Source organism: Massilia sp. FBCC-B171 (assembly GCF_059134155.1).
Window position 1 is genome coordinate 3,133,333 of the sequence record NZ_CP101443.1, and the last position, 56,287, is coordinate 3,189,619.

The 56,287-nt window shown below is 65.5% G+C and carries 54 protein-coding genes and 1 tRNA gene (2 of these 55 running past the window's edge); 24 read left to right on the top strand and 31 right to left on the bottom strand.

Going from position 1 to position 56,287, the window contains the following annotated elements:
* Positions 1–313 carry the 5' end (the start) of a class I poly(R)-hydroxyalkanoic acid synthase gene (gene phaC, locus NMB41_RS14155; protein ID WP_494378455.1) on the bottom strand. It extends 1,481 nt beyond the left edge of the window, so the window shows 313 of its 1,794 coding nt (coding positions 1–313); the start codon lies at positions 311–313; its stop codon lies off the left edge, out of view.
* 42 nt (positions 314–355) lie between these two features.
* On the opposite strand from phaC, the gene NMB41_RS14160 reads away from it, so the two are divergent.
* Positions 356–670, top strand: a complete 315-nt coding sequence (locus NMB41_RS14160) for a hypothetical protein (protein ID WP_494378456.1) — start codon at positions 356–358, stop codon at positions 668–670.
* Positions 671–695: 25 nt separating this feature from the next.
* On the opposite strand, the gene pgeF is transcribed toward NMB41_RS14160, so the two are convergent.
* Together pgeF and NMB41_RS14170 are read right to left on the bottom strand one after the other, a co-directional pair.
* On the bottom strand, positions 696–1,472 hold the full coding sequence (pgeF, locus tag NMB41_RS14165; RefSeq protein ID WP_494378457.1) for a peptidoglycan editing factor PgeF: 777 nt from the start codon (positions 1,470–1,472) through the stop codon (positions 696–698).
* On the bottom strand, positions 1,472–2,515 hold the full coding sequence (locus tag NMB41_RS14170) for an RluA family pseudouridine synthase (RefSeq protein WP_494378458.1): 1,044 nt from the start codon (positions 2,513–2,515) through the stop codon (positions 1,472–1,474). The genes pgeF and NMB41_RS14170 overlap by 1 nt, the downstream gene beginning before the upstream one ends.
* Positions 2,516–2,579: 64 nt before the next feature.
* Between NMB41_RS14170 and NMB41_RS14175 the strand changes: the two genes are divergently transcribed.
* Positions 2,580–3,419, top strand: a complete 840-nt coding sequence (locus tag NMB41_RS14175) for an outer membrane protein assembly factor BamD (RefSeq protein WP_494378459.1) — start codon at positions 2,580–2,582, stop codon at positions 3,417–3,419.
* A gap of 59 nt (positions 3,420–3,478) precedes the next feature.
* Here NMB41_RS14175 and yaaA read toward each other — a convergent pair whose 3' ends face one another.
* Positions 3,479–4,249: a peroxide stress protein YaaA gene (yaaA, locus tag NMB41_RS14180; protein ID WP_494378460.1), complete on the bottom strand. Its 771-nt coding sequence runs from the start codon at positions 4,247–4,249 to the stop codon at positions 3,479–3,481.
* A gap of 48 nt (positions 4,250–4,297) precedes the next feature.
* On the opposite strand from yaaA, the gene NMB41_RS14185 reads away from it, so the two are divergent.
* Both NMB41_RS14185 and NMB41_RS14190 read left to right on the top strand, forming a co-directional pair.
* Entirely contained in the window at positions 4,298–4,753 is a 456-nt protein-coding gene (locus NMB41_RS14185; RefSeq protein WP_494378461.1) for a putative toxin-antitoxin system toxin component, PIN family, read from the top strand.
* A 34-nt stretch (positions 4,754–4,787) separates the two neighbouring features.
* Positions 4,788–5,945 carry a pyridoxal phosphate-dependent aminotransferase gene (locus NMB41_RS14190; protein WP_494378462.1) on the top strand — a complete coding sequence of 386 codons (1,158 nt, stop codon included), beginning with the start codon at positions 4,788–4,790 and terminating at the stop codon, positions 5,943–5,945.
* A gap of 191 nt (positions 5,946–6,136) precedes the next feature.
* Here NMB41_RS14190 and NMB41_RS14195 read toward each other — a convergent pair whose 3' ends face one another.
* The 16 genes from NMB41_RS14195 to NMB41_RS14270 all read right to left on the bottom strand — a co-directional run bounded on the left by NMB41_RS14195 (position 6,137) and on the right by NMB41_RS14270 (position 21,792).
* Positions 6,137–7,492: a tetratricopeptide repeat protein gene (locus NMB41_RS14195; protein ID WP_494378463.1), complete on the bottom strand. Its 1,356-nt coding sequence runs from the start codon at positions 7,490–7,492 to the stop codon at positions 6,137–6,139.
* Between the two features lie 9 nt (positions 7,493–7,501).
* On the bottom strand, positions 7,502–8,392 hold the full coding sequence (locus NMB41_RS14200; protein ID WP_494378464.1) for an ExeA family protein: 891 nt from the start codon (positions 8,390–8,392) through the stop codon (positions 7,502–7,504).
* Positions 8,392–10,176, bottom strand: a complete 1,785-nt coding sequence (gene mshL / locus NMB41_RS14205; RefSeq protein ID WP_494378465.1) for a pilus (MSHA type) biogenesis protein MshL — start codon at positions 10,174–10,176, stop codon at positions 8,392–8,394. Before mshL ends, NMB41_RS14200 begins: the two co-directional genes overlap by 1 nt.
* Positions 10,173–10,559: a hypothetical protein gene (locus NMB41_RS14210; RefSeq protein WP_494378466.1), complete on the bottom strand. Its 387-nt coding sequence runs from the start codon at positions 10,557–10,559 to the stop codon at positions 10,173–10,175. Before NMB41_RS14210 ends, mshL begins: the two co-directional genes overlap by 4 nt.
* The gene (locus NMB41_RS14215; RefSeq protein ID WP_494378467.1) at positions 10,544–11,227 is read right to left on the bottom strand and encodes a hypothetical protein; all 684 of its coding nucleotides are present in this window, start codon (positions 11,225–11,227) and stop codon (positions 10,544–10,546) included. Before NMB41_RS14215 ends, NMB41_RS14210 begins: the two co-directional genes overlap by 16 nt.
* Positions 11,224–11,862 (bottom strand): PilN domain-containing protein, encoded by a 639-nt coding sequence (locus NMB41_RS14220; protein ID WP_494378468.1) that lies wholly within the window; start codon positions 11,860–11,862, stop codon positions 11,224–11,226. Before NMB41_RS14220 ends, NMB41_RS14215 begins: the two co-directional genes overlap by 4 nt.
* The gene (locus tag NMB41_RS14225; RefSeq protein ID WP_494378469.1) at positions 11,859–12,800 is read right to left on the bottom strand and encodes an agglutinin biogenesis protein MshI; all 942 of its coding nucleotides are present in this window, start codon (positions 12,798–12,800) and stop codon (positions 11,859–11,861) included. The genes NMB41_RS14220 and NMB41_RS14225 overlap by 4 nt, the downstream gene beginning before the upstream one ends.
* A gap of 123 nt (positions 12,801–12,923) precedes the next feature.
* Positions 12,924–15,143 (bottom strand): DUF6701 domain-containing protein, encoded by a 2,220-nt coding sequence (locus NMB41_RS14230; RefSeq protein WP_494378470.1) that lies wholly within the window; start codon positions 15,141–15,143, stop codon positions 12,924–12,926.
* Positions 15,140–15,631: an agglutinin biogenesis protein MshP gene (locus tag NMB41_RS14235; RefSeq protein WP_494378471.1), complete on the bottom strand. Its 492-nt coding sequence runs from the start codon at positions 15,629–15,631 to the stop codon at positions 15,140–15,142. The genes NMB41_RS14230 and NMB41_RS14235 overlap by 4 nt, the downstream gene beginning before the upstream one ends.
* Complete coding sequence (locus tag NMB41_RS14240) at positions 15,628–16,530, bottom strand: prepilin-type N-terminal cleavage/methylation domain-containing protein (protein WP_494378472.1); 903 nt, start codon at positions 16,528–16,530, stop codon at positions 15,628–15,630. The genes NMB41_RS14235 and NMB41_RS14240 overlap by 4 nt, the downstream gene beginning before the upstream one ends.
* Complete coding sequence (locus NMB41_RS14245) at positions 16,527–17,126, bottom strand: prepilin-type N-terminal cleavage/methylation domain-containing protein (RefSeq protein WP_494378473.1); 600 nt, start codon at positions 17,124–17,126, stop codon at positions 16,527–16,529. The genes NMB41_RS14240 and NMB41_RS14245 overlap by 4 nt, the downstream gene beginning before the upstream one ends.
* A gap of 16 nt (positions 17,127–17,142) precedes the next feature.
* The gene (locus tag NMB41_RS14250; protein ID WP_494378474.1) at positions 17,143–17,637 is read right to left on the bottom strand and encodes a pilus assembly FimT family protein; all 495 of its coding nucleotides are present in this window, start codon (positions 17,635–17,637) and stop codon (positions 17,143–17,145) included.
* Positions 17,638–17,737: 100 nt separating this feature from the next.
* Positions 17,738–18,274, bottom strand: coding sequence for a type II secretion system protein (locus tag NMB41_RS14255; RefSeq protein WP_494378475.1), 537 nt, complete (start codon positions 18,272–18,274; stop codon positions 17,738–17,740).
* On the bottom strand, positions 18,274–18,843 hold the full coding sequence (locus tag NMB41_RS14260) for a hypothetical protein (protein WP_494378476.1): 570 nt from the start codon (positions 18,841–18,843) through the stop codon (positions 18,274–18,276). Before NMB41_RS14260 ends, NMB41_RS14255 begins: the two co-directional genes overlap by 1 nt.
* Positions 18,843–20,081, bottom strand: a complete 1,239-nt coding sequence (locus NMB41_RS14265; RefSeq protein ID WP_494378477.1) for a type II secretion system F family protein — start codon at positions 20,079–20,081, stop codon at positions 18,843–18,845. The genes NMB41_RS14260 and NMB41_RS14265 overlap by 1 nt, the downstream gene beginning before the upstream one ends.
* A gap of 7 nt (positions 20,082–20,088) precedes the next feature.
* Complete coding sequence (locus NMB41_RS14270) at positions 20,089–21,792, bottom strand: GspE/PulE family protein (RefSeq protein ID WP_494378478.1); 1,704 nt, start codon at positions 21,790–21,792, stop codon at positions 20,089–20,091.
* Between the two features lie 290 nt (positions 21,793–22,082).
* Here NMB41_RS14270 and NMB41_RS14275 point away from each other — a divergent pair, with 290 nt between their 5' ends.
* The 4 genes from NMB41_RS14275 (at position 22,083) to NMB41_RS14290 (ending at position 26,455) form a co-directional block, all read left to right on the top strand.
* Positions 22,083–22,787 (top strand): histidine phosphatase family protein, encoded by a 705-nt coding sequence (locus tag NMB41_RS14275; RefSeq protein WP_494378479.1) that lies wholly within the window; start codon positions 22,083–22,085, stop codon positions 22,785–22,787.
* A gap of 105 nt (positions 22,788–22,892) precedes the next feature.
* Positions 22,893–23,942 carry a phosphotransferase gene (locus NMB41_RS14280; protein ID WP_494382843.1) on the top strand — a complete coding sequence of 350 codons (1,050 nt, stop codon included), beginning with the start codon at positions 22,893–22,895 and terminating at the stop codon, positions 23,940–23,942.
* A 16-nt stretch (positions 23,943–23,958) separates the two neighbouring features.
* Entirely contained in the window at positions 23,959–25,176 is a 1,218-nt protein-coding gene (locus tag NMB41_RS14285; RefSeq protein ID WP_494378480.1) for an acyl-CoA dehydrogenase family protein, read from the top strand.
* Positions 25,177–25,264: 88 nt separating this feature from the next.
* A complete protein-coding gene (locus tag NMB41_RS14290) occupies positions 25,265–26,455 on the top strand; it encodes an IS110 family RNA-guided transposase (protein WP_494378481.1) in 1,191 nt (396 codons plus the stop codon).
* 486 nt (positions 26,456–26,941) lie between these two features.
* On the opposite strand, the gene NMB41_RS14295 is transcribed toward NMB41_RS14290, so the two are convergent.
* From NMB41_RS14295 to NMB41_RS14335, 9 genes are all read right to left on the bottom strand, one after another.
* Entirely contained in the window at positions 26,942–27,409 is a 468-nt protein-coding gene (locus NMB41_RS14295; protein WP_494378482.1) for a MaoC family dehydratase, read from the bottom strand.
* A complete protein-coding gene (locus NMB41_RS14300) occupies positions 27,406–28,551 on the bottom strand; it encodes an acyl-CoA dehydrogenase family protein (RefSeq protein WP_494378483.1) in 1,146 nt (381 codons plus the stop codon). The genes NMB41_RS14295 and NMB41_RS14300 overlap by 4 nt, the downstream gene beginning before the upstream one ends.
* A 10-nt stretch (positions 28,552–28,561) precedes the next feature.
* The gene (locus tag NMB41_RS14305) at positions 28,562–29,752 is read right to left on the bottom strand and encodes an acyl-CoA dehydrogenase family protein (RefSeq protein WP_494378484.1); all 1,191 of its coding nucleotides are present in this window, start codon (positions 29,750–29,752) and stop codon (positions 28,562–28,564) included.
* A gap of 145 nt (positions 29,753–29,897) precedes the next feature.
* Complete coding sequence (locus NMB41_RS14310; protein ID WP_494378485.1) at positions 29,898–32,138, bottom strand: carboxy terminal-processing peptidase; 2,241 nt, start codon at positions 32,136–32,138, stop codon at positions 29,898–29,900.
* A gap of 158 nt (positions 32,139–32,296) precedes the next feature.
* Complete coding sequence (locus NMB41_RS14315) at positions 32,297–32,854, bottom strand: hypothetical protein (protein WP_494378486.1); 558 nt, start codon at positions 32,852–32,854, stop codon at positions 32,297–32,299.
* Positions 32,855–32,877: 23 nt separating this feature from the next.
* The gene (locus NMB41_RS14320) at positions 32,878–33,396 is read right to left on the bottom strand and encodes a thymidine kinase (RefSeq protein WP_494382844.1); all 519 of its coding nucleotides are present in this window, start codon (positions 33,394–33,396) and stop codon (positions 32,878–32,880) included.
* 107 nt (positions 33,397–33,503) lie between these two features.
* Complete coding sequence (locus NMB41_RS14325; protein WP_494378487.1) at positions 33,504–34,070, bottom strand: sugar O-acetyltransferase; 567 nt, start codon at positions 34,068–34,070, stop codon at positions 33,504–33,506.
* Positions 34,071–36,314, bottom strand: coding sequence for a penicillin acylase family protein (locus NMB41_RS14330; protein WP_494378488.1), 2,244 nt, complete (start codon positions 36,312–36,314; stop codon positions 34,071–34,073).
* 40 nt (positions 36,315–36,354) lie between these two features.
* A complete protein-coding gene (locus NMB41_RS14335) occupies positions 36,355–37,143 on the bottom strand; it encodes a ParB N-terminal domain-containing protein (protein ID WP_494382845.1) in 789 nt (262 codons plus the stop codon).
* 150 nt (positions 37,144–37,293) lie between these two features.
* On the opposite strand from NMB41_RS14335, the gene NMB41_RS14340 reads away from it, so the two are divergent.
* The 12 genes from NMB41_RS14340 to NMB41_RS14395 all read left to right on the top strand — a co-directional run bounded on the left by NMB41_RS14340 (position 37,294) and on the right by NMB41_RS14395 (position 46,863).
* Positions 37,294–37,380 (top strand) — tRNA-Leu (locus NMB41_RS14340).
* Positions 37,381–37,554: 174 nt separating this feature from the next.
* On the top strand, positions 37,555–38,757 hold the full coding sequence (locus tag NMB41_RS14345; protein WP_494382846.1) for a tyrosine-type recombinase/integrase: 1,203 nt from the start codon (positions 37,555–37,557) through the stop codon (positions 38,755–38,757).
* Positions 38,750–39,514 (top strand): hypothetical protein, encoded by a 765-nt coding sequence (locus NMB41_RS14350; protein ID WP_494378489.1) that lies wholly within the window; start codon positions 38,750–38,752, stop codon positions 39,512–39,514. Before NMB41_RS14345 ends, NMB41_RS14350 begins: the two co-directional genes overlap by 8 nt.
* Positions 39,515–39,642: 128 nt before the next feature.
* Positions 39,643–39,849: a helix-turn-helix transcriptional regulator gene (locus NMB41_RS14355; RefSeq protein WP_494378490.1), complete on the top strand. Its 207-nt coding sequence runs from the start codon at positions 39,643–39,645 to the stop codon at positions 39,847–39,849.
* A 309-nt stretch (positions 39,850–40,158) separates the two neighbouring features.
* Positions 40,159–40,503, top strand: coding sequence for a hypothetical protein (locus NMB41_RS14360; protein ID WP_494378491.1), 345 nt, complete (start codon positions 40,159–40,161; stop codon positions 40,501–40,503).
* A complete protein-coding gene (locus NMB41_RS14365; RefSeq protein WP_494378492.1) occupies positions 40,493–40,912 on the top strand; it encodes a DNA primase in 420 nt (139 codons plus the stop codon). The genes NMB41_RS14360 and NMB41_RS14365 overlap by 11 nt, the downstream gene beginning before the upstream one ends.
* Positions 40,905–41,978 (top strand): AAA family ATPase, encoded by a 1,074-nt coding sequence (locus tag NMB41_RS14370; protein ID WP_494378493.1) that lies wholly within the window; start codon positions 40,905–40,907, stop codon positions 41,976–41,978. Before NMB41_RS14365 ends, NMB41_RS14370 begins: the two co-directional genes overlap by 8 nt.
* A gap of 127 nt (positions 41,979–42,105) precedes the next feature.
* The gene (locus NMB41_RS14375; RefSeq protein WP_494378494.1) at positions 42,106–42,315 is read left to right on the top strand and encodes a helix-turn-helix transcriptional regulator; all 210 of its coding nucleotides are present in this window, start codon (positions 42,106–42,108) and stop codon (positions 42,313–42,315) included.
* 93 nt (positions 42,316–42,408) lie between these two features.
* A complete protein-coding gene (locus tag NMB41_RS14380; protein ID WP_494378495.1) occupies positions 42,409–43,638 on the top strand; it encodes a phage major capsid protein in 1,230 nt (409 codons plus the stop codon).
* Between the two features lie 301 nt (positions 43,639–43,939).
* Entirely contained in the window at positions 43,940–44,194 is a 255-nt protein-coding gene (locus NMB41_RS14385) for a hypothetical protein (RefSeq protein ID WP_494378496.1), read from the top strand.
* A complete protein-coding gene (locus tag NMB41_RS14390; protein ID WP_494378497.1) occupies positions 44,191–44,505 on the top strand; it encodes an HNH endonuclease in 315 nt (104 codons plus the stop codon). The genes NMB41_RS14385 and NMB41_RS14390 overlap by 4 nt, the downstream gene beginning before the upstream one ends.
* A gap of 201 nt (positions 44,506–44,706) precedes the next feature.
* Positions 44,707–46,863, top strand: coding sequence for a hypothetical protein (locus tag NMB41_RS14395; RefSeq protein WP_494378498.1), 2,157 nt, complete (start codon positions 44,707–44,709; stop codon positions 46,861–46,863).
* Positions 46,864–47,089: 226 nt separating this feature from the next.
* On the opposite strand, the gene NMB41_RS14400 is transcribed toward NMB41_RS14395, so the two are convergent.
* The gene (locus NMB41_RS14400) at positions 47,090–49,777 is read right to left on the bottom strand and encodes a bifunctional acetate--CoA ligase family protein/GNAT family N-acetyltransferase (RefSeq protein ID WP_494378499.1); all 2,688 of its coding nucleotides are present in this window, start codon (positions 49,775–49,777) and stop codon (positions 47,090–47,092) included.
* A gap of 196 nt (positions 49,778–49,973) precedes the next feature.
* On the opposite strand from NMB41_RS14400, the gene NMB41_RS14405 reads away from it, so the two are divergent.
* Genes NMB41_RS14405 through NMB41_RS14420 form a run of 4 tightly spaced genes read left to right on the top strand, consistent with a single transcriptional unit; the run spans position 49,974 to position 54,899 of the window.
* Positions 49,974–50,810, top strand: coding sequence for a universal stress protein (locus NMB41_RS14405; protein ID WP_494378500.1), 837 nt, complete (start codon positions 49,974–49,976; stop codon positions 50,808–50,810).
* A 28-nt stretch (positions 50,811–50,838) separates the two neighbouring features.
* On the top strand, positions 50,839–51,894 hold the full coding sequence (locus NMB41_RS14410; RefSeq protein WP_494378501.1) for an NAD(P)-dependent alcohol dehydrogenase: 1,056 nt from the start codon (positions 50,839–50,841) through the stop codon (positions 51,892–51,894).
* 33 nt (positions 51,895–51,927) lie between these two features.
* Positions 51,928–52,365 carry a universal stress protein gene (locus tag NMB41_RS14415; protein ID WP_494378502.1) on the top strand — a complete coding sequence of 146 codons (438 nt, stop codon included), beginning with the start codon at positions 51,928–51,930 and terminating at the stop codon, positions 52,363–52,365.
* The gene (locus NMB41_RS14420) at positions 52,362–54,899 is read left to right on the top strand and encodes a cation-translocating P-type ATPase (protein WP_494378503.1); all 2,538 of its coding nucleotides are present in this window, start codon (positions 52,362–52,364) and stop codon (positions 54,897–54,899) included. The genes NMB41_RS14415 and NMB41_RS14420 overlap by 4 nt, the downstream gene beginning before the upstream one ends.
* 33 nt (positions 54,900–54,932) lie before the next feature.
* Here NMB41_RS14420 and NMB41_RS14425 read toward each other — a convergent pair whose 3' ends face one another.
* Positions 54,933–56,287 carry the 3' portion of a sensor histidine kinase gene (locus NMB41_RS14425; RefSeq protein WP_494378504.1) on the bottom strand. 58 nt of this gene lie beyond the right edge of the window, so the window shows 1,355 of its 1,413 coding nt (coding positions 59–1,413); its start codon lies off the right edge, out of view; the stop codon is at positions 54,933–54,935.

Sequence of the window (56,287 nt, forward strand, 5' to 3'; positions counted from 1 at the left end):
CGGAGAGCGGCGTGGCGGTCCACTCCGAACTCGAGAAGCGCTTGTCCTGCAGGGGCGGCGTCTTGCCCGCCATGAAGTCCTGCCACAACTGCCCGACTTTTTGCAGGTAATCCTGGCGCAGCGCGTCCATGCGCGCCGGCGCGATGCTCACCTTGAAATCCTTGAATACGCCGGCCAGCGGGTTCGATTGCATGCCCGCGACCGCCCCCATGCCGCCCGCTGCGGGCAATTTCATCCACTCCTGCCAGGCCGACGGATCGGTCAGCTGGTTCATCCAGGTGGTGGCGAAAGCTTGTGGGTCGGGCATATTCATGTCGGCGTCCGTTAGAATCGGGTTATCAAACTGGAGAACAGCATGTGGATCGTTGCAATCGGCTGGAGCTATGTCGTCATCCTAATGGCAGCGACGGAAACGTCAATTATCGCGGGAATCATGACCTTCCTCTGTTATTGCATGATACCCCTGTCTATACTTTTTTACCTCACCGGCGGCAAGCGGCGTCAGGCGCGGCGCGCGCTGGCGGACGCGACCGTGGCCCGGCAGGCGGCGCTCGCTGCAGCCGAGCAATCGGCAGGCACGGAAGAAAACGTTGTGAAAAACATACAGGACGCGGATGCGCCCCCGCTGAAACGCGGCACCGGCGCGCTTGGCACCGGCAGCGAAAGCTAGAGAGTATTGATGACGCCGGACGACGTCACTTGAGCCAGATCAAACTTGCTTGGCGTCCCGTCACGCCGTCGCGGCGGTAGGAGTAAAAACGGTCCGGCTGCGTTGCCGTGCATTCATTACCGCCGAACAAACTCGTTACGCCATCGCGCGCCAGCATCTGCCGCGCCAGGGCGCCCATGTCGGCCAGGTATTTGCCCCCACGTTCAGGGCGGGGCCGGAAGGCGAAACCGACATCGATGCCCGGCAGCGCCGCGGCAAAGCTGTCGAACACGTCCTGCCCGACTTCGAAGGCTTGCGGGCCGATCGCCGGACCCATCCATGCCGTGATTTCCCCGGCGCCGGCCTTGCGCATGGTGGCCACCGTCTGCCCCAGCACGCCACCGGCCAGCCCGCGCCAGCCGGCATGCGCCGCCCCCACCACCCTGCCCGCCCGGTCGGCGAACAGGACCGGCAGGCAGTCGGCGGTGAGGATGGCGCAGACCACCCCAAGCCTGGTGGCGATGCTGGCGTCGCCGACGCGCACCGGCAGGTCTTCGCCAACCTTGGCGGCATCGACCACGTCCGCACCATGCACCTGCGAAATCCAGGCCGGGCGGCCAGGAACCAAGGCCTGCAGGCGCGCGCGGTTCTCGGCAACGGCAGCCGGATCGTCGTTCACGTGCAGGCCCAGGTTCAGCCCGCCCCCGCCGCTGCCGTCGTCATACGGCCCGCGCGAGACGCCGCCCAGGCGCGTCGTCGCCAGCGCGCCGATGTTGGCAGGCGCATCCGGCCAGTCCGGAATGACGAGCGCGCGTGGATCCATCAAACCGCTTCCGGTTCCGGAATGCTGGCCTTGGCGATCAGCTCGGCGAAGTCGTCGGCCAGCGGCACGACCCATTCGCACTGCTCGCCCGTGAACGGATGCACCAGGCCCAGGCGGCGTGCCTGCAGCGCCTGGCGGTGAAAGACCGGGCTCAGGTGTGTCTTGCCGTACACCGAATCGCCGACCAGGCCAAAGCCGATCGAGAGCATGTGCACACGGATCTGGTGAGTGCGGCCGGTTTCCAGGCGACACTGCACCAGGCTGACCGGACGGCGGTCGAGCATGCCTTCGGCCAGGCGCGTGTAGTGGGTGATCGCCGGCTTGGCGCCCAGGCTGGACGAGACCGCCATCTTGACGCGGTCTTTCGGATGGCGCCCCATCGAGGCGTCGATCGTGCCCGACAGCTGCGGCGTGCCCCAGACCAGCGCGAAGTATTCGCGCTTGACGGTACGTGCCTGCAACTGGCGCACCAGGTCGGTCTGGGCGGCCAGGGTTTTACCGACGACCATCAGGCCGCTGGTGTCCTTGTCGAGGCGGTGCACGATGCCGGCGCGCGGCACCGAGCCCAGCTGCGGCGCATGGTGCAGCAGGCCGTTGAGCAGCGTGCCCGACCAGTTGCCCGCGCCCGGGTGCACGACCAGGCCGGCCGGCTTGTTGATCACCAAAATGTGCTCGTCTTCATAGACGATGTTCAGCGCGATTTCTTCCGGCGCGAACGCCGTGTCTTCGGGCGCCGGCTGGGGCAGCACTTCGATGGTTTCGTCACCGTAGGCAGTGTCCTTGCCGCGCGCGGTCTTGCCGTCGACCAGCACGTGGCCGCCATCGAACCACAGCTGCAGGCGGCTGCGCGAAAACTGGGGTACGAGCGAGGCGACGACCTTGTCGAGACGCTGGCCACAAGCCGACTCGTCCAGGTGCAGGGTGATCGGAGAAAGGTCGATGCCGCTCGGGGGTACGAATGCAAGGTCGTCGCCATCGACGTCGCCGTCGAAATCGGGGTCAAGGGGTAAATCCGCCGAAATCGGCGCAGGAGTTAATATCACGTCAGTCCCATCGGCTATAATCAGCCGTTCGTTGAATCTAGGTAAAACTTTTCTGCAAAAAGCTATGCAAAAAAAACTGTTGGTAGTGGTTGCTATGAGTGCGTTGTTGGGCCTGTCCGGCTGTGGCCTTTTGCCAGATAAAACCGATGAGACCCAAAAGTGGTCAGCGGAGAAATTATACGCTGAGGCACGCGAGGAGATGGACGGCGCCCATTATGAGGCCGCAATCAAGTTGTTTCAGCGCCTCGAAGCAAATTATCCTTTCGGCGCCTACGCTACCCAGGCGCAGATGGAAATCGCCTATGCGCAGTACAAGGCCCAGGACCAGGCGGAAGCCCTGGCCGCGGTCGAGCGCTTCATCAAGCTGCACCCGAACCATCCGCAAGTGGACTACATGTACTACCTGCGCGGCCTGATCAATTTCAACGACCAGATCGGCTTCCTCTCGGTAATCTACGAACAGGATCCGACCGAACGCGACCCGAAAGCGACGCGCGAAGCCTTCGCCGCCTTCAAGGCCCTGGTCGACCGCTTCCCGAACAGCAAATACGCGCCGGATGCGATCGCCCGCCTGAACTACCTGATCAACGCGATGGCGTCCTATGAAGTGCATGTGGCGAATTACTACTATCGCCGCGGCGCCTATATCGCCGCCATCAACCGTGCACAAAACGCCGTGTCCGATTACAGCGGCGCTCCGGCACGCGAAGAAGCGCTGTTCATCATGGTGCGCAGCTACGACAAGCTCGGCATGCTGACGCTGCGCGACGACGCCCAGCGCGTGCTGACCCTGAACTATCCGAACAGCCGCTTCCTGAACCCGAACGCCAAGGGCGAGGCGCCATGGTGGCAGTTCTGGGCCAAGTCGGGACCGAAGCCGGCGCCGAAGGATGTGCTGAAATAATCCGGCGCCAAGCCGGGCAGGATGACGCGGGGTGGGCAAGGTGCCCACCCCGTATCGTTTTATTGCGCGACTTTCCTGCGGAACAGCCAGCGCTTGTCGTTCGATGCTTCCGGCACGAAGGCATAGCCGTCGACGTCGAAACCCTTCAAGGCCTCGGCATCGGTAATGCCCTTCTCGATCGCGAAGCGCGCCATCATCCCGCGCGCGCGCTTGGCGTAGAACGAAATGATCTTGTACTTGCCGTTCTTCCAGTCCTCGAACACGGGCGTCACTAGCGGCGCCGTCAGCAGCTTCGGCTTGACCGACTTGAAGTATTCTTCGGAAGCCAGGTTCACCAGCGCGGTCGACTTCGTGGCGGCCAGCTCCTTGTTCAGCGCCTCGGTGATCGCCTCGCCCCAGAACGCATACAGGTCCTTCCCGCCTGGCGTGGACAGTTTGGTGCCCATCTCCAGGCGGTAGGGATGGATCAGGTCGAGCGGGCGCAGCAAGCCGTAGAGGCCCGACAGGATGCGCAGGTGGCGCTGGGCGAACTTCAGCGCGGCGGCGTCCAGGCTGCGCGCGTCAAGGCCGGCGTAGACATCGCCATTGAAGGCCATCATCGCCTGGTGGCCGTCGCCGTGGTCAAGGGTCCAGGTGGCATAGCGCGCCACGTTCAGGCTCGCGAGCTGGTCCGAGATGTGCATCAGGGCGCCGACCTGGCCGGGCGAGAGGTCGCGCAGCACGCCGATCAGTTGGGCGGCGCGTTTCGTGAAATCAGGAAGCGTGTGTTCCCGGGTGGGCGTTGGGGTGTCGAGGTCGAGGGATTTGGCGGGCGATAAGACGATCAGCATAAACTCACAGCAATTCAATAACGCAAAGTAAGCAAAAAGATTTCCCACATGATACTCGCTTCCGTCCAACCCATCGTCCTCGACACCAATGTCTGCCTCGACCTGTTCGTCTTCCACGACCCGCGCTGGGAGCCGCTCATGCAAGCGCTCGAACGCGGCGAACTGACGGCCGTGACGCGCGCCGATTGCCGCGACGAATACCTGATCGTGCTGCACTACCCGCACTTGCCCCTGGACGAGGACAGCCGCGCCGTCGCCGCTGCGCAGTTCGACCGCCTGGTCACGGTGGTGGCACCGGACAGCAAACCGGTGCGCCTGCCCGTCTGCACCGACCGCGACGACCAGAAATTCCTCGAGCTCGCACGCGACGCCGGCGCCGCCATCCTGGTCACCAAGGACAAGGCCTTGCTCAAGCTGAACCGCAAGACCACGCAGGCCGGCATGTTCAAAATCATGCTGCCCGAGGCCTGGGTCAAACAGCAAACGGCGCCCGCGCTAGAATAAGCGACCGCAACTTCGCCAACTCGCCATTCAGCCCATGAGCACCCCTGCCCTGCAATCGCGCCTGCCCAAGGTCGGCACCACCGTGTTCTCCACCATGTCCGCGCTGGCCAGCCAGCATGGCGCCGTCAACCTCGGCCAGGGCTTCCCCGACTTCGGCTGCGACACGCGCCTGCTCGACGCGGTCAACGATGCCATGCGCGCCGGCCACAACCAGTATCCCCTGATGACCGGCGTGCCGGCGCTGCGCGAAGCGATTGCCGCCAAGATCGCGCGCCTGTATGGCCGCCAGTACGACGCCGCCAGCGAGATCACCGTCACCGCCGGCGCCACCCAGGCGCTCACCACCGCCATCCTGTGCTGCATCCATCCGGGCGATGAAGCCATCGTCATCGAGCCGGCCTACGACAGCTACGCGCCCGCCGTCGAACTGGCCGGCGGCGTGGTGCTGCCGGTCGAGATGGAAGTCGGGGAAGCCGGCTATGCCGTGCCGTGGCAGGCGGTGGCCGCCGCCGTCACGCCGCGCACGCGCCTGATCGTCATCAATTCGCCGCACAACCCGACCGGCTCGGTCCTGCGCCGCGCCGACCTGGACCAGCTGGCCGCCATCGTCGCCGGCACGGACATCCTGGTCCTGTCGGACGAAGTCTACGAACACATGGTCTACGACGGCCAGCAGCATGCCTCGGTCGCCAGCCACCCGCAGCTGGCCGAGCGCGCCTTCGTCGTCTCGAGCTTCGGCAAGACCTACCACGTCACCGGCTGGAAGGTCGGCTACGTGGCCGCGCCCGCAGCCTTGAGCGCGGAATTTCGCAAGGTCCACCAGTACAACGTGTTCACGGTGAATACGCCGATGCAGCACGGCCTGGCCACCTACATGCGCGACCCGGCGCCCTATCTCGGGCTGTCCGACTTTTACCAGCAGAAGCGCGACCTGTTCCGCGCGGGGCTCGAAAAGACGCGCTTGCGCCTGCTGCCGGCGGACGGCACCTATTTCCAGTGCGTCGATTACCGCGCGGTGTCCGCTATGCCCGAATCGCAGTTCGCGCAGTGGCTCACGCGCGAATTGAAGGTGGCGGCGATTCCCGTGTCGGCCTTTTACAGCAGCGGGAAAGAGTCGGGGATCGTGCGTTTCTGCTTTGCGAAGGAAGACGCGACGCTGCGCCTGGCGCTGGAGCGGTTGGCAGCGATTTAGACTGTAGGGTGGGCACTCCGTGCCCACGCGGACCGACGAGCAGTGGTAGCGAAGTTCGTGCTGCGGAGCTAACGGACCGCTAGCGGTGACCGAGTGTGGTCGCAACTGCACCGGCGTCGTGCAAGGCCTGCAATGCGCCGGATTTCGCGTGGGCACGGAGTGCCCACCCTACCTCGCAGCAACGCGTGAATCTACCGCCCGAGCTGCTGCAGCCTGCGCTCCACAAACGCCTGCAATTCCGGCGACAAGGTCCCAAGCGCCTTCGCCTGCCGGAAGGCCTCGCCCGCCTCCGCGTTGCGTTTTTCTCCCTGCAGCGCAATCCCCAGCCCCATCCACCACACCGCATTGCCCGGCGCCGTGCGCAGCGCCGTTTCGTACTGCTCGGCCGCTTCGCGCAGGCGGCCCTGGCGTTGCAGCGCGCCGCCGAGGAAGGCGTGGTATTCGCCGTTGCCGGCCGCATAAGGCAAGGTACGCTGCAGCGCCTCGATGCCGCTCTTGCCGCGCTCGATCTGCAGGCGCGCCAGCAGCATCGCCAGCGCCGGCTGGCGCGGGTCCAGCGTCAGGGCCTGCTGGAGCTGGGTCATGGCCTCGTCGCCACGGTTGTTTTCGATGAAGAGGCTCACCAAGGTCTGGCGCGCCGCCTCGTGGCGCGGAGCTATGCGCAGGGTTTGCTGCAGGCTGGCGATGGCATCGGCCACGCGGCCATCCTGCAGGCTGGCCAAGGCGCGCCGGTAAGCGTTCTCGGAGCTCTGGCTGGTGGTCTCGACCCGGCCCTGGCCGCGCGCGGCCGGGGCGGCATCGACGCGTGGCGCATCGGGCACACCTGCCGGCACAGCGCCGCCGGCCGCTTCCTTGCGCTTGAGCGCAGCGAGCCAGGCGGCATCCGACTTCGCGCGCGCGGCGGCGCGCGCCTGCTCCTCGCGCAGCTTGCGTTCGCCCGCGCGCCGCTCGGCTGGCGGCAAGGCCGCGAGCCTGGTTTCTTCGGCCTTCCAGCGTTTGGCCAGGCGTTCGTCTTCGGCGCGTGCGCGCTCGCTGGCGACGGCCCAGGAGGTGGTCGAGGCGGCGGCCCGCGCATCGGCCGCTGCGGTGTCGGCCTTCTCGCCGGCAGGCGCCACGGTTTCCGCTTTGACGCTGACGGGTGCGGCCGCTTTCGCCGGCGGCACTGGCTTGCTCTCCGCAGGCGGCGCCACAGCGATGACTGGCTCCGGCACCGGCTTGGCAAGCGGCGCCGGCTCTGGTTCCGGCTCACGCGCGGGCGGCGCCGGCGGCACGGGCGCCACCTTGGCCACCGTGACCTGGGCCGGCGCGGGCGGCGTCACCGGCGCCACCGGCGCCGGCACTGGCGCAAGCGGCGCGGCCGCGCGCGGCAACAGGTACCAGGCGGCCGCACCGCCAGCCAGCACCAGCACCACGGCCGCGATCGCAGCCAGGCGCAACGGCGCGCGGCGCGCTTCGATCGCCACCGGCTTGATCTCGGGCGAAGCCCCGTCGGCGCGCGTGGTGCCGCGCGCGTCGAGGTCTTGCAGCATCTTGTTAATTAAGCTCATGACTCAGGCTCATCGTGCGAAGGTCCAGGCAAGTCCGGCCGCCATGCCGGCCAGCGCGCCCGCCCCCGCCAGGTAAGGCCAGAGGCGGCGCTTGACAACGACCGTGTCGCGCGCGGCGCCATTCACATGGGTGGCGCTCACTAACTGCTTGCCCTCGCCGTAGCACAGCATCAGCGCCTTGTGCGCCATGATGTTGACCAGGCGCGGGATGCCGCCGCTGGCGCGGTACAGGCGGCTCACCGCAGGGGGCGAGAACAGGCGCGCGCCGCCAAATCCCGCCACGCGCAGGCGATGCGCCAGGTAGAAATCGAGGTCGTCGCGGCTCAGGGGGCCGAGGTGGTAATGGAAGGTGATGCGCTGGGCCAGCTGGCGGATCGCATCGAGTTCGAGCTTGCGGTTCAGCTCAGGCTGGCCGAAGAGGACGATCTGCAGCAGCTTCCTCTTCTCCGTTTCCAGGTTGGTCAGGAGGCGCAGCGCTTCCAGGCTCTCGACCGGAATGGCCTGCGCTTCGTCCAGGCAGAGCAGCACGCGCTTGCCCTGGCCCGCCAGGTCGAGCAGGCGCTGCATGATCGCCTTGAGCAGGCGGTGCTGGTCGACGTCGCGCTCGAGCGGCACCTCGAGCTCGTCGGCCAGGGCCAGCATCAGCGTGCGCGGCTCCAGGAAGGGATTCGGGATGTAGGCGGTGACGAAATCGTCGCCCAGGGTCGCCATGAACTTGCGGCACAAGAGGGTCTTGCCGGTGCCGACTTCGCCCGTGATCTTGATGAAGCCTTCGCCGCTCCTGGCCGCGATCAGCAAGGTGTTGAGCGCTTCCTGCGAGCGCGGACTGCCGAAAAAGAAGCTCGTGTCCGGCGTGATACCGAACGGCAGTTCGCGCAGGCCGAAATGCGCTGCATACATTACTTGCGCTCCAAGGTGCGCCGTTCAAAAGCGCGTGGGTCCAGGGTCTCGATGCGGCGCGTGGTGTCGAGCAGGTCCTGGCTCCAGTTGCTGGCGCTGTCGACGATGGTCGGCTTGATCAGCACCACCAGCTCGCGCTTCTGGTTGACCTTGTTCTTGTTGCGGAACAGCGCGCCCAGCACCGGCACCTGGCCCGCGCCCGGCAGCTGGCTGGTGTCGTCGCTCGACGCCTGGCGCATCAGGCCGCCGATGGCGACCACCTGGCCGTCCTGGCCGCGGACAATACTGTCCAGTTCCGAGGTCGACGAGGCGGCCAGCGGCAGCGTCAGCGAACCGGCCGAACCGAGGTCGATGCCCTTGGTGATGGTCGTCACCTGGCTCACCGAGGGGTGCACGTGCAGCAGGATGTTACCCTTCTCGTCGATCTGCGGCGTCACGTCCAGCACCACGCCCGAGAAGAAGGGCTGCAGCGTGACGCTTGGCGAGACCGTGTTGCCGGTGGCGCTGGTGTTGGTCGTGGTCGTCACGCCGGTGACGAAGAATTCGTCGGTGCCGATCTTCAGCACGGCCTTCTGGTTGTTGACGGCCGCGATGCGCGGGCTCGAGAGCACGTGCACGCTGCCCTGCTGTTCGAGCAGCGAAATCAGTGCGGCGAAATTATTCGTCTGGAAGGCAAAGCCGAACAGGGCGCCGGCTGCATTGGCCGCATTCGAGAGCGAAAAGCCGGTGCTGGCCGCGAGGCCACTGCCATTGCTGATCACGGGCGGTTGGCCGCCGTTGAACGGCAGCGGCTGCAGGGTCGCGCCCGGCGAGATCATACCGGTGGACGCCCGGTTGTTGCGCGAACTGCCGATCGACGAGAAGCTGGCCCAGTTGATGCCGCTCTGGAACTGGTCGTTCAGCTCGACCTCGAGGATCTTCGCTTCCAGGATCACCTGGCGGTCCACCGACAGCTGGGTCGCCTTCAGGTAGGCGTCGACGTTGCGCAGCTCTTCCGGCATGGCGCGAATCACCAGCACGCCCGACTGCGGGCTGACCACCACGCTGCGCCCGCCCTCTTTCGAGCCGACGATGGCGTCGATCGCCAGCTTGAGGTCGACCCAGAAGTCGCTGTTCGAGACGGTGTTGACGTCGGTGCTGTCGGCCTTGGCGGTCCCGCCGCTGCCGTTGGCCTGCGGTGGCGGCGTACCGCCCCCGCCGCCGCTGTCGCCGTTGCTGACGCTGCCGACGTTCGACACCGAGGTCGAGGTCACGCGCAGGTTCGACGAACCGCGCCGGCTGCCGACCAGGTAGTTCACATGGAACATCCGGGTCTGGATCGTCAGCGGACGGATCGAGATCCGGGTGCCGTCGATCTTGTAGTCGTAGCCGTACATTTCGCGCACCGCTTCCAGCGTTTCGGCCAGGGTCACGTCCTTCAGGTTGGCGCTGATGGTGCCGGCAACATCAGGATGGACCAGCATGTTGTAGCGCGTGCCGGCCACGATCGAGCGGAAGAACTGCTGGGCCGGCACATTGTTGAAGGCGACATTGAAGCGCTCCTCCAGCGCCGGCCGGGCCTTGGGCAGTTCGCGCGCCAGGCTGCTGGCCGGCGGCAGCAAGGCATTCGCCACCGCATCCTCGTTCGGCGCCGCCTTGCTGTTGACGGCGCTGGCGTTGGAAACCTCGCGCTTGATCGCATCATAGGTCTGGTGCGGCGGCGTGCTCTGGCAGCCGGCCAGGAGCGCACTTGCAACGAGCGCCGCCAGCAGCGAAGTGGTGCGGGAAGATGTGGTGTCGGTCATTCTTTGCCTGTTCGTTCGATGCCGGACAACACGGGCGGCGCCCCTGCATCCAGTTTCAAGACCTGGCGCGAGCGTCCGCGTACCAGTTCCACTTCGTGCTGTTCGATGCGCGTGACGCGTGCGCCCTTGTGCAGTTCGCCGAGACGCACGGTCTCGCCGTCGATCACGGCCACATGGCGCCCGCCGCTCTGGCGCGCGATCAGGACCGATTGCAGGCGCGGCCCCTGCCTGGCCGGTGCCGCCGCGCCCGTCGCTGGCGCGTCCGCGCGTGCGCCCGGCCCGATGGCCGGACGGGTCGGGTCTTGCAGCGTCTGGGCAAAAGCCACAGGCGCCAGGCAGGCCAGCAATAAAGCGCCGAGTGCCGCCTTCACAGCTTCATCCATTTCTCGTCCAGGCTGAGGGTGTGCAGGGTCAGTGTCAAGCGCGAGCGCGGCCAAACTTCCGTCTCGAGCTGCGCGCCGCCCCAGAACAACTGGGTCGGCATCGCTTCGAGCGCCGCCATGGTCGCGATCATGTCCAGGTAATTGCCGCGCACCGTCACTTCCAGGCCGTGGCGATACAGCAGGCTGGCGGGCGCGCCCTGTTCCCGGACGGCGCCATCCGCCGTGGCCGGGCGGCCCGCGCCCTGCACCGGTTCGGCCGGCAAGGTCCGCATCTGCACCAGTTCGAGCTTGCCGTTGGCGCGCAGGATGGCGTCCACCAGCGGCGCCATGCGCTCCGGCGCCACCAGGCCGTTCTGGACCGCGCGCAGCCTCAGGGCCAGTTGTTCGGTCTCGGCCCGCACGGCGCCCACGCGCGCGCGCGTTGCCGCATCCGGGTCGACCTGGGCCGCCGCCACTTTCGCGCCGATCTCGCCATCGATCCCTTCGATGTTGTTGCGCTGCTGGAGAATCTGCGCCTGCAATGCCTCCTGCTGCCTCAGCATCGGGCCGAGCCCGAAGAAGACCACGAGAAAGACGCAGGCGGCCACGCTCGCTGCGAACATCAGCACGCGCTCGCGCAGCGTCATCGCCTCGATGCGGGCAGCCAGGGCTTTCCAGCGCTCGCTCATGGCCTGGCCCCCTCCGCCTTCGACGCCAGGCTGAATTCCACATACGGCGCGGCGCCCGCACGGCTGCCGCCGCCGGCGTCTGGCTGCAGCGCCTGGGCGATGTTCAGGCTGCCGAAATCCTTGCCCTGCAAGAGAGGCTCGCGCGTCAGGCGGCTCAGGTAGGCCGGCACCCGGCGCGCGTCGAGGGCGCGCCCGCGCACCCCGATCGTGGTGCCGGCGCCGGCAATCGAGACGCCGGTCAGCCAGAGGCCGTCCTGGTGCTGGCGCGCGAAGGCGCGGAAATATTCGGCGTAGCCGCGCGTATTACCGAGTTCGCCCCGTGCCAGCACGCCGGACACCTGGCGCAGCGACGCGAGCTGGCGCTCGGCTTCGGCCAGTTCGGCCTCGAGCGCGGCGCTTTTCTGGCGCGGCGCGAAATCCGTTTTCACCGTGGCCAGGCGCGCCTGGCGCGCTTCTAGCTGGAGCGCGCCGGCATCGGCTTCCTGGCGCAGCTGCTGCAGGCGCATGCCGCTATACAAGCCCATCGCACCGAGTCCGGCCAGCAGCAGCACCAGGGCCTGGGCCATCGTGCGCACCGAGAAAATCTTCCGGCGTTGCAGGAAGATCGGGTTGAACAGGTTGATTTGCTGGCTCACAGCACCGTCTCCTCGCGCCGCAGGGCCGCGCCAAGCGGCACCAGGAAGCGCTGCTGCAAGGCTTTGTCGGCCAGTTCCGGCGCGCGCTCGAAATCGAAGACGCTGGCCAGGTCGAGCGTATCGACCGGCGTGTACAGGTTGCTCGACAGGTAATCCTCGAGGCCGACGATGGCCGAGGGCGCCAGCACCAGGCGCGCCACGCTGATAAAGGAATACTGGCGCTCGAAATTGTCCAGCGAGCGCTGCAGTTCGAGGGTGACGCGGTCGAAGCTGGCGTTGCGGCGTTCGTGGTCGGCCTCGAGCAGCTGTTCGAGCGCGATGTCGATGCGCCGTGCCAGATACAGTTCGCCGCGGAAGGACACGGTCAGCAAACCGCCCTCTTCCCCGAACGACAGCATGGCCACGCCGCGCCCGGGCGGCTCCACCAGGGCCGAGATATTGCGTTGCGCCATTTCGGGGATGTCGATCACCGCCAGTTCGACTTTTGCGTCGGTGAACAGTTTCTGGCGCGTCTCGATCACGCTGTTGCGCGCGGCAATCGCAAACATCGAATGCTGGGCGCGCGCGGCGGCGTCCGGATCGATCGGCAGGTCGAGCACGTCGATCGTGGCGTCGTCGACGTGGAAGTCGAGCATGTCCTTCAGGCGCCAGCGCACGGCCGTTTTCAGCTCGTCCGCTGCGACATTCGGCGCGTCGACCGACAGGATCTGGTATTCGCCGCCGGCCAGCACGGTAATGGAACGGTAGGCATGGGCGTGCAGTTCGCGGCCGGCTTTTTCCAGTAGCTGGGCGTAGTCTTTACCGGGATAGAACACGGCCTGGCGCACCTGGGGACGGATGTCGCTTGCGGTCTGCATGCTGACGGCGGCGAGGCCGTCGCGTTGCAGCGCAATCGCCAGCCAGCCATCCCTCTTCCTTGCTTTTCTAAAAAAACGCATGCGGACCGTTATCGATGTGGAGCGTTCGCTGGGGGTAAACCCATAAAGGCTTGATTATATTCAAGAACGCGCGAAAAACCGACTAATAAATCCACAACGAAACAATTTGTGGCGCCCGGAACATCAGTACACTTCGCGCACGTAAACCAGCGGGCTGCGGCGGCTGCCGAACTCGACCCTTCCGACCGTGCTGGGCAGCCAGGTCCAGCCGTCGAAGCGCAGGCTGACGGAGCCGTTATGGTGCCTGCCATTGACGGCCGCGCTGCCGCTTTGCTTGCCCGGGGCGCGCAGCCACAGCAGGCCGGCCCCATTGTCCAGGGCCACGCTCGCCGGCGTCGGGGACACCTCGACCGCCGCATTGCACGGGGTAGCGGCCCCGGCGAGCGTGCCCGTGCAGGCCGTGAAGAAGCGCAGCGCAGAGGCGGCCGCGACGGCCTCGGTATAGCCGCGATGCCACAGCCAGGCATTGCCGTTCCAGTATTCCGCATGAAGCGCCAGCGGCGTGCGCAGCAGGTCGGTGCCGAGCGCGTTGGGCACGCGCAGGCGGCCGCTGACGACGACGAGGCCGTCTTCGTCCGATGCGCTCCGGGAACGGTCGCTGGTGATGCCTTTCGCAGCGAGGCCGTCCTGCGCCTGTGCGTGCAGGTAGATGGTGGCCGGCGCGCTCCAGTTGTTCGCGCGGGGAGCGGTGGAGACATAGGCGTTCGGCAGCGTATGGGTCAACTTCGGAGCGTCGACAGCGTCGACAGCGTTGAACTGGGCGGACGAGAGCGTGGCCGGCGCGAGCGTGCCCGGCGCGGCCGCCCCGCCAGCAGTGACGGCGCTCAGGTTGACAGTGCGGAACCAGGCGCCCCTGAAGTTTTCCAGCTTCTCGTTCTGCACGTTGCGCGCCACCACGCGCGCGCTGAAGGGCTGGCCGGAGAACGCGACGCCGATCGGATCGGGCGAGCGCGCCGGGCAGGTGATGCCCGCGCCGCAGGCGACCGGCGCGGTGATCTCGGTCGTGAAGTAAGCAGGATAGAAGCGTCCGACCTTCTTGCTGGCTTCCGTCACGCCCTCTGCCCCGAGGTAGTTGGCCAGGCCGAGCGTGAAGGTCGTGGCGCCGGCCTCGCCCCAGGAGGCGTTCACCGACCAGGTCTTGGCGGCCCGCTTCCAGGTGGCGTCGTCGGCCACCGGCGCCGGCGTCGCCGGCAGATCGGCGGCGAGGACGGCATCGGTGTAGAACGGCTTGGCGCCGAACACGAACGCGGGCCGGGTCGTCTCCTTGCCGAAATTCGGCGCATCCGTGACATTGCCCCCATCGTAGGCCAGCGCTCCGATCTCGACCAGCAGGTCCTCGCCGGCCATGGCGAAGGCCTGGCCGTCGGGCTCGATGGCCGACGGCACCTGGTTGCCGCCGCGGCTGATGCCCCTGAACGTCAGCGTCCACGGTTTCGAGACGAAGACCGCGGCAGTGCCAGGCGTGCCGCCCTGGCGCAGGTGCAGCTCGACCTGGCCGACGTCGGCATACTGGAAGCTCAGTGCCGCCGATGCCTCGCCAGCGGTAAAACTGACGTTCGTGTCGCCCGACCAGCCGCCATTGCCCGGGGCGCTGTCGCTTTGCGGCGTGCAGTCCTTCAGCGCGGTGGCGCCGATGCGCGCCTTGACCCCTGCGGACGTTGCCGGATTCAGGCAGCGCAACGCGAACTGCATGGCCACTGTCGCGGCCGGCGGCGCCTTGGCCTTGTCGTCCGCGCCTTTGGCGGTGAGATAGATCGTCGCGGCTTGGCCGGCAACGGTCGCCGCGGTGTACAAGGGACAGGTGCCGGCGTCGCCGACCGTCGCCCCGATCGCGCACGCCTTTTCCGTCAGCGCATACGCCGTCGTGCTCGCGGGCGGGGTGACATTGGCGGCGTAGGCGGTATCGGTACGGGTGGCCGTGTTGTTGTTGAGCTTGTCGTCGTTGCTGCCGGTGACGGTTGCCGTGACGGTCTTTTCGCCCGAGTTCTGGACGTACGCCGAGACGCTCAAGGAGGGCGCCGATGCCTTCGCGGCCAGCCCGGGCAGCGGAGCCGTATAGGAGCAGGTACCGAGCGTGGCGTCGGCCCTGCAGGTCCATCCGGCGCCGCTGATGCCAGTCAGGACCAGGCCCGACGCCACGCTGCCGCCAACCGTGATCGTGCCGGTTTCGACGGCCTGACCGTTGTTCGTCACCGTGACCGTATACGTCACGTATTTTCCGACCTGGTAGGTCCCGCTCAGCGCGATGGCGATTTCCAGGTCGGCCGATTGCGCGGCGTAGGCGGACGCGCTAACCGAGGTCGCGGCCAGGAACCCGGCGGCGAGCATGCGCAGGCCCCTCACGGCGCAACCTCGACCGGTGCATCGACCTGCGCCTCGACCACGCGCTGCACGAAGTCGGCACCGCGCAGCGCGCTGGCGCATGTCGTGGGCCAGGCCGCGCTGCAGGCTTCGGCGCGGATATGCACGATGCCAAGCGTAACCGGATCGCCGCCCGCCGGATCGATAGCGGCCGGGCCGTCGACGCGGGTGCAGGTCACGGTCACCACGAAGCCTTGCAATACGCTGGTGGCGGGCAAGGCGAAACTGGTGGTGCCGTTGCAGCCGCCGCCGCGGCGCTGCCGAAACAGCCCCCATTCGAGCCCGCTGCGCGCGGCCTGGTAGGCGCGCACGCCCCGCTCGTCGAGCGCGGCGCCCTGGTGCTGCGTGCCCGAGAGCGCCACCAGGGCGGCCCCGAGGCCGGACAGCACGACCAGCAGGAAGATGGCCGTCACGATGCCGATTCCGGCACTGCGGCGGCGCATGGCGGCAAAGGACAAACGGTGCGTCATGGCGTGTTATCGGTGTGGACCTGGTAGACGAGGCGCACGCCGGCGCCGTCGTCGGTCAGGTCGGCCGTGCCGCGCACGTGCAGCGGCAGGGTCAGAAGGACAAGGCCGCTCTGGCGCAGGTCTGCGGCATCGGGCGGATCGTAGCGGAAGATGCCATTGCAGTCGGACAGGCGCGCCGCCAGCAGCGCCGAACTGCCGCCCTGGGGCGTGGCCGGCTGGTCCGCCTCGATGGTGTAGCCGGCGTAGCGGCGCAGCACGCGCCGTCCGCCTTCGAACTGGCAGCGGTAGCTGACCGCGCCGCTGACGACATGGAAGCGGTGGCCCGGCGACGGCATCGGCTCGAGCTGGCGCGCGAACGGATTCTCGGCCAGGCGCAGCTGGGGCGCGCCGCGCGCGGCCGCCACCCTCACGCGCGCGATGTTGCGGTTGTTCGCCGGGTCGTTGTTCAGGTTATAGGCGTCGGCCGGCGCCATGCCGGGGCCGAGGTTGTAGACCACCACGAAGTCGCCCGCCGCGACCGGCGCGGCGAGGCCGCCGACGACGGTGAAGATGGTGTTGGCAGCCTGGTCGAAATCGAGCGGGTTGCCCGTCGTGGCATTGTCCTCCACCGACAGGTATCGCCCGCCGGTCCTGGTCAGCAGCAGTTCGAGGGCGCTGCCGTCGGCGCTCACGCGCACGCTGTTGGGGAGCGCTGCGCGGATGTCGCGCGCCATGCGGCGCAGCGCCAGGTCGGCCTCGTCGACCGCTTCGCCGCGCGCGACGCTGTCGGCATAGCCGACGATCGGCGCGCGGATGAAAACGGCGACGATGGTGCCGACGATGCCGATGAGGACGATCACAATGATCGCTTCGACCAGGGTAAAGCCGCGCTGGGCGGCGCGCAGGCGCGATGCCGTCATCGCGCCTCCGGCGCATAGCGCGTGCGGTAGGTCTCGAGCACGACCGGGTCCTCGCCCCCATATTCCACTTCGACCCGGATGCGCAGCACGTCGACGTCGGCCGGGCCGGTCGAGGTGGGCCCCTGGGCGACGATACCGTTCAGGTTTTCCGGCACCAGCGTCAGGCGCGCGCTGTAGCCGTTCGCCGCGATCGGCTGGCGCGCGGCGTCCGACAGCACGCCGCCGATGTCGAAGGCGGCCTGCGCGGATCCGGGCGCGTTCACGTAATCGTTGATGTTGTCGAAGGGACGCAGGAAGACGGTGCCGGCTGGTCCCTCGTTGCCGAAGGCTTCGGGGCGCGCACAGTCGGCCGCGCCGGTGATTTCCGCTTCCCCGTCGTCGGTGCTCGAACTCGGGTCGCACCAGCTGAACCCGGCCAGGCGCACTTCCTCGAGCAGGCCTTCGGCGATCATCAGCGCCTGCTTGTGGCGCAGCGGATCGGCGCTGCGGGACGTGGTGAGGTTCATGACGCCGATGATCCCGGCCAGCGCGACCGAGATAATCACGATGAACATGACCAGTTCGACCAGGGTGACGCCGCGCTGGCGACGCTTCATGGTTCCGCCCGGCGCGCTAGTCGACATAGCCGGTCTCGGTGGCGACGGTGATCGTGCCCGCGGGAGTCGCTTGGGCCTCGGCCTTCGCCTTGACCGTCAGGCGCAGCGCAGCGCCCTTCGGCGCGCTGGCGCGGCCGAGCGCATCGAAGGCGATGCGGGGCGCGGGAACGGTCATGCTGAGGCCGGCAGGCACGGCTTCGCACATCCATCCGCTGCCGCCGCACAGGCCGACGGTGGCCTTCGTGCCGCTGTTGGCGCCGCCGGGCGCGGGAACCTGGTCGGCGGCCGGACAGGCGGCCTTGGCGGTGAAGCACAAGGCGATGCGGTTGTTTTGCAGGAGGACGAAGACGGGACGGTTCTGGGCAATGGCCAGCTTCTGGCCGTAACGCAGCATGCTACGGACCTGGTCGGCCCAGGCGGTGCTGGAGATGGAAGTGCTGTCCATGAAGCGGCTGACGGCGAAGGTGCCGAGGATGCCGATGAGGACGATGACGACGATCAGTTCGACCATGGTGAAGCCACCATGGCGATGGGGGGAAGCGCGCGAACCGCGGCTGGATGCAGGACGCAAGGGTCGGGGATGCAAGCCAGCCACGGGTACGAGACGACGATTACTGGCAGTTGTTGGCCATGGTCGCGGCGTTGGCGCTGGCCAGGGTGATGACTGGTGCGGTGTTGGCGGCAGTGGCAGGAATGTACCGCACGAAGCAGTTGTTGGCCTTGGTAGTAGTGCTCAGGCTGGCTGGAACGATCGCCATTTGGCCGGCGCCCAGGGTAGGGCAGATAACCCCTGCAATGGCACTCGGGCAGGACACGTAGTCGGTAGCGTTCAGGCCGGCGGCGAGCGCCAGGTTGGCCGCTTCAAGCGCGGTAGTGGTCGCAGGGTAACCCGAGGTGGCGTTCATGGTGACTGGGGTGCCTTCGACGGTGATCGACGTAGCCGCGGTGACCAGGAACTTACCGTGCGTCATTGCCGAGGTTGCACCCAGTGCGCCCTTGGCTGCATTCAGGCTGGCCGAACGTGCTTCGCCGCTCAGGCTGGCGAACTTCGGCAGCGCCGTCGCGGCCAGGATGCCCAGGATAACGATCACGACGATCAGTTCGATCAGGGTAAAACCGCCTTGCGCTGCTTTGATGCTCTTGTTCATTACTTTTTCTCCGAGAATGTAGGAAGCGGAACAGACCCCGCAATAGTATGGTTGACGACCGATTGATCGTTTACTTGATCAAGTACCAGGCCTGCTGTGCCCTCTTCCCGTCCATCAGCTTCGGCCGGACCGGACACGCGAGCCAATTTTACCTTGAAGAATAGAATTTTTTGTATCCCAGAAGAAAAAGATTTCTCTGCAGAAGGTAGATAAACCAGCATGCCGACGGCACGGTCGAAGTACCAGTTTCCAGCCGGGAGATCGGCTTTGTTAGGAGAATAGTATTCACCGAGGTAGTTTTTGGGCTGGTCTTGCAACCATGTCATCGGATTTTGATGTGCAAGTGTCAATAAAGCGGGTTCGCCGCTGCCGGCAAGGGCCCGCGCGGAGTGGATGGCGAGCGCCGTGCGCAGCGATCCGACCAGTTGTTTTGCCGCCACTTGCTCGGTCTCGCCCTGGTAGCCGGTGACGCTGTTTAACAACGCCGCGGCAAGCAGCGCGGCCAGGCCGGTGCTCACGGCCAGTTCCAGCCGCGTCGCTCCGCCCTGCCGTGCAAGCAATGCCTTCATCAGCGGCCCATGGCCGCTTTGCCCAGGTCCCAGATCGGCATGAAGATACCGAGCGCCATCACCAGCACCATCACGCCGAGGAAGACGATCAGGATCGGCTCGATCTGGCTCGACAAGGTCTTGAGTTCATAGTCCACCTCGCGCTCGTACATCAGCGCGATCTCGTCCATCAGGTCGTCGAGCGAGCCGGTTTCTTCGCCCACGGCGATCATCTGCAGCACGATCGGGGTAAACACGTTCGCTGCCGTCGAGGTGCGCAGGATGCTTTCGCCGCGCTCGACGCCGTCGCGCATCTGCTCGATGCGCGCCGCCAGGTAGGCGTTGTCGGCGGTCTGGGACACCACGGTGAGCACCTGCACCACCGGCACGCCGCTGCGCATCGAGAGCGCGAAGCTGCGCGCAAAACGCGCCATCGTTGCCTTGAGCATGATCTTGCCGGCGATCGGGAAGCCCAGCTTGCGCTTGTCCCAGCTGTAGCGCCCGGCCTGGGTGCCGACCCAGGAGCGGAAGGCGATGTAGCCGCCGATCGCCACCGCGGCCAGCAGCGGCCAGTAATTCACGGTGAAATTCGAGGTCGCCATCAGGATGCGCGTCATCAGGGGCAGCGTCGCGTTGAAACTGGCGAAGACCTTGGCGAACTGGGGGATCACGAACAGGTTCACGATCAGCATGGCCAGCGCCATGGCGATCATCACGAAGCTCGGGTAGCGCAGCGCCGCCTTCACGCGGTCGCGCATGTCGCGGTCGAATTCGAGGTGGTCGAACAGGCGCAGGAAGACTTCTTCCAGGCGGCCGGTCATCTCGCCCACGCGGATCATCGACAGGTAAAAGTTCGAGAAGCATGCCGGATGGCGGCGCATCGCCGCCGACAGTTCGCGGCCCGAGTCGAGCGACTCGCGCAAGTCCTTGATCACGCGCCCGAAGGCCGGGCTGGTGCTCGATTCCTGCAGGCCCGCCAGGCCGCGCATGATCGGCACGCCCGACTTGAGCAGGGTGTGCATCTGGCGCGAGAACAGCTGCACGTCCATCGAGGTGATTTTCTTTTCGCGCAGGCGGCGCCAGACTTCCTGCAGGCTGCCGCTGCCGCCCGCCGCCGAGCGCCGCGTCACGACGATCTCGACCGGCGTGACACCGGTGCCGAACAGCTGGTCGGCGACCGCCCCGGCGTCAGGCCCTTCCAGCACGCCCTGCATCAGTTCGCCGCGTGCGTTGCGGCCCTTATAGGCAAAGAAGGGCATCAGTGGCTCACTCGTCGATCTGGTTACTGATGCGCATGGCTTCGCCGATGGTCGTGCGGCCCTGCACGGCCAGCGCCACGCCGTGGCGTCGCAGGGTCTCGCCGCCCATCTCTGCATGCGCGACCTTCAGGAAGTGGGCCGGATCCGGGTGGTTCGCCGCATCAGTCACGGCGCGCGTCATTTCCAGCAGCTCGTAGACGCCGGTGCGGCCGCGGTAGCCGGTGCCGTTGCAGTGCGAGCAGCCTTTACCATGGAAGAACTGGGCCTGCTCGACGAAATCACCCAACTCGGCGCGCAGCCAGGTTTGTTCCGGCGGGGTCGGCGTGTAGCTGGTCGAGCAGCTTTCGCAGATCACGCGCACCAGGCGCTGGGCCAGCACGGCCTGCAGCGAGCCGCCCACCATGTAGCGCGGCACGCCCATGTCCATCAGGCGCAAGGGCGTGCTGGCCGCATCGTTGGTATGCAGGGTGGAGAGGACTAGGTGACCCGTCATCGCGGCGCGCAGGCCGATCTGCGCCGTCTCCTGGTCGCGCATCTCGCCCACCAGCACGATGTCCGGATCCTGGCGCAGGGCCGAACGCAGCACGCGCGCGAACGACAGCTCGATCTTGTCGTTCACCTGCACCTGGTTGATGCCCTGCAGGCGGTACTCGACCGGGTCTTCGACCGTGATCAGCTTCTTTTCCACCGAGTTCAGTTCGGCGAGCGCGCTATACAAGGTAGTGGTCTTGCCGCTACCCGTCGGCCCGGTCACCAGCACCAGGCCGTTCGGACGCTGGACGATGGCGCGGAAGCGATCCAGCATTTTCCTCGGCATGCCGATCGATTCCAGGCGCAGCGTGTTGCCGGCCTGGTTCAGGAGTCGCATGACGACCGATTCGCCGAACTGGGTCGGCATGGTCGAAATACGCACGTCGATGCGCTGGTTCTTTACCTTCATCGCGAAGCGGCCATCCTGCGGCAAACGCTTTTCCGAGATATCCAGGTCGGCCATCAGTTTCAGGCGCAGCGCCAGGGGCGTCGCGATCTTGATGTCGGCTTCGGTCTGCAGGTGCAGCACGCCGTCGATGCGGAAGCGGATTTGCAGGCGCCCTTCCTGCGGCTCGATGTGGATGTCCGAGGCCCGCACCTGGGTCGCGTCGTCGAACACCGACTGCAGCAGTTTCACGACCGGCGCTTCTTCCAGGCCCGGATTCGCGGTCATGGCGCCGAAGTCGACAAAAGCGTCGCCGATGTCGGCCTCGACTTCGCGTGCGAAATCGGTGATCTCGCCGGTACGGCGGTAGATGCGGTCGATCGTCTGCAGGACCTCGGTCTCGTTGACCACGGCCAGCTCGACGTTCTTCTTCAGGAGGCGCGCGATCTCGTCGTAGGCGAACAGGTCGGTCGGATCGGACACGCCGACCAGCAGCGAGTCTGCCCGTTGTTCCAGCACCACCGCGCGAAAGCGGCGCGCGGCCGTTTCCGGCAACAGGCGCACCAGGGCGTCGCTAATGTTGTAGAACTTCAGGTTGATATAGGGGATGTTCAGCTGGCGTGCCAGCGCGCCCGAGATCTGCTCTTCGGTCACGAAACCGTTTTCGACGAACACACGCCCGAGCTTGCGCCCCGTGCGCTTCTGGTCGCTCAATGCCTGGTTCAGCTGCTCCTCGGACAGCAGCTTTTGCTGCACCAGGATTTCACCGAGCCGGACTTTTTCTGGCCTTGCCATACCGCCCCTTGTAATGCCTTCAAAATGGGAAATCATTTTAAGGCAGAACGGGGCAATATTTACCGTTGGAATTTGTTTTGTGGTCGAAAGACCGCGCCGGGCAGTTTGTTGCGTGTAATATAAATAAGATTGTTACCTCACGCAACGATACCGTAGGGTGGGCGGGTTTCCCGCCCACGCGTTCAAATCACGTCTGAAATGCCTGCTCGGCTGCTCTTGCGCTGGTCGAACGCGTGGGCGGGGGACCCGCCCACCCTACCTCCCTGCGATTTAGTCAAGTGGAGAAATACATGCACGACCAACCCTCGGCCCGCCGCCGCATCTTCCTGATGCGCCACGGCAGCGTCACCTACTTCGACGCCGCCGGCCGCCCTGTCCTGCCAGAACAAGTCCCCCTCAACGACAAGGGCCGCGCCCAGGCCGATGCCGCCGGCGCCACCTTCGCCGCCGCCGGCATCGTGTTCGACCGCGTGATCGTCTCCGGCCTGCCGCGCACGGTCGAAACCGCCGCCCGCGTGCTGGCCGTGACCGGCCAGGACATCGTGCCCGACACCTGGCCCGAACTCCACGAAATCCGCGGCGGGCGCCTCTCGACCATTCCCGGGGCGGATTTGAAACGCGCCTTCACCGGCGTCTTCGAAGGCCTGGTCAGTCCGGACCAGCGCTTCCTGGGCGGCGAGTCGGTGGGCGAGATGATGGACCGCGTCCATCCCGCGCTCGAACGCCTGCGCGCCGACCCGGACTGGGACACCATCCTGCTGGTCCTGCACGGCGGCGTGAACTGCGCGATCCTGTCGCTTGCCCTCACCGGCCAGCGCCTGTTCCTGGGCGGCCTGGCGCAGGAAGCCGGCTGCATCAACGCGCTTGACGTAGGCCGCGATCCGCTCGACTGGGTGGTGCGTTTCGTGAACCACGTACCGCCCGCGCCGCTCCAACCGGAGGCGCGCAGCACGACCATGGAACAGCTGTATTCGCAGTACCGCCGGAGCGAATAAAGTTGGCAAAATAAATAGTACGGTCGTTCACTTCATCAGCTACAATCGATTGAAAATGAGTTTCGACAACAACACGCGGAGGAGACGCCAGTGTATGAAGAAATGATGGGGACCAAGCCGGTGTCCGAGCGCCAGAAGTTCGATGTCGAGGGGCTTTCCGGCTGGCTGCGGGCGAATGTGCCGGATTTCCCGGCCGGCCCTTTGGAAGTGGAACAATTCAAGGGCGGGCAATCGAACCCGACCTTCAAGCTGCGTGCTGGCGACAAGCAATACGTCCTGCGCACCAAACCCGGACCGGCCGCGAAACTGCTGCCCTCGGCCCACGCCATCGATAGAGAATTCCGCGTTATGAACGCCCTTCATAACGCAGGTTTCCCGGTGCCGCGCCAGATTGCCCTGTGCACCGACGAATCGGTGATCGGCCGCGCCTTCTTCCTGATGGACTTCGTCGAAGGCCGCGTGCTCTGGGAGCAATCCCTGCCCGGCATGACGCCGGACGAACGCGGCGCCATCTACGACGAACTGAACCGCGTCATTTCCCAGCTCCATACGGTCGACTACGCCGCCATCGGCCTGGCTGATTACGGCAAGCCCGGCAATTACTTCGCGCGCCAGATCGAACGCTGGACCAGGCAGTACCAGGCTTCGGTAACGGAACCGATCGAAGCGATGGACCGCCTCATCGAATGGCTGCCGAAAAACATCCCGCCCGGCGAAGACACGTCCATCGTGCACGGCGATTTCCGGCTGGATAACATCATCTTCCACCCGACCGAAGCGCGGATTCTCGCCGTGCTCGACTGGGAGCTGTCGACCCTGGGCCATCCGCTGGCCGATTTTTCCTACCACTGCATGAGCTGGTATATCGAGCCGGGCAAGTTCCGCGGCATCGGCGGACTCGACTTGGCGGCGCTCGGCATTCCCGATCTCGATACCTATATCGCCCGCTATTGCGAGCGCACCGGCAAGACGATCAGGAAGGAAGATTTCAACTTTTATCTTGCCTACAACATGTTCCGGCTGGCCGGCATCATGCAAGGCATCATGAAACGCTATGTCGACGGCACCGCTTCGAGCGCCCAGGCGCTGGAAAACGGCAAGGCCGCCCGCCCGATGGCCGAGATGGCCTGGCAATTCGCGAACCGTCCACTATAAATATCAGGAGACATGCATGGATTTCGACTATTCCGACCGCTGCAAGGACCTGCGCAGCCGCTTGCTCGCCTTCATGGACGAGCATATCTACCCGAACGAAAAAGCCTATAAGCAGGAAATCGACCGCAACGGCGTGGCCGGCAACCGCTGGGTGCCGACCGAGCTGATCGAACGCCTGAAGCCGCTGGCGCGCGAACAGGGCCTGTGGAACCTGTTCCTGCCGAAGTCGAACCGCGCGCCGGAAGGCCTGTCGAACCTCGACTACGCCCCGCTGTGCGAAATCATGGGCCGGGTCGGCTGGGCGCCGGAAGTGTTCAACAGCTCGGCGCCGGACACCGGCAACATGGAAACGCTGGAGCGCTACGCTTCCGAAGAGCACAAGCAGCGCTGGCTCGAACCCCTGCTGCGCGGAGAAATCCGCTCGGCCTTCGCCATGACCGAGCCGGACGTCGCCTCCTCGGACGCGACCAATATCGCCACCCGCATCGAGCGCGACGGCGACGAATACGTGATCAACGGCCACAAGTGGTGGATTTCCGGCGCCGGCGACCCGCGCTGCCAGATCTACATCGTCATGGGCAAGACCGATCCCGAGGCCGCGCGCCACCAGCAGCAGTCGATGATCCTGGTCCCGGCCGACACCCCGGGCATCACGGTGAAACGTCCGCTGCCGGTCTTCGGCTACGACGACGCCCCGCACGGCCACTGCGAAATCCTGTTCGAGAACGTCCGGGTCCCAAGCGCCAACCTGCTCCTCGGCGAAGGCCGCGGCTTCGAGATCGCCCAGGGCCGCCTCGGGCCTGGCCGCATCCACCACTGCATGCGCGCCATCGGCGTGGCCGAGCGCGCACTCGAACTGATGTGCAAGCGGCTCGATTCGCGCGTGGCCTTCGGCAAGAAGATTTCCGAACAGGGCGTCTGGCGCGAGCGCATCGCCGAGTCGCGCATCCGCATCGACACCGCGCGCCTGCTCACCTTGAAGGCGGCCTGGATGATGGACACGGTCGGCAACAAGGTGGCGGCGGCCGAGATCGCGATGATCAAGGTGCTGGCCCCGAACGTGGCCCAGGACGTGCTCGACTGGGCAATCCAGGCCCACGGCGCCGGCGGCGTCTCGGACGACTTCCCGCTGGCCTCGCAATGGGCGGGCAACCGCACCCTGCGCCTGGCTGATGGTCCGGATGAGGTGCACCGGAATGCCATCGCGAAAGTCGAACTCGCGAAATACCTCTAAATGTAGATCCTATGATGAAAAAAAAGTGAGCCGATTTGCAGATCGAGTCCTAACCTGAGAGTTCGAAACGCAGATTTAGGAGAACGACATGCAACCGGCTCACACTCAGGATATTACGCTCACCCACCAGACGCTGACAGCCTCGCTCGAACTTGCGTGCAAGAACTGGAAAGTGGCGTTGCAGGACGATGCGCACGAGCGGCCCTCAGTGCACAACACGAAGCAGGCAAGCGCCTCTAACCGGTTAGCCGAATTGATTGGGCTAATCGAAGCAGAACGAGGGAAATGGGGCTTGCCCCCAGACTGTCGCGTCGTGGTGTTGTATGAGGCAGGCCAGGACGGGTTCTGGATTTGCCGGGCCTTGCAGAAACATGGATACGAAGTCGTGGTCGCCGATCCAGCGAGCATTCCCGTGGAACGCCACGCCCGGCGCGCCAAGACCGACCGACTCGACGCGTTGCGCCTGCTGTCGTGCCTGCGCGGCTGGCTGCGCGGCGAGCGTGACCGGCTGCGGGCAGTATCGGTGCCGGCGGCTGAGGACGAAGCGACGCGTCACCTCGTACGCGACCGCGGCCAGTTGCAAAAGGAAATCACGCAGCACCGGGACCGCATCACGAAGTTGCTGCGTACCGTCGGCTGCTGGATGGAAGTCGGACCGAAGTTTGCCGAACAGCTCGGACGCAACGAAATCATCTGCCATGACGGCGTTGCGCTGCCGCAGTGCCTGCGACAGCGCCTGATGAGGGAATGCGATCGGCTGGCGCTGGTGACCCAGCAATTTCACGAACTGGAAGCCCAGTTGCCCCGGCTGTTACCCCCCGCTGCGGCGTCCTCGGCCGCCACGCTGCAGAAGCTGCGCGGTGTCGGCCCGGTCGGCGCGCAGCGCCTGGTCCTCGAACTGTTCTGGCGCCAGTTCGACAATGCCCGCCAGGTCGGCAGTTGCGTGGGACTGGTACCTCAACCGTACGACAGCGGGCAACGCCGGGTCGACCAGGGCATCAGCAAGCAGGGCAATCGCCGGGTGCGCGCCTTGCTCGTCGAGATGGCCTGGATGTGGCTGCGCCACCAGCCCGACAGTGCGCTGGCCCAGTGGTTCAAGCGACGAACCAACAGCGGCACCGACGCCCCTTCGGCGGGCAAGCGTGGCCGGCGGGTCTGCATCGTGGCTGTGGCCCGACGATTGGCCATTGCCCTCTGGCGTTACCTGAAGGACGGCGTGATGCCCGACGGCGCTGAGCTCAAACCAAGGACTGGCAAGATAATCGAAGCGGCAGTATGACGAGCAGGAAGTTTTGCAGTGTGAAGCTTGCAAGCCCGTGGCCCACCCTGGCTGTCAACCAACAGCCGACGCTAGTAGATGGGGCTTGCCTTAACGAGGTCACCTGAGCGCAACGCGCATGCAGGATTCAGTTGGACAAACAGCCCAACGGATAGAAGGTGGTGAGACGCCAATGTCTCACGGACAGATGACCAAGAGCTTTACGACAGCAGCATCAACCAGATAGCTACCAGGAGAGGCAAGATCGCACACGCTCCTTGACAGTCTTCATAGAAGGGTGGGCCGGGCGGCGATCCGCACTCTGTGCCCACGCGGATGTTTGCGTCATGTTGGCACGTGAACGCGGCGACTGACTCATCGAACCGGACGCGTAATCGCGGATCATTCGCGAGCGTTTCGTTGGTGGCGACGCTGCGTCTTCAATTCCGATAACACGACGCCGGCGTCCGCGTGGGCTCGGAGAGCCCACCCTACGGTGTACCAACGCTACTGGATCCCGTCTTGGGGCCGCTTGCGGAACAACGCCTTCCCATCGATCGTGCACACATCCTCGCCACGCTGGTTGGTCGCCACCCAGGTCGAGAACACGACGCCGCGATCCGGCTTGGAGCTTGAAGGCTTCACTTCCTTCGTCACGTAGCGCACTGACAGCGTGTCCCCGGCCCGCACCGGCTGTAGCCAGCGCACGCCGTCCAGGCCCGGCGAACCCATGCTCGCTTCCTCGCAGCGCATGCCGTCCAGCACGATGCGCATCATCATCGAACAGGTGTGCCAGCCGCTGGCGATGACGCCGCCGTAGATCGATTTCGCCGCCGCTTCACGGTCGACGTGGAAGGGCTGCGGGTCGAATTGCAGGGCAAAAGCGATGATCTCCTCTTCGGTCACCGTGCGCGAGCCCAGTTCGATTTCCTGGCCCGGCACGAAGTCGTCGAAATACCACTGCTTGCCGCTCATGCCGCGGCCCCCTCGGCAAAGCCCGGCTGGGCGATGAAGCGCGCCAGGTGGTGGTCGCAATCGCCCAGGGTCAGCTCGATCGTCGCCAGGCGCTTGAAGTAGTGCGCGGCCGGCAGTTCGTCGGTCACGCCCATGCCGCCATGCAGCTGCACCGCCTGCTGGCCCACGAAGCGCGCCGCCTGGTTGACGCGGTACCTGGCGGCCGACACGCAGCGGCGGCGCTCGGCGACGTCGCCGGAACCCACTTTCACTGCCGCCAGCAGCGCCATCGAGCGCGCCTGCTCGAGGTGGATATACATGTCGGCCATGCGGTGTTGCAGGGCCTGGAACTTGCCGATCGGGGCGCCGAACTGCTGGCGCGTCTTCAGGTATTCCAGCGTGGCCTCGAAGATCGCTTCCATCGCGCCCAGCGCTTCGGCGCACAGCAGGGCCGAACCGTAGTCGAGCGCGGCGTCGAGGATGGCGCCGCCGGCGCCCTCTGCTCCCAGCAGCGCGGCACGCGGCGCCTGGACGTTCTCGAAGCGCACATCGGCGGCGCGCTGGCCGTCGAGGGTGCGGTAATCGGTGACGGTGATGCCCGGCGTATCGCTAGCCAGCACGAACAGCGAAACGCCGTCCTGGCCGCGCTGCTCGCCGCTGCTGCGGCTTGACACCACCAGCATGCCGGCCTGGGCGCCATGGAGGACGACCTTCTTCTCGCCGTTCAATACCCAGCCGTCGGCATTGGCCTCGGCGCGGGTGGCGATGTCGAACATGTCGTGGCGCGACTGGCGCTCGCCCAGGGCGCAAGCCAGTTTCAGCTCGCCCGTGGCGACTTGCTCGAGCAGCGCGCCCTGCCCGCCTGCCAGGCGCAGGAATTCGGCGCCGAGCACCGTGGCGAAATAGGGCTCGACCACCAGGCCGCGGCCCAGTTCCTGCATCACGACGAACATGTCGACCGCATTGCCGTTGAAGCCGCCCGATTCTTCGGACACCGGCAGCGCCGTCATGCCCAGTTCGGCCAGGGTGGCCCAGGCCGCATCGGAAGTACCCGAGTCGGAGTGGATGATCGCGCGGCGCGTGTCGAAGTTATAGTCCTTGCCGATCCAGCGCTTGAGCGCATCCGCGAACTGGAGCTGCTCGGAATTGAAATTGAAGTCCATGCAGTTCTCCTTACAAGCCCAGGATCATCTGGGTGATGATGTTGCGTTGGATCTCGTTCGAGCCGCCGTAGATGGAGGTCTTGCGATAGTTGAAGTAGTGCGAGAGCAGCGGCGCGGCGTCGTCGTCATTGACCACGCTGTGTTCGTTCGCGCCTTCCAGGTAGTCGGGATCGAAGGGCAGTGCCATCGGGCCAACGGCTTCGACCATCAGCTCGGAGAGCTGCTGCTGTATGTCGGTGCCGCGCACTTTCAGGACCGACGCTTCCGGCCCCGGGCCCTTGTCGGCGCGCGAGAGCACGCGCAGCACCGTCATTTCCAGCGCCATCAATTCGATTTCCAGGCTGGCCAGCTTCGCACTGAACAGCGGGTCTTCGATCAGGGGCTTGCCGTTCTTGCTTTCGCGCGCGGCCAGGGTTTTCAGGAAGGCCAGTTCGCGCTTCGAGCGGCCCACGGCGGCGATGCCGGTGCGTTCGTGGCCGAGCAGGTATTTGGCATAGGTCCAGCCGCGGTTTTCCTGGCCGACCAGGTTCGCCACCGGCACGCGCACGTTGTCGAAGAAGACTTCGTTCACTTCATGGTCTTCGTCGAGCATGATGATCGGGCGCACCGTGATGCCCGGGGTGTGCATATCAATTAAGAGGAACGAGATGCCCTCCTGCTTGCGCACGCCCGTATCGGTGCGCACCAGGCAGAAGATCATGTCGGCGTGCTGGGCCAGCGTGGTCCAGGTTTTCTGGCCGTTGACGATGTAGTGCTCGCCATCCCTGACGGCGGTGGTCTTCAGCGAGGCCAGGTCGGAGCCGGCGCCCGGCTCCGAATAGCCCTGGCACCACCAGTCCTCGCAGGACAGGATGCGCGGCAGGTAATGGGCTTTTTGTTCGGGACTGCCGAAGGCCATGATGACCGGGGCGACCATATTGACGCCGAAGGGCATGATCTGCGGCGTGCCGGCGCGGGCGCATTCTTCGTCGAAAATATGGCGCTGGACCGGCGTCCAGCCCGGACCGCCGAACTCGACCGGCCAGCCTGGGGCAACCCAGCCTTTTTCCGCCAGAATCTTGTGCCAGCGGACGCTGTCGTCCTTGGAGAGGCGCAGGTGGCGGCGCACTTTGTGCTGCAGCTCAAGAGGCAGCGCCTCGGCCAGGAAGGTCCGCACTTCGTCGCGAAATGCCAGGTCTTCATCGAGATAGTTCAGGTCCATTCAGTCTCCTCGTTATCGTCGCGCCAGACGAAAAAGCACGATCGTTCTAAGAGGATTGTAGCCGAAAAAAGATGGGCTAAGCAAAATGAAAAAGGGTGGCCAATCCGTCTCCGGATTTGCCACCCTTGTCCTGGAATGCCGGGGTTTATTCCGGCTTGACCGCGACCATGTAAGGCATGGTGCGGGACGCCATGCGGGTATCGGTTTTCAGCATGCCAGCTTCGTCGGCCAGGATATGTGCCGCTTCCTGCAGCAGCACGTCCTTCGCATCCTTGGCTGCTTTTTCGGCCGCAATTTCCGCCGACAGGGCGCGCTCGTCGCCCTGCAAGCCGTCGTCGCGCATGGCACTGCGCGCCGCCACCACGGCCTTGGCCGGACGGGTAGGCTCGGGCACCTTGCTGCGTGCTTCCTTGCCGCCTGGCGCTGCGACCGGCTCGTCGACGCTGCCCTTGGCCGCGGCCAGGCGCGCTTCGCGCAGCTTGGCGCGCGCATCCTGGGCGTCGCGCTCCTTGCGGCGCACGGCTTCGTTCAGCGAGATCGCGTTTTCCTTACGCAGCTTCATGATTTCGGCGATGTCTTCGCGCAGGTCCTGGAACTCCTTGTCCTTGGCGATGCGTGCCTCATGGCGCTTTTGCAGGGGCGCGACCAGTTCCTTCAGGTCACCCGACGGAATATACGTAGCCGGCTTGATCGACACCCATGGCAGGGCATTGTCGAAGGAGGATTCGCCGAAGCTGTCCGGATCGGTGGTCACCGGCAGCTTGATGTCGGGCGTGACGCCGCGCAGCTGGGTGGTGCCGCCATTGATGCGGAAGAACTGGGCGATCGTCATTTTCAGTTCGCCATAACGCACTTTCTCGGACTGCGAGAAGCGGTCGAGGTCGATCAGGGTCTGGACCGTGCCCTTGCCGAAGCTCGGTTCGCCGATCACGAGGCCGCGGCCGTAATCCTGGATCGCGGCGGCGAAGATTTCCGAGGCCGAGGCCGAACCGCGGTTGATCAGCACGCCCATCGGGCCATCCCAGGCAAGACCCGCTGCCGTGTCGCTCTCGACTTCGACGCGCCCTTCCGCCGTGCGCTGCTGCACCACCGGGCCCTTGTCGATGAACAGGCCCGTCAGCTCGACCGCCTCGATCAGCGAACCGCCGCCGTTGTTGCGCAGGTCGATCAGGACGTTGTCGACTTTTTCCTTCTTGAGTTCGCCGAGGATGCGGGCGACGTCGCGCGTGGCGCTCTTGAAGTCCTTGTCGCCCTTGCGGCGCGCTTCGAAGTCCTGGTAGAAGGTCGGCAGCGAGATGATGCCGATGCGGCGGTTCACGCCGTTTTCCTTGACCTGGATGATCGACTTCTTGGCGGCCTGCTCTTCCATGCTGATTTTCTTGCGCACCATCGAGACGGTGACGTGCTTGGCGTCCACGCCGGCGTCGCCCGGAATCACGTCCAGGCGCACCGTGGTGCCTTTTTCGCCGCGCACCAGCTGCACGACATCGTCGATGCGCCAGCCGAGCACGTCGGTGAAGGCGCCGGTGCCTTGTGCCACGCCGACGATGCGGTCGCCGACTTTGAGCTTGCCGGATTTGTCGGCCGGGCTGCCCGGCACGATTTCGCGGATCACGGTGTAGTCTTCACGCGATTGCAGGACGGCGCCGATACCTTCCAGCGACAGGCGCATGGCGATGTCGAAGTTGTCCGCCGAGCGCGGGCCGAGGTAATTGGTGTGCGGTTCGATCGCCGTGGCGTAGGCGTTCATGAACATCTGGAACACGTCTTCGTTGTTCAGCTTCTTCATGCGCGAGATGTAATTCTCGTAGCGCTTGTCGAGCGTGTCGCGGATGGCTTTCTCTTCCTTGCCGGCCAGTTTCAGGCGCAGCCAGTCGTTCTTGACGCGCTTCCTCCACAGGTCGCGCACCTCGTCCTCGGTCTTGGCCCACGGGGCTTTTTCGCGATCGAGCTGCAGGGTTTCGTCGGTCGTGAAGTCGAGTTTGGTTTTCAGCAGGCCGCGCGCATAGTTCATGCGGTCGGCAAAGCGCTGCTGGTACAGGTTGTAGATGGCAAACGGCTGCGCCAGGTCTTCGTTGTTGATGGCGTCATCGAATTTCGTGCGCATCGGGGCGAAGCGGTCGACGTCGGCCTGGGTGAAATAGAGCTTTTCGCTGTCGAGCGTTTCGAAATAATTGTCGAAGATCTTTTCCGACATTGCATCGTCGAGCGGCATTGCCTTGTAGTGGTAGCGGCCCAGCACGCGCGAGGCCCACAACGCGGCTTGCGTTTGTGCGGCAACGGGTTTCATCTGGGTGGATGCGACTTTTTCCGGCTGTGCGGTGACCGCGTGCGTCGACATGGCGCAGGCGGCGGCCAGGGCAACGATCAACATCTGCTTCTTCATTAGTCGTTCTCCGAACGTGAACTTGAGTTTGGTACTGATGCGCCGGATACCTGTGGTATCGACGGCGTGCGAACCCATTCTACAGGAACGCGGGCGCGCGTCGAGTCGCCTCGTGCGGGGCGTAGTGACAAGATTAAGGTTGGCTTAAGGCGCTGCGGTCAGGCGCGCACGAGTCGAAACAGCAAGTCGTGCCACAGATACATGGCCGCGCCCAGCGCCAGCACGATCAGCCAGGGCCAGGAACGCGCCGCCAGGCGCCAGTCGACCGGAGACGGCCAGAAGGACAGGAACTGGGGCGCCAGCAGCACGGCAATGGCCAGGTCGACGGGGGCGAAGCGCCAGCCGGGCCCGGTCCGCCAGGCGGCCACGGCCAGCGGCAGCAGCAGGATCAAGAGCGGCGCCAGCGCGGCCGGGGCCGCGTTGTACCAGCGCAGGTTGGAAAAGGTGACGGAACCGAGCTCCCAGACCTTGCCCTTGCGGCGTGGAAACAGGCTGATATTGGTTGGCTCGGCATTGGTGAGCAGGCCGACGCCGAAGTGGGCGAGCTCGTGGCACAAGGTACCGGGCGCGGTCAGCAGAAAGAAGGCGGGATGGGCGCCCGACAATATCCAGAACAGGAAAGCGACCGCGGCCGAGGGAACCAGGTACAGCAGGATGTCTGCCTGGCCGCACAAGAAGCCCGGCAGCAAGGCCGTGCAGGCAGGCAGCAGGCTCATCGCGTCTTACTTCGACGTGAACGTCAGGAGTAAAAACAGCGGCCGCAGGCCTGGCGGTAGCTCTCGTTGCCCCCGATACTGACCTGCTCGCCTTCGCGAATGCGGCGGCCCTCCTCGTCAACGCGGATGTTCATCGTCGCCTTCTTGCCGCAGGTGCAGATGTTCTTGATTTCCTCGATGTCGTCGGCCAGCGCCAGCAGATAGGCCGAGCCCGGGAAAGGGTCGCCGCGGAAATCGCTGCGCAGGCCATAGCAGATGACGGGCACGCCGCGCACCTGGGCCAGCTGGTGCAGCTGCTGCACCTGCGCCTTGTCGAGGAACTGGGCTTCGTCGACCAGCACGCAGGCCACCGCCGGCGCAGCGGCCAGGAAATTGGTGCCGCCATCGAAGGTATCGACCTCGCGCTGCGGGCCGAGACGCGAGGTGATCAGGCCGACGCCGTAGCGGTTGTCGATCGCCGCCGTGTAGAGCTTGACCTGCTGGCCCTGTTCTTCGTAGTTATGCGCGACCTGAAGCAGCGCCGTGGATTTGCCGGCGTTCATCGCCGAATACCTGAAATAGAGTTTTGCCACTGCCCTGCCCGTGCGCCGATTGAAATGGAGACCAAATTTCGCGAAATTATAACAAGCGCAAGCCCGCCCGCGCCAGCTCAGCCGTTGGCTCTGGCCGCAACCAGGCGCGCGGGATTGCCGGCCACCGTCGCACCGGCCGGTACATCGCGCGTCACCACGCTGCCGGCGCCGACGATCGCGTTGTCGCCGATCGTCACGCCGGGAAGGATGATGGCGCCGCCGCCGATCCAGACATTGCTGCCGATCGTGACCGGCACGCCCGACTCCAGGCCGCTGCGCCGCAGATCTGGATCGCGCGGATGGTCGGCGGTGTAGATCTGCACGGCCGGGCCGATGCGGGTTTCCTCGCCGATCGTCACGCGCACGACGTCGAGGATCACGCAGTTGTAATTGATGAAGACATTCTTGCCGACGTGGATGTTGCTGCCATAGTCGCAGTAGAACGGCGGACGCAGCAGTGCGCCCTCGCCCACGCTGCCCAGGCGCTCGCGAAGCAGCGCGTCCCAGACATCCGCAGTGTCGCCGAGCGCCGCGTTGTAGCGCGCCAGCCAGGCCGCGCAGGCGGCCAGTTCCGCCTGGATCTCCGGGCAGGAGGCGTGGTACAGCTCGCCGGCCAGCATTTTCTGCAGTTCAGTTTTTGCCATTTACTTTCCCGGCTGATAGCTGCGCTCGAGCTGTTTCTCGATGTCTTCCTTGTAGAAAAGCACGTCCTTGAATTCGCCGCGGCTGTACATTTCCGCCTGGTCGGCGAAATGCTTCGAGGCCGGATTGCTGCTCTGGCCGCCCGCGAGGATGCTTTTCGCTTTCAGCTTCGGCCCGAATTCGACGGCGGCGACGAAACTGTTGCCGCGATCGCCGTAGATGCGCTTGGTCTTTTGCTTGGCCACCATGCCGAACGAGGCGAGCGAACCCCAGTTGGCCGAGGTGAAGGCCACCGGCCAGCTCGGTTTGCTGTCGTCGTATTCCTGGGCCACCTCGCCGCTGATGCGCTGGAAGCGGTTGATCTCGCCCCAGGGCGTTTTCCAGGTGCCGAAGTCTTTCACCAGCTTCGCACTGGCGCGGCTCAAGGCCTCGAGGCGCTCGTCGGCGTTGAGCCGGGTGGTGATGAAGTCGACCGTCGGCAGCTTGGCTTCACGTGCGCGCGGCGCGTTGGCCGCCACCATTTCCTGGCCCCAGTAGACGGCCAGCGCGGTCGGCACCGAGTCCGCCGCGAAGCGCAGGTTCCAGCCGCGCAGGCTGGCCACCTGCTCGGCCAGCGCGGTCCTGCGGGCGTCGCCTGCCGGCAGCGCATCGAAGTCCTTTGCCAGCTGCGGCACCAGCGGTTCAAAAGCCGTCAGGTAGCTGTCGTAGCCGGCTGCGATCAGGCTGTCGATGGTGAGCGCTTTGGCGTCTTTCAGCACCCGCTCGGCGTGCACGCCGCGCGCGTTTTCCGGCAGCGACCACATGTAGTCCGGATAATCCTTGCGCTTCGGGCTGTTCGCGCCGGAGGAACTGAAGGGCCAGTTGTTGGTGTTCGAGATATAGCCGCTGGCCGGATTGAACAGCGTGATCGTCTCGGGAATCGCGTGCAGGCCCTGCCATTCGGTGGCCGGGTTGCTGCCGTCGACCGGTTTCGACCAGTCGAAACGCGGGTCGCGCTTCGGGATGAAATTGCCGTGGAAATAGGCGATGTTCCCGTCGGCGTCGGCATACACCGTGTTGTTCGAGGAATTCGTGCGCAGTTCCATCGCCTTGTAGAAGGCCGCGTAGTTCTTCGCCTTGGTGCGCGAATACGATTGGCTCAAGGCCTTGACCGGTTCGTCCATCATCTTGACGGCGACCCATTTGCCGTTCTCGCTGCGCACGACCGGGCCGTGGTGGCTGAAGTAAGCCGTGACAGTGCGGCTACCCATGCCGCCGTCGGCTTTCTTGAAGGGCAGCGTCACCGGCACGGCGCGCAGGGCGCGTTCCTTGCCGCCGTATCGGTAGAAGAACTTGCCTTTGCGCTGGACGACCGTTTCCAGGTATTCGTCGATCACGTCGCCGCCGCCCGAGGTATGCATCCAGCCGGCGCGGTCGTTAAAGCCCTGGTAGATGAAGAACTGGCCCCAGGTAACGGCGCCATAGGCGTTCAGGCCTTCTTCGCTGACCATGTGGATTTCGGGGCGGAAGTAGAACGAGGTGTGCGGATTGATCAAGAGCAGCGGGTGGCCCGATGCGGACAGCTTGGGTGCGATCGCAAAGCCGTTCGAGCCGCGCGGCTCGGCGTCGCGCAGGTTGATATTGTCGGCAAGCTTGTTCGCAATGCTGGGCGCCGGCGCCTTGCCGTAGAAGGCTTCGAGCTGCTTGAGGTCGATCTCTTCGATGTCGCCGCCGATGCTGCCCTCGCTGAACGACAGCGCCATCCAGGGCTCGAAGCGGGTGAGCAGCTTCGGCTTCACTTCCGGATGCGTGTGCAGATAAAAATTCAGGCCGTCGGCCCAGGCGGACATCAAGGTCTTGAGCCAGGCGGGACTGGCCGCGTATTTGGCCTGCATGTCCCGGGGCGTGATGTAGAGCTTCATGCGCAGGTCGCGCCAGACTTCCTTCTCGCCCTCGACCTCGGCCAGGCGCCCCATCGCATTGATGTAATTGAGTTCGACGCGGTTGAAATCGTCCTCGGCCTGGGCGTAGATCATGCCGAAGACGGCGTCGGCGTCGCGCTTCCCGAACACGTGCGGGATGCCCCATTTGTCGCGCATGATGGTGACCCGCGAGGCCAGCGCTTGCCAGCGCGCCAGGTCCGCCGCAGCCGGCGCCGTGCGTACGGGTGCTGCGCCGGCGCCCGTTCGTGGCGCCGGTTCGGCCAGCGCAGTTGCAGCGGCAAGGGTGCCGGCCAGGGTCATTGCGACAAAACGGGACAGGATCATGCGTGATTCTCCGGTTGTGGGCGGCCTGGCCGGCCGTGGTTCAGGTGACGTTATTGGCGAGCTTTTGCTTGAGTATTTCGTTCTCGGTCAGCAGGGTCGCCATGCGGTCCTTCAGCGCGGCGATCTCGGCTTTCAGTGCGGCTTTCTCGTCGATCGGCTCGCCGTCCGGCCCGAGCTTCTTCGGCTTGTTCGCCGCCTTTTGCTCGCGCACGTGGCGCGCGGCCTGCTGGAGTTCCTTGCGCCCGCCGGCAACCGCGGCGATCTGCTCCGACTCAGTCAACTGCGACACGTTGGCGGCGGCATTGATCGAAATCGTACCCGAGCGCACGGCTTCCACCAGCTGCGGCGTGGCCGCCTTCTGGATGCGCTCGATCTGGCTGATGGTATTGCTCGACACGCGCGCCGCTTTCGCGACTTCCTCGCGCGTATTCCAGGGCGGCGGCGGGCGCGGATCGAGGTCGTCCGGATCCGGCGCCGGCGGCGCATCGGCCATTTTCTGGGCCATGCGCGCGGTGACGATTTCCTTCTTGCGCAGAGCCAGCAGGCCGCGCTGGAAATCGGACACGCTGCGCCGCGCCAGGTGGTTGTCGATCATCCACAGCATCACGTCTTCGATCGATTCGAAGCTGTTGTTATGGACGGTACGAAACGGGATGTTGTTGCGGCGGCAGATCTCGTAGCGATTATGGCCGTCGATCAGGACGTCGCGCCACAGCACGAGGGCGTCGCGGCAGCCTTCGGCCAGCAGGCTGCGTTCGAGGGCGGCGTGCTCGACTTCGGTGAGCGGGTCGACGAAGGCGCGCAACTGGTCGTTGATGGTAATGGTGATGGTCAATTCAGGTCCTTGTGCTTCATGTCACGGCGCGAATGCGAGGCTTCTCAGCGCCGGTGAGCATGCTACACCATTCGCTGGCCGGGCCATAGAAGCGATGCAGCTTTGGCACGCATCGGCACGCCTGTGCTAGAATCCTGCCGCGCTGCCCCGATGGTGAAACTGGTAGACACCCGGGACTTAAAATCCCGTGCTCGCAAGGGCGTGCCGGTTCGATTCCGGCTCGGGGCACCAAAAGACAGTGTTACGCAGTAGCAAGATGCACCAAAACCCGCATACCCTATAGGTACTGCGGGTTTTTTGTTGTGTCACTCCGTACCATCCAGTAGCGTAGAATGGTAAGCATCTGGCGGTATTTCTGACGGTATGTTCGATACCGGCACCATCAGATACCGTCAGGGAGACACGATGCCATTAACCGCAACATTCGTAGACAAGGTGAAAGCGACCGGCGCCGCAACAGGCGACAAGCACGCCGACGGCGGGGGTATGTACTTGCTGGTGAAGCCAGTCGGCAAATACTGGCGGATGGACTACCGGTTCGACGGCAAGCGCAAGACCCTGGCGCTGGGCGTGTATCCCGAAGTATCGCTAGCGAAGGCCCGTACGCGCCGCACCGAGGCCCGCGAGAAGCTTGCCGAAGGCATCGACCCTAACGAGGCCAAGCGGGCCGGCAAGAGCGCCAGGACCGCTGCTGTAACCACCTTTGAGACTGTCGCGCGCACTTGGCTGGCCAAGACTGCTGCGAACCGGGCTGAGAGCACGCAGGAGAAAAACACCTCTTGGCTCGAGCGAAACGTGTTTCCAACGCTGGGCAATCTGCCGATTGGCGCTATAGGCCCGCGTGATGTGCTCGATGCGCTCCACAAGATCGAAGCACGCGGCGCAATCGAGTCTGCGCACAAGATCAAGCAGCTATGCGGCCAGGTGTTCCGTTTTGCTGTCGCTGGTGGCCTGGCGGAGCGCGATGTGACAGCGGACCTGCGCGGCGCCCTCTCTGCCGTCCCGAAGGCTCACTACGCCGCGATCACCGACCCGGCGCAGGTTGGCCCCCTATTGCGAGCGATCGACGCCTACAACGGCCACCCGTACGCCCGCGCCGCCCTGCAGCTCTCCCCGCTGGTGTTCGTTCGTCCTGGCGAGCTGCGATCAGCGGAATGGTCTGAGTTCGACCTGGACGCGGCTGAGTGGCGTATCCCCGGCGTCAAGATGAAGATGCGCAGTGATCACCTGGTGCCGTTGTCCGTCCAGTCCATCGAGATCCTGCGCAGCGTGCACCGGATGACAAGCAGCGGCAAATACGTGTTTCCCAGCATCCGGACGGCTGAGAGGTGCATGAGCGAGAACACCGTCAATGCAGCGCTGCGGGGCATGGGCTACACCAAGGACGTGATGACGGCCCACGGCTTCCGGGCGATGGCGCGGACGATCCTCGACGAGGTGCTGGGCGAACGCGTCGACCTGATCGAGCACCAGCTGGCGCACGCGGTCAAGGATCCAAACGGCCGGGCCTACAACCGCACCGCCCACCTGCCGGCGCGGCGGGAAATGATGCAGCGCTGGGCGAACTATTTAAATTCACTGCGAACGGGAGAGACATTCGATGCGTAACAGACTACCAATCACCGATGAGCTTTTGACTCTGATAGCAGAGTGTGAAGCCATAGTAGACAAACTGACGGTGCCCATTCATGTGGCTGACGGTATGTTTGCTCCACTGGGACTGAAACTAGTCAACATGGCGGAGGGGTATGAGTACGAGTTAACCGAGAAGTACGGCGATCGTCTTTCAGACTACTTAACGGAATGCTTCCGTGTTACTCGAGTCGCGCTGAGTGCTGATATAAGGCGGTCTGGTGAGTCCGTCTTCGCGTCCTGGGCTTGGATAGGAGCTGCATACGTGGTCGACGGCGTTATCAAGTCCCCCTTGCTCACCCGCTTAGAGACCAATGAAGAACTCGCTACCTTCCTTGACTGCATGGTGCTCAATTTCCTTATCGCTGCTGCGGAACACTGCTGGAAAAAGGATGCAAACAATGTTGCGGCATGTGTCTTTGAAGCAATGGAGGCACGGCGTCTGAGTGATCACGTATTAGCCGCGGTTGTTCCTCAAAAGTCGCCTAAGGACATTCTGTCGGAATTTGGCCGTGCTGGCGCCCAAGCGCGGCATCAAGAAAATTACCAGATGAAGGCTGAGGTCTTCACCTGGTGCGATGCCAACATGGGGAATTACAGCAGTATGGATAGTGCAGCGTCCGCGATCGTCGATGCGAAATTGGTACCGGTTGTTTTCCGTACGGTTCGCGCTTGGGTAAGCGAGTGGAAAAAACAGTCTACCGGCAAGAAGCAACCTTTCCCGCTGCACTGACGCTTATACCAGCAGCTCGCCAGGCCTGCGCAAGGCGTAACCCTTCCAAGGAGAGGGGCTTATACGCGCGGCCGGAATAGAAGAAAGTGCACTCCATCGCGCTACGGCGTATCTTTTTGGAGTGCACAATGTCATCGAACGTCATCCGCCTTTCTGAGTTGGCCACCACCAAGGGCAAGCCTGGCAAGCTGCCAGTGAGCCCTGCGACCATCTGGCGCTGGGTCCGTGAGGGGCGCTTTCCAAAACCATTCAAACTCGGGCAGGCTGTAACTGTCTGGGATGCCGATCAGGTCGAGCAGTTCATTGCAGCCCAGGCCGGGAGCACCATCCAGTGACCGCCCGCGCTCGCGTGGTGCGCGGTAACACTGAAAATCCCTTGACGCTTTGTCACAGGTCAGACTATGCTGATTCTGTCGCGAAAAAAGAAGCGACCGGGTTTGGAAGCCCGATCTACTCAAGGCGGACAACCGCCAATGGCGGTATTTTTTCGTCCGTACCACGTCGTGCCTTCAATGAGCGGCGGTGGTTAGGAGGCTCACGCCTGCCGGTTTCCTTGAGTGCCGGTCTTCCAACCTTTCCATCGCTGCTCACCCCGTTTGGAAGCGGGGCGAGCGGTCCTAAACCGCTACTCAAGGAGGCTCGCCATGCCTAGCACCAACTCGTCCCCAATTTCCCCATCCGCCGTCCATCAAGCGATTACCTTCGTCCACGACGAAGCGAAGAACGTCCCATTTGCCGCCCTGGTCGACAAGATGCATGCCCTGTCCAATGGCCTGCAGCTTTGCCTTGAACTGATCGAGACAAGCAATACCGCCCGAGATTGTGGCTGCGACGATCTGACGCCGACGCTTGGCCCCTACGACACCGGCCGCATGATGCGCCTGGCTGTCGCTACCTCCGGAGTCCTTGCAGACCTGGTGGAAGAACACCTTGCCGCGATCAACCGCAACGCGAAGCCGGCAGCGAAGGGAGACAGCCATGGGAGCTGATGCCCTGCTCTCACGCCTGGATCGCGTCCGCAAGTCCGGCAATGGCCGCTGGACGTGCCGTTGCCCTGCCCACGACGACAAAGGCCCGAGCCTGTCTATTCGCGAACTGGATGACGGTCGCGTGCTGCTCCACTGCTTCGCCGGCTGCGAGGCACAAAGCGTGCTCGATGCGATCGGCCTGACCTTTGACGACCTCTTCCCCGAGAAGCTCGGCGGCGACGTCATGAAGCGCGAGCGCCGCCCATTTATCGCGGGCGATGTGCTGCGCTGCCTCTCCTTCGAGGCGCTCGTCATCTACCAATGCGCCAACCAACTAGCGAAAGGCCAACCATTGACCACTGAAGCTCGAAAGCGCTTGCTCACAGCAGCCACACGATTCCAACACGGCGCGGGGGTGGCCAATGCATAACGACTGGCCCAGCATCGAACGAGGCGCGGCAGCACTGGACAAGGCGCCGTCGTCGGAGCGCGTCGTCAAGCTGCGATGCGGCGCCGGAATCAAGCCCCAAGCGATCACCTGGTTGTGGGATGGCTGGCTCCCCGCCGGCAAGCTCACGATTCTGGCGGGCGCCGCCGGTACCGGCAAGACAACGCTGGCGCTCGGCCTGGCTGCTGCCCTGACTGGCGGAGCACGCTGGCCTGATGGGAAGGCCAGCAAGGCGCTAGGCAACGTCCTGATCTGGTCTAGCGAGGACAACCCTGACGATACGCTTGTGCCGCGCCTGATCGCAGCCGGGGCTGACATGGCGCGCTGCCACTTCATTGAAGGCGTTACACAGAACGGCGAGAGCGTACCGTTCGACCCGTCAAAGGACATACACGAGCTCCACAAGGCCGTCATGCATATTGGCGGCGTCTCGCTGCTCATCATCGACCCGATCGTGAGTGCTGTAGCAGGCGATATGAACATGGCTAACCATGTACGGCGCAGCCTGCAGGCAGTGATCGACTTCGCGGAGATCCACAAGTGCGCAGTGATCGGCATCACGCACTTCGCGAAGGGTGGCGCCGGCAAGTCTCCACAGGACCGCGTAATCGGCTCTCAGGCCTTCGGCGCGCTGGCCCGCATGGTGTTGGTGGCCGCCAAGGAAGAGGACGGCGTGCGCCGCGTCCTGGCCCGGGCCAAGTCCAACATCGCGCCGGATGATGGCGGCGTGGCGTACCAGCTCGACGTGGTGGAGATCGATGGTGGCATCCAGACTACTCGAGCCCGATGGGATGGCGTAATCGAGGGCAGCGCACGAGAGATCCTGGGCGACGTCGAACACGACGAGAACGACGACGGCGGAGAGAAAGCCGACGCGGAACAGTTCCTGCGCGATCTCCTGGCGGACGGCCCGCTCCCAACCAAGCAGATCAAGGCCGACGCTGACGGCGCCGGGTACAGCTTTGCGACGATCCGCCGTGCTCAGAAAGCTTTGGGCATCACTGCCAAAAAAGACGGCATGTCGGGTGGTTGGAAGTGGGAACTGTGATTCCGAAGGTGCTCACGAAGGCGCTCACTTTTCCCGAAGGCGCTCACGTTATTTTCATGAGCGCCTTCGGTAATTTTGAGCGCCTTCGGGGAATTTGCAACACAAATTATTTAGGAGCAACAACCACATGACCGCAGTTATTAGCCAGTACATGCGTCGCCAACTGGTGGCCTACGAGCTCGGAATCAGCCGCCATACCCTGTCCCGCATGATCAAGTCAGACGCGGCCTTCCCGCGCTTCTTCGAGATCACGCCTGGCATTGCAGTGATCGCCCGCGCCGACTTCGATCATTGGCTGCGCACAAAGCGCCTTGCTGCCCTTACAGCGCCTGGATGATCCCAACTGCACCGCGTCGCAACCGGATTGCCGATTGCGGCGCGCCGCGCACCTGAGCGATTCTCTGTGGACACTTACCACATGGAAAAACTTATGTCCAAACTTGCAGAACTTCGCGCTGAACACGACCAAATCGGAATTCGTACCAAGCAGCTCCTAGACGAGCACCCGGGCGCAAGCTGGGGGCCAAAGCAGCAAACGGAATGGAATGCGCTCCTGCATCGCGGTGGCCAGGTCAAAGCCGAACTTCACGCTATTGAGATCAGTGCCCAAAGCGCTTCGCCAGACTGGAAAAACCATGACGGCGGCGATGTCAAAGTGCTGCGGAACAGTACCGACATCCGCGCCCACTATGCGGCAATGAACACAGGTAGTCCCCGCGCCGGCGAAGATCCGATCCGCATTGATGATTTTATGCGCGGCGTGGCCGGCATGAAGTCGAGCATGTCCGTTCAAGCAGCACTGTCCACCGGCACCGATTCGTCCGGCGGCTACATGGTCCCGAGCGTTATCATGCCCGGCATCCTGGAAGCGCTGATCCCTGCCTCCGCCCTGCTCACGGCCGGCGCCGGCATTGTCCCGCTCGACTCCGGCGCAAAGTCGTTCACCACCGCCGCTATCGACAGCATCCCTACCGCCGCGTGGCGCCTCGAGTCCGGCGCAGTTTCGGTTTCGGATCCTACCTTCCGCGCCGTCGTGGCCGCACCAAAGAGCCTGGCGTTCATGTTCAAGGTTAGCCGCGAGCTGCTGGCCGACGCTCCGAACATGGCGCAGGCGCTGAACACCGCGATCGCACAGGCATTCGCCAAGGAGCTGGACCGCGTGGGCCTGCGCGGTTCCGGTACCAACCCGCAGCCGCTGGGCATCCTCGGCACGCCTGGTATCCAGACCGTCACCAACGGCGCGAACGGCGCACTGCTTGGAACCTATGGCAACTTCATGTCGGCAACCGAAGCGCTGCTGAACGCTAACGCTCCAATGCCCACCGCAGCCATCATGGCGCCCCGCTCGCTCATTAAGCTGGCCGGCCTGACCGACACCACCAACCAGCCGCTGCGCAAGCCTGAGCTGCTGGCCAACCTGCCGATGATCGCATCGTCGCAGATCCCGACCAACCTGACCACCGGCACCTCGACCGATACCAGCGAGATCTACGTGGGCGACTTCTCGAAGGTCAACTTCATGATGCGCGAACAGGTGTCCATCCAGGTGGCTAACGAGCTGTTCGCCGGCACGGGCGAGATCGGCTTTATCTGCCACGTCCGCGCTGACGTCGCAGTGATGTATCCAAAGGCAATCGCTGTTGTAACCGGCGTCCGCTAAGGCAAGCAGGGCGTTACTCGGCGAGTGGCCCTTCATGAAATAACCCCGAGAGCGTGCAGCGGTCAATCTAACTGCGTGGCACGCACTACCTCTCCCTCTATCCAGCAAGTCCCTCCAGGGGGCTGTCCAGACCTCAAGCGACCCACCCTGGAAACCGTCCGGGTACCCATTTATTTGCGCAGTCAGGATAGAAAAACGGTTTTTTGAAACCCTGGCTGCCCAGGGGCGCCTCCGAAGTCCAGAGCGAGCCACCCGGAAATCGTCCGAGTTCACTTCGTTTAACGCTAACCCACAAAACGCCATGAAAACCACAGAGCCAAGCACTACCGCAACTGTTGTGTGCGCGCCAGGTGCTCGCACGCGCGAGGCAACCATACCGAAGGCTATCCGCACTCGCATTAACCAGCTCGCGCATCACTGCGCCCTGCGGCACGAAGCCCAAGTAAAGGCGGCGCTGCTCGAGCAGATGCTGCACATGGCAGCTGGCGGCATCAACCTCGCAGCCATGGTCGCAACGATGGACCGCCACGAGGAGCAGGAAGGCGTGAGCCGATGAAGCTGCAAACTCTAAAGCCGCGCCTGAAGGCCGCATCGCTCTCCCGCTTCCGGCTCGCCCCTGCCGCGACGGTAGAACGCAAGACAGGCAGCGCCGGGGTGAAGGACCGCAACCGCATTCGAGCGCGTGACTTCGGGCTGTGCCAAGCATGTAAGCGCGAAGGGAAGGTGACGATCGGCGTGGACGTCGACCACATCAAGCCACTGTGGGATGGTGGTAGCGATGAGGACGACAACAAGGAACTGATCTGCCTCAGCCATCATCAAGAGAAATCCAAGGCAGAGACCGCGCGCCGCAACAGCGGCGGATAGTTTTAAGACAGGGGGGGGCCATCGATTGTTCAAATTCCCTTCCCTTGGACATCCCACGTTTTCCCACGCGCAAAAAATATCCCCTTTTTTAAAACATTCAAATGGCCCTCTCCTCCCTCATTCTCATAGGAGAAATAGGACGGAAAGGGCTTTTTGATTTACCCCCGAAATTCAAATCAATCAGCAAATGAAAGGAAACATATGAGCGGCAATTTGGGCAACCTGGTCGTGACCCTCTCGGCAAACATTGCCGAGTTCAATCGCAACATGAACGATGCAAGCCAGCGAACAGAGCAGGCGATGAACAAGATCAACGGCGCGGTCAACTTGGCCAAAGGCGCCCTCGCTGGTCTGGGCGTAGGCTTGTCGGCCGGCTTCATCATCGGCGAAACAAACAAAGTGCTGGATTCCCTCGCGGCGCTGGACGACATGGCGCAGAAGACTGGATCGTCAGTCGAGAACCTGTCCAAGTTGAGCAAAGTAGCCGCGTTCACCGGCACCGACCTCGGCGCCGTCGACGGTATGCTGGTCAAGCTATCGAAGAACCTCGCGGCTGTCGACGAGGAAGGCAACAAGACCGCCAAAGCGCTCGGAGCAATCGGAATCTCCACCGACGACCTCAAGGGCAAAGACCCGGCACAGGTATTTGTCGAGGTCACGAACAAACTGCAGGACTACCAGGACGGCGCCGGCAAAGTAGCTCTGGTCACCGATCTGATGGGCAAGTCCGCAGCCGACCTTCTGCCATACATGAACGATGTGGCGGAAAGCCTCGATAAGTTCACTGCTGACAGTACGAAAGCAGCGACTGAAGCTGCCAAGCTGCAGGACGAGATGGGAAAATTGACGGTCAAATACGACGAGATCAAGAAATCGATCGTGACCGCCGCCTTGCCGGCGACGCTCGACTTCATCGAAGCGATCAAAGAGACAAACCGCCAGGCGAAGGGCCTTACGGAAAATACCTCCGTCACCACCTGGGCCGACGATGTCGCGCTTGTCATGGCTCGCATGGCAGATGGCGGCAGTCTCGTAGGGCGCACGTTCCGTGCTGTAAATGCGGAGCTGACGGCGACTGCCGCGAATATCGAGCTGATGGACACGATCTCGAAGAACGTGAACCCGATCGGTGCGGCCAAAGTCCTCGCAAGTGGCGGGAGCCCAACTGACAACATTAAAGACGCAATGGCCAAGCGTGACGCCCTGACCGCGCTTGCGTACTCGCAGATTTCCAGTCTATGGAATGATCCGATGGACAAGTACGAGCGGGCGATGCAGTCGCGTATTGCCGGGCGCTCAGACGCCGACTACATGGCGGGCGTCGATGGGCTGGCAGGGCTAACGGCAACGCAGTCGACCCGGGATCTCAATTACAAAGGGAGCGATACCAAGACGACGCCGGGCAAAGGCGGCAAAACCGCCGTCACCATGCCAGGTCTCGACATGTCGCCGGCTATGGCACGCATGAAGGAGTGGGCGCCGGATCAAGGCATGGCCGCGCGCCTGGTCGAGCAAGCAAACGACGAGACGTTCGCTATCCAAAATACCATTACTGCCACGATGGACCTGCAGGAGGCCGAGCAAAAGCGCTTTATGCAGCAGATGCGCGCAGCAGAGCAGAACGCGTCGAGCGTTGAGCAGATCCGCCAAAGCCTGATGACCGACATTGAGGCAGAACAGTTTGCTTATGAGGCACGCGTAGAGCAGCTGCGCATCTTCGGGGAAACCAAGCTCGGCAGTGAGATAGCAGCGAATGCCCTGATCGAGCAGGAGACGGCGCGCCACGAGCGGGCGAAAGCCGACATGCAACGGGTCAACCAGCTGCAATCGCTCGGTGCGATGGGCGAGACCGCAGACCAGCTGTACAACCTGCTCAAGCAGTCGGGTGAGAAGCAGAGTGGCCTTGCGAAAGCTGCTTTCCTCGCAAGCAAAGCGATTGCAGTCGCCGAGATTATCGTCCAAACGAACTTGGCCGCGTCGAAAGCTGAAGGCCAGCTCGGCATCTTCGGCTTGCCGGCTTCAGCGGTAATCCTGGCGACTGGCTACTCCCGCGCAGCGATGGTGGCGGGAACGGCGATCGCGTCGGCGGAAGGTGGTTACGACATCCCGGCCGGCGTCAATCCGGTGACTCAGCTTCATGAGAAAGAGATGGTCCTGCCCAGGGCCCAGGCGGAAGTCATTCGCGGCCTGGCCGAACGCGGCGGCGCTGGTGGCGGTGGCGTCAATGTGACCTACGCACCGAACATCACCATCGACGGGAAGACTGACATGGCCGAGAACCGCAAGATGATTGGCATGGCGGTCGCGCAAGGTAACGCGGACCTGGTGGACCGGCTGCAGCGCGCCGGCCGCATCTAATCGATGAGTAACCGCGCAATCTGTCGGTATTTTTGGCGGTACTTTCGATTAGTCCACTTCTACCGCCATAGGGTGATGCGATTCCGGCTCGGGCACCAACAGATTCTCGCGCAGTATCGCAGCGCATCTCATTTTCGCCTCGCCGCCCCTCGCACACGAAGGGCGCCGGACGGCTCAAGTTCCAGGTCATCTCCCCACGCCAGCCGACGCCTGTTCCCGTTCGAATTCACGCACTGGACGGCGGGTTGAGCACAAGGCGCATTTCGACCATGCCGTCGCCGCCGGCGCGCAGGTCGAACCCGAGCCGGCGTGCCAGCGCGTGCATGCCGGTATTCTCGGCGAGCGCCACGCCGACCATCGACACCAGCGCGCGCGCCTTGCCGTACCCGATCAGCGCCTTCATCAGGAGCATGCCCAAGCCCTGCCCCTTGAGGTCGGACCTGACCGCGATTGCAAATTCGCCGACCGTATTGTCCGGATCGATCACGACGCGGGCCACGCCCAGGGTCTCGCCTTCTCCGCCCGACGTCGGCCGGGTCAGGATGAAGGCCATTTCGCGCGCATAGTCGATCTGGGTGAAGCGCGCAAGTTGCGCGGGCGTGAGTTCCCGCTGGCTGCCGAACAGGCGGAAATGCACGTCTTCGGGACTGAGGGCATGGAAGAACGCCTGATGCGCCGCGCCGTCCTCGGGCCGGATCGGGCGCAGGGTCAGCGTGCCAATGCCGGACTCGACCTGGCGCTCGAGCTCGTCCGGATACGGCAGGATCGCCATGCGCGCCAGCGGATCGGCGGCAAGCGCGCGCGGCGCCAGGCGCATGCGTGCATCGAGCGCCATGACGCCGGTGCTGTCGACCAGCAGCGGATTGATGTCGAGCTCGCACAGCTCGGGCAGGTCGGCCGCCATCTGGCCGATCCGGACCAGGACGTCCGCCAGCGCATCGAGGTCGGCCGGCGGATGGTCGCGAAAGCCGGCCAGCAGGCGCGCGACGCGGGTGCGCACTATCATGTCCCTGGCCAGTACCCGGTTCAGCGGCGGCAGGCCGACGCTGCGGTCGGCCGCCACTTCGACCGCCACGCCGCCCTGGCCGAACAGCACCACGGGACCAAATACGGGGTCGGTGCCGAGCCCCGCGATCACCTCGATCGCATGCGGACGGCGCGCCATCGCCTGTACCGCGAAGCCGGCCAGGCGCGCGCCCGGGCGCAGCGCCAGCACGCGAACGCGCATCGCCCGCAGCGCCTGGCGCAGCGCCGGCTCGCCATCGAGGTCGAGCGCCACGCCGCCTACATCCGACTTGTGCGATATGTCGGGCGACACGATCTTGAGCGCGACCGGGTAGCCGATGCGTCCGGCCGCCTGCACGGCGCCTTCCTCGTCGAGCGCCGTCGCGGTCTGGACCTGGGGAATGGCGTAGGCGGCCAGCAGCGCGCGCACATCTTCTTCCGGCAGCACCGTGCTGGCCTGCGCCACCAGCCGTGCCACCAGCCCACGCGCCTGCGCGCGCAGCGGCGGCGCCAGGCGTACCGCGCTCGGCGCCTCGGTCAGGAGCGCCTGGTTGCGGCGGTAGTCGATCAGCTGCAGCAGGGCGTGTACGCCCTCTTCCGGCGTATCGAACAGCGGCAGGCCCGCCTCGACGCACAGGTTGCGTGCCGGCGCCACGCTGGCGCCTCCCATCCAGCAGCACAGCACGGGTTTCCCGGCCTGGCGCAGCAGGGGCAGCAGGGTGCGCGCGATCTCGGCCGCCGGCACGATTGCCGTGGGCGCGTGGATCAGCAAGACGGCGTCGACGTCTTCGCTCTCCAGCAAGGCTTGCAGCGAGTGCAGGTAACGCGCGGCTGGAGCGTCGCCGACGATGTCGACCGGATTGCCACGCGACCAGTTGGCCGGCAGGTCCGCATCCAGGCGCGTTAGCGTGGCCCTACCCAGCCGGGCCAGCGTGCCGCCCGACGCGACCAGCGCATCGGTCGCCATCACGCCCGGGCCGCCGCCGTTGGTCAGGATCGCCAGCCGGCCCGCATTCGGGCGCAGCGGGCGCGCCAGGATCGCCACCGCGTCGAACAATTCGGCGGTCGTCAACACCCGCAGCATGCCCGCACGCCGGATCGCGGCGTCGTAGACCAGGTCGGCGCCCGCCAGCGCACCGGTGTGGCTGAAGGCCGCGTGCGCCGCCTCGCGCGTGCGGCCGGCCTTGACGATGACGGTCGGCTTGGCGCGCGCGGCGCTGCGTGCGGCGGACAGGAACTTGCGCGCCTGGCGCAGGCTTTCGGCATACAGCAGGATGGCGTCGGTGTGCGGGTCGCCGGCCAGGTAGTCGAGCAGGTCGCCGAAATCGACGTCGGTGCCGTCGCCCAGCGAAACGAAGCAGGAAAAGCCGATGCGGCGTTCGCGCGCCCAGTCGAGCACGGCGGTGACGAGGGCGCCCGACTGGGCCACGAAGGCAAGCCGCCCCGGCAGCGCCGAGGTCGGCGCGAAGCTGGCGTTCAGGCCGATGCCTGGCACCAGCAGGCCGACGCAGTTCGGTCCCAGGATGCGCAGCAGGTGGGGCCGGGCCGCGTCCAGCATGGCCTGGCGCAGGCTGCCGCCGCCGGGCGCGGGCGCGTCCAGGCCGGCGCTGAGGACGACGGCGGCGCGGCAGCCCAAGGCGCCGAGCCGGGCAATGATGCCTGGCACGGTGGCGGCCGGCGTGCAGATCACCGCCAGGCCCGGCGGCCCGGGCAGCGCAGACACGTCCCGGTACACCGGCGTGGCGCCGAGCTGCGCGTATTTCGGGTTGACCGGCCAGATCTCGCCCCGGTAGTCGCCGGCGGCAAGGTTGGCGTAGACGGTCGCGCCGACGCTTCCCGCCCGCGCCGAGGCGCCAATCACGGCCACCGAACGCGGTGTGAAGAAATGCTCCAGGTAACGCACGCTCATCGTGTTTCCTCCACGGGCAAACCGCACCAGTCTGGACGTCACGTCCAGGGATTTCCATGATGCACATCAAGAATCCGGACTCGTCTGCCGGCTTCGGACGGATTTGATCTAAATCAAATACACGACAAAACGCAGCGGGGAGACTCGATCACATGTATCCGGCACGGGCGCCGGATCAGCGCCGCCGGAGACCCTCATGGACTACAAGACCATCCTCGTTCACGCCGACCTGTCGCGGCATGCGCACGCACGCGTCGAGCTCGCCGCATCCCTGGCCGCCCAGCATGGCGCGCACCTGGTCGGCGCGGCAATGACCGGGGTATCGCGCTTTGTCGTGCCGCCCGAGCGCGTATTCACGCCGGGCAGCCTCGAGGACGGTTATTTCAAGCCGTTGGACGAAGCCGCCAACCGCGCACTCGACAATTTCGCACGCGTTGCGGCCAGCCACGCCACGGCGATCGAAAAGCAGCTGGTGCGCGACCAGTCAGACGACGGCCTGGTCGGCCTGGCGCGGTTTGCCGACCTGGTGGTGCTGAGCCAGGACGATCCGGATGAAGCCCTGGGCCGATATCCGACCCGCCTGCCCGAGTACGTGATCCTCAACACGGCGCGGCCGGTATTGGTCGTGCCGCTGGCCGGCTGGCGCCGTGTGCGGCTGGACAAGGTCTTGCTGGCCTGGGACGGCAGCAAGGAAGCGGCCTTCGCAATCAGCGCTTCGATGCCCTTGCTCCAGCATGCCAGGTCGGTGTCGGTCGCCAGTTTTCGCCATGACCACCCTGCCCGCGCCGAGCATCAGGCCGAGATCGCCTGCCTGATGCGCTACCTGGACCAGCACGGCGTGCACGCCGGGTTCGAAGCGCGCGACGCGGTGCTCGACTCGGGGCGGGCGTTGCTGCAACTGGCGGACGAGCTCGGGTCCGACCTGCTGGTGATGGGCTGCTACGGCCACAGCCAGTTCCACGAACTGATCCTCGGCGGCGCCAGCAGGACGGTGCTGGCAAACGCCACCATTCCGGTCCTGATGGCGCATTGAGCGCGCCGTCCACTTTTGGGAGAATCACATGAGCATGATGAACGCAGCCGTCTTCACCGGCCCGGGGCGCATCGTCCTCGGCCGCAAGCCGAAACCGGTCGCCGGTCCCGGCGAGGCCGTGATCAAGGTGACGATGACCACCATCTGCGGCACCGACGTCCACATCCTGAAAGGAGAATACCCGGTCGAGCAGGGCCTGACGATCGGCCACGAGCCGGTCGGCGTGATCGACCAGCTGGGCGCCGGCGTGACCGGCTACACGCCCGGGCAGCGCGTCATCGTGGGCGCCATCACGCCCTGCGGCCAGTGCCACACCTGCCTCGACGGCCATACTTCGCAATGCGGCGGCCATGCCATCGGCGGCTGGCGCTTCGGCAATACCATCGACGGCTGCCAGGCCGAATACGTCAAGGTGCCGCACGCAATGGCCAACCTGGCCTTGATTCCCGACGGCCTGAGCGACGAACAGGTGCTGATGTGCCCCGACATCATGAGCACCGGATTCGGGGGCGCCGAGAACGGCGCGATCCGCCTCGGCGACACCGTGGCCGTGTTCGCCCAGGGCCCGATCGGGCTGTGCGCCACGGCCGGCGCCAGGCTGCGCGGGGCGAGCCGCATCATCGTCGTCGACGGCGTGCCGGAGCGGCTCGAGATGGCGCGCCGCCTCGGCGCCGACCACACCATCAACTTCCACGAGGCCGACCCGGTCGAGCAGATCATGCGCCTGACCAAGGGCGCCGGCGCCGACGTCAGCATCGAGGCGCTCGGCACCCAGCAGACCTTCGAGAGCTGCCTGCGCGCGCTCAAGCCGGGTGGAACCCTGTCGAGCCTGGGCGTGTACTCCGGCAAGCTGGGCCTGCCGGTGGACGCCTTCGCCGCCGGCCTGGGCGACCACCGCATCGTCACCACCCTGTGCCCGGGGGGCAAGGAGCGCATGCGGCGCCTGATGAATGTCGTCGCGTCGCGCCGCGTCGACCTCAGTCCCTTGGTGACCCACCGCTTCCGCCTCGAGGAAATCGAACTGGCCTACGAGCTGTTCGCCAACCAGCGCGACGGCGTGCTGAAGGTCGCGATCACGCCCTGATCCGCGCCCGTTCCATCTTTCCAGGAGCTCCTCATGTACAAGTGCATCCTTCTCCCCACCGACGGTTCGGAGCTGTCGGAACGGGCGGTGCTGGCCGGTATCGACCTGGCCCGCGAGAGCGGCGCATCCGTGATCGGCCTGCACGTCACCCCGCACTACCACGTGTTGACCACCCGCACCGACATGCTTGCGGAGACGCGGGAACAGTTCGCCGAACAGAGCGGGCACCAGGCCCGGCGCATCCTCGACAGCGTGGCCGAGGAGGCCAGCGCCGTTGGCGTGCGCTGCAGCACCGAGCATGCCGTCTCGGACGACCCCTACGAGGCCATCATCGAGGCCGCACGCCGCAACGTCTGCGACCTGATCGTCATGGCCGCCCACGGCCGGCGCGGCCTCAAGGGACTGCTGCTGGGCAGCGAAACCCAGAAGGTGCTGGTCCACAGCAGCATACCCGTGCTGGTGTTCCGTTGACCGAGCGGGAGCAGGACGCTGCCGGCCTCGGCCTTACCAGTGCCGAAGCGGCGCGCCGCCTGGCCGAGCTTGGGCCGAACCAGTTGCCGGAGGCGCAGAAGCGGCGCTGGCGCAGCATCGCCGCCGAGATGGCGCGCGAGCCGATGTTCCTGCTGGTCGCGGGCGCGGCCGGGCTCTACCTGGCCCTGGGCGAGACGCGCGAGGGCCTGTTCCTGGTGCTGATGGTGCTGGCAATGCTCGGCATCACCCTGTACCAGCAGGGCCGCACCGAGACCGCGCTGCAGGCGCTGCGCGACCTGAGCACCCCCAGCGCCATGGTGCTGCGCGACGGCCGTTTCCAGCGCCTGCCGGCAAGCAGCCTGGTGCCGGGCGACGTGATCGAACTGGGCGAAGGCGACCGGGTCCCCGCCGACGCCTGGCTGCTCGACGCCGCCGCCGTGGCGGCCGACGAATCCCTGCTCACCGGCGAATCGGTGCCGGTCGCGAAATGCGCCGCCGGCGCCGAGCCGCCCCCGGCCGCGCCCGGCGGCGAGGACCAGCCCTGGGTCTATTCGGGCACCCTGGTCGTGCAGGGCCACGCGCTGGCCCAGGTAAGCCGCACCGGGGCCCACAGCGAAATCGGGCGTATCGGCAGCGCGCTGGGCAGCATCGCGCCGCCGCCCGGCCGCCTGCAGCGCGAGACCGGGCGCCTGGCGCGCCTGCTGGCGGTGCTGGGCGTCTTCGTCAGCCTGCTGCTGGTCGTGCTGCTGCGGCTGCGCGGGACCGACTGGCTGCCCGCGCTGCTGGCCGGGGTGGCGCTGTCGATGTCGGCGCTGCCGGAAGAATTCCCGGTCATCCTGACCGTGTTTCCCGCGCTCGGCGCCTGGCGCCTGGCGCGCCTGCAGATCCTCACGCGGCGCCTGGCGGCGATCGAAATCCTCGGCTCGACCTCGGTGCTGTGCGTCGACAAGACCGGCACCCTGACAGAGAACCGGATGGCGCTGCACACGCTTTGGCGCGACGGCGCGGCGCTCGAGCCGGGCGACGGCGCCGGCCTGTCCGCCGCCTACCGCGAACTGCTCGCAGGCGCCGTGCGCGCCAGCCGCCCCCATGCGACCGACCCGATGGAAGTGGCCTTCGAACGGGCCGCCAAACGCTGGCTTCCGGAAGCGGCCGCGCTGCCGGCGCCCACCCTGCTGCGCGAATACGCGCTGGTCGCCGGGCGGCCCATGCTGGCGCAGGTCTGGTCCGAACCCGGCGGCGGAGCCAGCGTCGCCGTCAAGGGCGCGCCGGAAGCGGTACTGGCCCTGTGCCGCCTGGAGGCAGCAGCCAGGCGCGCGGCGCTGGAAGCGGCAGCGGCCATGGCCGGCGCCGGCCTGCGCGTGCTGGCCGTCGCGCGCGGCGCGGCCGATGCCGCCAGGCTGCCGGACGGCCCGGACGGCTTCGTCCTCGAGCTGCTCGGCCTGGCCGCGCTGGCCGACCCGCTGCGCGCGGACATCGCCGCGGCCGTGGCCGACTGCCGCGGCGCCGGCATGCGCGTCGTCATGATCACCGGCGACCATCCGGCCACGGCCCGGGCGATCGCGCGCGAGGCGGGCCTGGACGGCGACGCGGTGCTCACCGGGGCCGACATCGCCGCGCTGGACGACGTCGCCCTGGCCGCGCAACTGCGCGGCGCGAACGTCTGCGCCCGCATCGTCCCGCAGCAAAAGCTGCGCATCGTGCAGGCGCTCCAGCACCTGGGGGAGGTGGTAGCGATGACCGGCGACGGCGTCAACGACGCGCCGGCCCTGCGCGCGGCCGACGTCGGCGTGGCGATGGGGCTGCGCGGCACCGACGTCGCGCGCGAAGCGGCCGAGATCACCCTGCTCGACGACCGTTTCGCCTCGCTGGTCCAGGCGGTGCGCGCCGGGCGCCGCATCTACAGCAACATGCGCAAGTCGATGGCCTATGTGATGGCGATCCACGTGCCGATTGCCGGCATGGCCCTGCTGCCGGTGCTGTTCGGCTGGCCGGTGCTGCTGTTCCCGATGCACATCGTCTTCCTCGAACTGGTGATCGATCCGGCCTGTTCGCTGGCCTTCGAGAGCGAACCGGACGAGCCGGGCCTGATGCGACGCCCGCCGCGTGCGCGCGACGAGCCGCTGTTCGGGCGCGCGACCATGGTCAAGGCACTGGTGCAAGGCGGCTGGTTGCTGCTGCTCACCGTCGCCGCCTATGGTGTCGCGCTGGGCGCGCTGCCCGAAGCCGAGGCGCGGGCCTTCGGCTTCGCCACCATGGTGCTGGGCAACCTCGGCCTGCTGCTGGTCAACCGCCAGCAGGGATTGGCGGACGCGCTGCGCGCCGCCAATCCCCTGTTCTGGGGGATCGCGGGCGTGGCCTGCGGCCTGCTGTTGCTTGCGCTCTACCTGCCGGCGGCGGCGGACCTGTTCCGCTTCGCGCCGCCGCCGCCAGCCTGGCTTGCAGGCGCGGCCGCGCTGACCGCGGTGATGCTGGCCGGGGTACAGCTGGCATCCGGGGCAGTGCGGCGCCTGGCGCGGCCTTCCGCCGCCTGAACGGCCGCACCGGTTCAGGCACTCGCGGCGGGGCTAAGCTGGCCCCGGCGTGGCGGGCACGAAAGCCGCCAGCGTCACCTCGGCCACCGTGCCCTGCCCATCGGCCTTCGGGTGCAGGCGCACTGAGGCCCCGTGCTGGTCGACGATCTCCTTGACGATGGCCAGCCCCAGGCCATGCCCGCCCGGCGCCGCGCCGGCGGGCCGGTAATACGGCGTGAACAGCTTCTCGCGTTCGTGCGCGGCGATCGGCACGCCGTCGTTGGCCACGCTGAGCACCACCTGGCCGCCCCGGCGCGCCAGGCGTACCTGGATCTCCCCGGCGGGCGCGCCATGGACCGAGGCATTTTCGATCAGGTTCTGCAGCAGGCGCCGCAGTTGCGAGGGCTCGCCCCAGACTTCGCAATCCTCGGGCGCCTCGAGGCCGACGGCCTGGCCCCGGCGCGAGAGCAGCGGCTCGATCGTCCCGATCACGTCGCAGCAGACGGCGTTCAGGGACAGGCGCTCCATGCGGTAGTCGTCGCTGCGGGCGCTGATGCGTCCCAGCGCCAGGAGTTGCTCGGCGAGCTTGCTGGTGCGCCGCGCGCCGGCCAGCGCCGAGGCCAGCGCCGCATCGCGCTCGGCGTCCGACTGCGAGCGCAGCGCATTCTCGACATGCAGCTGGAGCGCCGCGATCGGGGTGCGGATCTCGTGCGCAGCGGCATTGATGAAACGCTGCTCGCGTTCGAAAGCGGCCTTGATCCGGCCCAGCAGGTGGTTCAGCTCGCGGATGATCGGCTCGAGCTCGAAGGGCGTCTCGGGCAGTTCGATCGGTTCCAGCGAATCGGGCTTGCGCGCTGCGACGCGGCTCGCCAGTTCCGACAGCGGACGCAGGCTGCGCAGCAGCACGACGTTCACGGCGCCCAGCAGAAGCAAGCCGCCGGCGACCAGCGGCGCCAGGATCGACATCCCGATGTAGTCGGCCAGCTCCTCGCGCACCTCGTCCTTTTCGGCCGTGATGACCCAGATGCGGCCCGACTTCAGGGCAAACACCTGCCACAGCGTGGTGCCGATCGGGTGTTCGCTGAAACCCGCGCGCAGGGGAGCCAGCGCCGCGTCGGGGGCGGACGCCGAGCGTGCCAGCAGCACGCCGTCGTCGCGCCAGACCTGGAAGGCCACCTTGGTCTCGTAGCGGTGGCCGAAGGTCTCGGCTTCGTCCTCGGCGGCGGTCTCGAGCTCGCGCGGCAGGGTGATCACGACCGGACGGGTGAGCGTGGCCGTCGCCAGCTGCTGCGCCATCAGGGCTTCGAGCACGCGCGCCGAGGTGGCCAGGCGCGCGCTGAACAGCTCTTCCGATTCGTGGCGCGCCACCATGTGCGAGGCCAGCCCAATGCCGGTGAAGATCAGCAGCA

Coding starts and splice junctions, on each gene's coding strand:
- NMB41_RS14160 (WP_494378456.1), top strand. CDS start 356: ATGTGGATCGTTGCAATCGGCTGGAGCTATGTCGTCATCCTAATGGCA.
- pgeF (WP_494378457.1), bottom strand. CDS start 1,472: ATGGATCCACGCGCGCTCGTCATTCCGGACTGGCCGGATGCGCCTGCC.
- NMB41_RS14175 (WP_494378459.1), top strand. CDS start 2,580: ATGCAAAAAAAACTGTTGGTAGTGGTTGCTATGAGTGCGTTGTTGGGC.
- yaaA (WP_494378460.1), bottom strand. CDS start 4,249: ATGCTGATCGTCTTATCGCCCGCCAAATCCCTCGACCTCGACACCCCA.
- NMB41_RS14185 (WP_494378461.1), top strand. CDS start 4,298: ATGATACTCGCTTCCGTCCAACCCATCGTCCTCGACACCAATGTCTGC.
- NMB41_RS14190 (WP_494378462.1), top strand. CDS start 4,788: ATGAGCACCCCTGCCCTGCAATCGCGCCTGCCCAAGGTCGGCACCACC.
- NMB41_RS14195 (WP_494378463.1), bottom strand. CDS start 7,492: ATGAGCTTAATTAACAAGATGCTGCAAGACCTCGACGCGCGCGGCACC.
- NMB41_RS14200 (WP_494378464.1), bottom strand. CDS start 8,392: ATGTATGCAGCGCATTTCGGCCTGCGCGAACTGCCGTTCGGTATCACG.
- mshL (WP_494378465.1), bottom strand. CDS start 10,176: ATGACCGACACCACATCTTCCCGCACCACTTCGCTGCTGGCGGCGCTC.
- NMB41_RS14210 (WP_494378466.1), bottom strand. CDS start 10,559: ATGGATGAAGCTGTGAAGGCGGCACTCGGCGCTTTATTGCTGGCCTGC.
- NMB41_RS14215 (WP_494378467.1), bottom strand. CDS start 11,227: ATGAGCGAGCGCTGGAAAGCCCTGGCTGCCCGCATCGAGGCGATGACG.
- NMB41_RS14225 (WP_494378469.1), bottom strand. CDS start 12,800: ATGCGTTTTTTTAGAAAAGCAAGGAAGAGGGATGGCTGGCTGGCGATT.
- NMB41_RS14235 (WP_494378471.1), bottom strand. CDS start 15,631: ATGACGCACCGTTTGTCCTTTGCCGCCATGCGCCGCCGCAGTGCCGGA.
- NMB41_RS14240 (WP_494378472.1), bottom strand. CDS start 16,530: ATGACGGCATCGCGCCTGCGCGCCGCCCAGCGCGGCTTTACCCTGGTC.
- NMB41_RS14245 (WP_494378473.1), bottom strand. CDS start 17,126: ATGAAGCGTCGCCAGCGCGGCGTCACCCTGGTCGAACTGGTCATGTTC.
- NMB41_RS14250 (WP_494378474.1), bottom strand. CDS start 17,637: ATGGTCGAACTGATCGTCGTCATCGTCCTCATCGGCATCCTCGGCACC.
- NMB41_RS14255 (WP_494378475.1), bottom strand. CDS start 18,274: ATGAACAAGAGCATCAAAGCAGCGCAAGGCGGTTTTACCCTGATCGAA.
- NMB41_RS14260 (WP_494378476.1), bottom strand. CDS start 18,843: ATGAAGGCATTGCTTGCACGGCAGGGCGGAGCGACGCGGCTGGAACTG.
- NMB41_RS14265 (WP_494378477.1), bottom strand. CDS start 20,081: ATGCCCTTCTTTGCCTATAAGGGCCGCAACGCACGCGGCGAACTGATG.
- NMB41_RS14270 (WP_494378478.1), bottom strand. CDS start 21,792: ATGGCAAGGCCAGAAAAAGTCCGGCTCGGTGAAATCCTGGTGCAGCAA.
- NMB41_RS14275 (WP_494378479.1), top strand. CDS start 22,083: ATGCACGACCAACCCTCGGCCCGCCGCCGCATCTTCCTGATGCGCCAC.
- NMB41_RS14280 (WP_494382843.1), top strand. CDS start 22,893: ATGGGGACCAAGCCGGTGTCCGAGCGCCAGAAGTTCGATGTCGAGGGG.
- NMB41_RS14285 (WP_494378480.1), top strand. CDS start 23,959: ATGGATTTCGACTATTCCGACCGCTGCAAGGACCTGCGCAGCCGCTTG.
- NMB41_RS14290 (WP_494378481.1), top strand. CDS start 25,265: ATGCAACCGGCTCACACTCAGGATATTACGCTCACCCACCAGACGCTG.
- NMB41_RS14295 (WP_494378482.1), bottom strand. CDS start 27,409: ATGAGCGGCAAGCAGTGGTATTTCGACGACTTCGTGCCGGGCCAGGAA.
- NMB41_RS14300 (WP_494378483.1), bottom strand. CDS start 28,551: ATGGACTTCAATTTCAATTCCGAGCAGCTCCAGTTCGCGGATGCGCTC.
- NMB41_RS14305 (WP_494378484.1), bottom strand. CDS start 29,752: ATGGACCTGAACTATCTCGATGAAGACCTGGCATTTCGCGACGAAGTG.
- NMB41_RS14310 (WP_494378485.1), bottom strand. CDS start 32,138: ATGAAGAAGCAGATGTTGATCGTTGCCCTGGCCGCCGCCTGCGCCATG.
- NMB41_RS14315 (WP_494378486.1), bottom strand. CDS start 32,854: ATGAGCCTGCTGCCTGCCTGCACGGCCTTGCTGCCGGGCTTCTTGTGC.
- NMB41_RS14320 (WP_494382844.1), bottom strand. CDS start 33,396: ATGAACGCCGGCAAATCCACGGCGCTGCTTCAGGTCGCGCATAACTAC.
- NMB41_RS14325 (WP_494378487.1), bottom strand. CDS start 34,070: ATGGCAAAAACTGAACTGCAGAAAATGCTGGCCGGCGAGCTGTACCAC.
- NMB41_RS14330 (WP_494378488.1), bottom strand. CDS start 36,314: ATGATCCTGTCCCGTTTTGTCGCAATGACCCTGGCCGGCACCCTTGCC.
- NMB41_RS14345 (WP_494382846.1), top strand. CDS start 37,555: ATGCCATTAACCGCAACATTCGTAGACAAGGTGAAAGCGACCGGCGCC.
- NMB41_RS14350 (WP_494378489.1), top strand. CDS start 38,750: ATGCGTAACAGACTACCAATCACCGATGAGCTTTTGACTCTGATAGCA.
- NMB41_RS14355 (WP_494378490.1), top strand. CDS start 39,643: ATGTCATCGAACGTCATCCGCCTTTCTGAGTTGGCCACCACCAAGGGC.
- NMB41_RS14360 (WP_494378491.1), top strand. CDS start 40,159: ATGCCTAGCACCAACTCGTCCCCAATTTCCCCATCCGCCGTCCATCAA.
- NMB41_RS14365 (WP_494378492.1), top strand. CDS start 40,493: ATGGGAGCTGATGCCCTGCTCTCACGCCTGGATCGCGTCCGCAAGTCC.
- NMB41_RS14370 (WP_494378493.1), top strand. CDS start 40,905: ATGCATAACGACTGGCCCAGCATCGAACGAGGCGCGGCAGCACTGGAC.
- NMB41_RS14375 (WP_494378494.1), top strand. CDS start 42,106: ATGACCGCAGTTATTAGCCAGTACATGCGTCGCCAACTGGTGGCCTAC.
- NMB41_RS14380 (WP_494378495.1), top strand. CDS start 42,409: ATGTCCAAACTTGCAGAACTTCGCGCTGAACACGACCAAATCGGAATT.
- NMB41_RS14385 (WP_494378496.1), top strand. CDS start 43,940: ATGAAAACCACAGAGCCAAGCACTACCGCAACTGTTGTGTGCGCGCCA.
- NMB41_RS14390 (WP_494378497.1), top strand. CDS start 44,191: ATGAAGCTGCAAACTCTAAAGCCGCGCCTGAAGGCCGCATCGCTCTCC.
- NMB41_RS14395 (WP_494378498.1), top strand. CDS start 44,707: ATGAGCGGCAATTTGGGCAACCTGGTCGTGACCCTCTCGGCAAACATT.
- NMB41_RS14400 (WP_494378499.1), bottom strand. CDS start 49,777: ATGAGCGTGCGTTACCTGGAGCATTTCTTCACACCGCGTTCGGTGGCC.
- NMB41_RS14405 (WP_494378500.1), top strand. CDS start 49,974: ATGGACTACAAGACCATCCTCGTTCACGCCGACCTGTCGCGGCATGCG.
- NMB41_RS14410 (WP_494378501.1), top strand. CDS start 50,839: ATGAGCATGATGAACGCAGCCGTCTTCACCGGCCCGGGGCGCATCGTC.
- NMB41_RS14415 (WP_494378502.1), top strand. CDS start 51,928: ATGTACAAGTGCATCCTTCTCCCCACCGACGGTTCGGAGCTGTCGGAA.